This window comes from Anabaena sp. AL93 (genome assembly GCF_001672085.1).
In the GTDB taxonomy this organism is placed as follows: domain Bacteria; phylum Cyanobacteriota; class Cyanobacteriia; order Cyanobacteriales; family Nostocaceae; genus Dolichospermum; species Dolichospermum heterosporum.
In genome coordinates this window covers 1-49,460 of the sequence record NZ_LJOU01000036.1, presented here as the reverse complement: position 1 = coordinate 49,460, position 49,460 = coordinate 1, and the positions used below count along the sequence as shown (strand labels likewise).

Annotated in this window: 43 protein-coding genes and 1 pseudogene; 24 read left to right on the top strand and 20 right to left on the bottom strand. The window is 38.0% G+C overall.

The genetic code is table 11. The features are described 5' to 3' along the window. Positions 1–251: 251 nt before the first annotated feature. The gene (locus AN486_RS11405; protein ID WP_290600711.1) at positions 252–1,562 is read right to left on the bottom strand and encodes a glycosyltransferase; all 1,311 of its coding nucleotides are present in this window, start codon (positions 1,560–1,562) and stop codon (positions 252–254) included. Between the two features lie 292 nt (positions 1,563–1,854). Between AN486_RS11405 and AN486_RS11400 the strand changes: the two genes are divergently transcribed. Together AN486_RS11400 and gyrA are read left to right on the top strand one after the other, a co-directional pair. Beyond that, positions 1,855–2,517 (top strand): glycosyltransferase family A protein, encoded by a 663-nt coding sequence (locus tag AN486_RS11400; RefSeq protein WP_290600710.1) that lies wholly within the window; start codon positions 1,855–1,857, stop codon positions 2,515–2,517. Between the two features lie 493 nt (positions 2,518–3,010). Further along, positions 3,011–5,653, top strand: a complete 2,643-nt coding sequence (gyrA, locus tag AN486_RS11395; RefSeq protein WP_290600708.1) for a DNA topoisomerase (ATP-hydrolyzing) subunit A — start codon at positions 3,011–3,013, stop codon at positions 5,651–5,653. Between the two features lie 242 nt (positions 5,654–5,895). Here gyrA and AN486_RS11390 read toward each other — a convergent pair whose 3' ends face one another. Next, positions 5,896–6,552: a methyltransferase domain-containing protein gene (locus tag AN486_RS11390; protein WP_290600706.1), complete on the bottom strand. Its 657-nt coding sequence runs from the start codon at positions 6,550–6,552 to the stop codon at positions 5,896–5,898. Between the two features lie 70 nt (positions 6,553–6,622). Here AN486_RS11390 and lnt point away from each other — a divergent pair, with 70 nt between their 5' ends. Next, entirely contained in the window at positions 6,623–8,320 is a 1,698-nt protein-coding gene (gene lnt / locus AN486_RS11385; protein WP_290600704.1) for an apolipoprotein N-acyltransferase, read from the top strand. Between the two features lie 707 nt (positions 8,321–9,027). Here the strand turns inward: lnt and AN486_RS11380 are convergent. Beyond that, positions 9,028–10,254 carry a hypothetical protein gene (locus AN486_RS11380; protein ID WP_290600703.1) on the bottom strand — a complete coding sequence of 409 codons (1,227 nt, stop codon included), beginning with the start codon at positions 10,252–10,254 and terminating at the stop codon, positions 9,028–9,030. A gap of 186 nt (positions 10,255–10,440) precedes the next feature. On the opposite strand from AN486_RS11380, the gene AN486_RS11375 reads away from it, so the two are divergent. After that, positions 10,441–11,220: a phosphate ABC transporter ATP-binding protein gene (locus tag AN486_RS11375; RefSeq protein WP_053537734.1), complete on the top strand. Its 780-nt coding sequence runs from the start codon at positions 10,441–10,443 to the stop codon at positions 11,218–11,220. A gap of 77 nt (positions 11,221–11,297) precedes the next feature. Here AN486_RS11375 and AN486_RS11370 read toward each other — a convergent pair whose 3' ends face one another. The 6 genes from AN486_RS11370 to rimM all read right to left on the bottom strand — a co-directional run bounded on the left by AN486_RS11370 (position 11,298) and on the right by rimM (position 17,020). Continuing rightward, on the bottom strand, positions 11,298–11,846 hold the full coding sequence (locus AN486_RS11370; RefSeq protein WP_027403682.1) for an NUDIX hydrolase: 549 nt from the start codon (positions 11,844–11,846) through the stop codon (positions 11,298–11,300). A 98-nt stretch (positions 11,847–11,944) separates the two neighbouring features. Beyond that, positions 11,945–12,433 carry a 2-amino-4-hydroxy-6-hydroxymethyldihydropteridine diphosphokinase gene (folK, locus tag AN486_RS11365; RefSeq protein WP_290600702.1) on the bottom strand — a complete coding sequence of 163 codons (489 nt, stop codon included), beginning with the start codon at positions 12,431–12,433 and terminating at the stop codon, positions 11,945–11,947. Between the two features lie 82 nt (positions 12,434–12,515). Then, positions 12,516–13,403 (bottom strand): Uma2 family endonuclease, encoded by an 888-nt coding sequence (locus tag AN486_RS11360; RefSeq protein ID WP_290600701.1) that lies wholly within the window; start codon positions 13,401–13,403, stop codon positions 12,516–12,518. A gap of 222 nt (positions 13,404–13,625) precedes the next feature. Beyond that, positions 13,626–14,024, bottom strand: coding sequence for a lipopolysaccharide assembly protein LapB (locus AN486_RS11355; RefSeq protein ID WP_190382367.1), 399 nt, complete (start codon positions 14,022–14,024; stop codon positions 13,626–13,628). 19 nt (positions 14,025–14,043) lie between these two features. Next, positions 14,044–15,801, bottom strand: a complete 1,758-nt coding sequence (locus AN486_RS11350) for an Hsp70 family protein (RefSeq protein ID WP_290600700.1) — start codon at positions 15,799–15,801, stop codon at positions 14,044–14,046. 562 nt (positions 15,802–16,363) lie between these two features. Continuing rightward, positions 16,364–17,020: a ribosome maturation factor RimM gene (gene rimM, locus AN486_RS11345; protein WP_168635384.1), complete on the bottom strand. Its 657-nt coding sequence runs from the start codon at positions 17,018–17,020 to the stop codon at positions 16,364–16,366. Positions 17,021–17,489: 469 nt separating this feature from the next. Here rimM and AN486_RS11340 point away from each other — a divergent pair, with 469 nt between their 5' ends. Next, positions 17,490–17,816 carry a hypothetical protein gene (locus AN486_RS11340; RefSeq protein ID WP_205748418.1) on the top strand — a complete coding sequence of 109 codons (327 nt, stop codon included), beginning with the start codon at positions 17,490–17,492 and terminating at the stop codon, positions 17,814–17,816. Between the two features lie 115 nt (positions 17,817–17,931). On the opposite strand, the gene AN486_RS11335 is transcribed toward AN486_RS11340, so the two are convergent. Further along, complete coding sequence (locus AN486_RS11335) at positions 17,932–19,215, bottom strand: valine--pyruvate transaminase (RefSeq protein ID WP_290600712.1); 1,284 nt, start codon at positions 19,213–19,215, stop codon at positions 17,932–17,934. A gap of 305 nt (positions 19,216–19,520) precedes the next feature. Between AN486_RS11335 and AN486_RS11330 the strand changes: the two genes are divergently transcribed. Both AN486_RS11330 and AN486_RS11325 read left to right on the top strand, forming a co-directional pair. Further along, positions 19,521–20,630 carry an S-(hydroxymethyl)glutathione dehydrogenase/class III alcohol dehydrogenase gene (locus AN486_RS11330; RefSeq protein ID WP_290600699.1) on the top strand — a complete coding sequence of 370 codons (1,110 nt, stop codon included), beginning with the start codon at positions 19,521–19,523 and terminating at the stop codon, positions 20,628–20,630. Between the two features lie 80 nt (positions 20,631–20,710). After that, positions 20,711–20,965 (top strand): annotated as a pseudogene (locus AN486_RS11325) (DUF29 domain-containing protein); the annotation flags it as partial. A gap of 433 nt (positions 20,966–21,398) precedes the next feature. Here AN486_RS11325 and hemW read toward each other — a convergent pair. Then, a complete protein-coding gene (gene hemW / locus AN486_RS11320) occupies positions 21,399–22,598 on the bottom strand; it encodes a radical SAM family heme chaperone HemW (RefSeq protein ID WP_290600698.1) in 1,200 nt (399 codons plus the stop codon). Positions 22,599–22,840: 242 nt separating this feature from the next. Here hemW and AN486_RS11315 point away from each other — a divergent pair, with 242 nt between their 5' ends. From AN486_RS11315 to AN486_RS11305, 3 genes are all read left to right on the top strand, one after another. Next, the gene (locus AN486_RS11315; protein ID WP_053537741.1) at positions 22,841–23,917 is read left to right on the top strand and encodes a PIN/TRAM domain-containing protein; all 1,077 of its coding nucleotides are present in this window, start codon (positions 22,841–22,843) and stop codon (positions 23,915–23,917) included. Positions 23,918–24,086: 169 nt separating this feature from the next. After that, the gene (locus AN486_RS11310) at positions 24,087–24,467 is read left to right on the top strand and encodes a DUF433 domain-containing protein (protein ID WP_039201952.1); all 381 of its coding nucleotides are present in this window, start codon (positions 24,087–24,089) and stop codon (positions 24,465–24,467) included. Beyond that, on the top strand, positions 24,464–24,856 hold the full coding sequence (locus AN486_RS11305) for a DUF5615 family PIN-like protein (RefSeq protein WP_039201951.1): 393 nt from the start codon (positions 24,464–24,466) through the stop codon (positions 24,854–24,856). The genes AN486_RS11310 and AN486_RS11305 overlap by 4 nt, the downstream gene beginning before the upstream one ends. Before the next feature lie 61 nt (positions 24,857–24,917). On the opposite strand, the gene AN486_RS11300 is transcribed toward AN486_RS11305, so the two are convergent. Continuing rightward, complete coding sequence (locus tag AN486_RS11300; RefSeq protein WP_039201950.1) at positions 24,918–25,724, bottom strand: D-alanyl-D-alanine carboxypeptidase family protein; 807 nt, start codon at positions 25,722–25,724, stop codon at positions 24,918–24,920. A gap of 83 nt (positions 25,725–25,807) precedes the next feature. On the opposite strand from AN486_RS11300, the gene AN486_RS11295 reads away from it, so the two are divergent. The 4 genes from AN486_RS11295 to AN486_RS11280 all read left to right on the top strand — a co-directional run bounded on the left by AN486_RS11295 (position 25,808) and on the right by AN486_RS11280 (position 32,994). Beyond that, positions 25,808–26,725, top strand: a complete 918-nt coding sequence (locus AN486_RS11295; RefSeq protein WP_053541160.1) for an AEC family transporter — start codon at positions 25,808–25,810, stop codon at positions 26,723–26,725. A gap of 63 nt (positions 26,726–26,788) precedes the next feature. Continuing rightward, on the top strand, positions 26,789–28,459 hold the full coding sequence (locus AN486_RS11290; RefSeq protein WP_290600697.1) for an AIPR family protein: 1,671 nt from the start codon (positions 26,789–26,791) through the stop codon (positions 28,457–28,459). A gap of 174 nt (positions 28,460–28,633) precedes the next feature. Further along, positions 28,634–30,286, top strand: coding sequence for a site-specific DNA-methyltransferase (locus tag AN486_RS11285; protein WP_290600696.1), 1,653 nt, complete (start codon positions 28,634–28,636; stop codon positions 30,284–30,286). Between the two features lie 14 nt (positions 30,287–30,300). Next, positions 30,301–32,994, top strand: a complete 2,694-nt coding sequence (locus tag AN486_RS11280) for a DEAD/DEAH box helicase family protein (RefSeq protein ID WP_168635378.1) — start codon at positions 30,301–30,303, stop codon at positions 32,992–32,994. 23 nt (positions 32,995–33,017) lie between these two features. Here the strand turns inward: AN486_RS11280 and AN486_RS11275 are convergent, their stop codons facing one another. Beyond that, entirely contained in the window at positions 33,018–33,533 is a 516-nt protein-coding gene (locus AN486_RS11275) for a phosphoribosyltransferase (RefSeq protein ID WP_168635377.1), read from the bottom strand. Between the two features lie 71 nt (positions 33,534–33,604). Between AN486_RS11275 and AN486_RS11270 the strand changes: the two genes are divergently transcribed. The 5 genes from AN486_RS11270 to AN486_RS11250 all read left to right on the top strand — a co-directional run bounded on the left by AN486_RS11270 (position 33,605) and on the right by AN486_RS11250 (position 38,716). Next, positions 33,605–35,056 carry an MFS transporter gene (locus AN486_RS11270; RefSeq protein ID WP_168635376.1) on the top strand — a complete coding sequence of 484 codons (1,452 nt, stop codon included), beginning with the start codon at positions 33,605–33,607 and terminating at the stop codon, positions 35,054–35,056. 325 nt (positions 35,057–35,381) lie between these two features. Continuing rightward, positions 35,382–35,825 (top strand): DUF29 domain-containing protein, encoded by a 444-nt coding sequence (locus AN486_RS11265; RefSeq protein WP_096663115.1) that lies wholly within the window; start codon positions 35,382–35,384, stop codon positions 35,823–35,825. A 171-nt stretch (positions 35,826–35,996) separates the two neighbouring features. Beyond that, positions 35,997–37,754 (top strand): arginine--tRNA ligase, encoded by a 1,758-nt coding sequence (gene argS, locus AN486_RS11260; protein WP_290600695.1) that lies wholly within the window; start codon positions 35,997–35,999, stop codon positions 37,752–37,754. A gap of 342 nt (positions 37,755–38,096) precedes the next feature. Then, a complete protein-coding gene (locus tag AN486_RS11255) occupies positions 38,097–38,387 on the top strand; it encodes a nucleotidyltransferase family protein (RefSeq protein WP_290600694.1) in 291 nt (96 codons plus the stop codon). Then, positions 38,384–38,716, top strand: coding sequence for a DUF86 domain-containing protein (locus AN486_RS11250; RefSeq protein ID WP_039204943.1), 333 nt, complete (start codon positions 38,384–38,386; stop codon positions 38,714–38,716). Before AN486_RS11255 ends, AN486_RS11250 begins: the two co-directional genes overlap by 4 nt. Before the next feature lie 59 nt (positions 38,717–38,775). Here the strand turns inward: AN486_RS11250 and AN486_RS11245 are convergent, their stop codons facing one another. The 7 genes from AN486_RS11245 to AN486_RS11215 form a co-directional block, all read right to left on the bottom strand. Beyond that, a complete protein-coding gene (locus AN486_RS11245) occupies positions 38,776–39,012 on the bottom strand; it encodes a type II toxin-antitoxin system HicB family antitoxin (protein WP_290600693.1) in 237 nt (78 codons plus the stop codon). Further along, positions 39,009–39,218 carry a DUF5615 family PIN-like protein gene (locus tag AN486_RS11240; RefSeq protein WP_168635373.1) on the bottom strand — a complete coding sequence of 70 codons (210 nt, stop codon included), beginning with the start codon at positions 39,216–39,218 and terminating at the stop codon, positions 39,009–39,011. The genes AN486_RS11245 and AN486_RS11240 overlap by 4 nt, the downstream gene beginning before the upstream one ends. Then, a complete protein-coding gene (locus AN486_RS11235; RefSeq protein WP_027403705.1) occupies positions 39,215–39,439 on the bottom strand; it encodes a DUF433 domain-containing protein in 225 nt (74 codons plus the stop codon). Before AN486_RS11235 ends, AN486_RS11240 begins: the two co-directional genes overlap by 4 nt. A 32-nt stretch (positions 39,440–39,471) precedes the next feature. After that, positions 39,472–39,663, bottom strand: coding sequence for a hypothetical protein (locus AN486_RS11230; protein ID WP_027403704.1), 192 nt, complete (start codon positions 39,661–39,663; stop codon positions 39,472–39,474). A 290-nt stretch (positions 39,664–39,953) separates the two neighbouring features. After that, positions 39,954–40,145, bottom strand: a complete 192-nt coding sequence (locus AN486_RS11225; RefSeq protein WP_242032229.1) for a hypothetical protein — start codon at positions 40,143–40,145, stop codon at positions 39,954–39,956. A gap of 208 nt (positions 40,146–40,353) precedes the next feature. Continuing rightward, positions 40,354–40,932 carry a hypothetical protein gene (locus tag AN486_RS11220; protein ID WP_152608985.1) on the bottom strand — a complete coding sequence of 193 codons (579 nt, stop codon included), beginning with the start codon at positions 40,930–40,932 and terminating at the stop codon, positions 40,354–40,356. 125 nt (positions 40,933–41,057) lie between these two features. After that, the gene (locus AN486_RS11215) at positions 41,058–41,939 is read right to left on the bottom strand and encodes a 4-hydroxybenzoate solanesyltransferase (protein WP_039204947.1); all 882 of its coding nucleotides are present in this window, start codon (positions 41,937–41,939) and stop codon (positions 41,058–41,060) included. 84 nt (positions 41,940–42,023) lie between these two features. Between AN486_RS11215 and AN486_RS11210 the strand changes: the two genes are divergently transcribed. The 5 genes from AN486_RS11210 (at position 42,024) to AN486_RS11190 (ending at position 49,438) form a co-directional block, all read left to right on the top strand. Further along, positions 42,024–43,658 (top strand): Ppx/GppA phosphatase family protein, encoded by a 1,635-nt coding sequence (locus AN486_RS11210; RefSeq protein ID WP_290600690.1) that lies wholly within the window; start codon positions 42,024–42,026, stop codon positions 43,656–43,658. 336 nt (positions 43,659–43,994) lie between these two features. Further along, positions 43,995–44,216 carry an antitoxin family protein gene (locus AN486_RS11205; RefSeq protein WP_039204950.1) on the top strand — a complete coding sequence of 74 codons (222 nt, stop codon included), beginning with the start codon at positions 43,995–43,997 and terminating at the stop codon, positions 44,214–44,216. 3 nt (positions 44,217–44,219) lie between these two features. Continuing rightward, entirely contained in the window at positions 44,220–44,615 is a 396-nt protein-coding gene (locus AN486_RS11200) for a PIN domain-containing protein (RefSeq protein ID WP_081424112.1), read from the top strand. Positions 44,616–44,948: 333 nt separating this feature from the next. Then, positions 44,949–48,047, top strand: a complete 3,099-nt coding sequence (locus AN486_RS11195; RefSeq protein WP_290600687.1) for a plasmid replication protein, CyRepA1 family — start codon at positions 44,949–44,951, stop codon at positions 48,045–48,047. Between the two features lie 80 nt (positions 48,048–48,127). After that, positions 48,128–49,438, top strand: coding sequence for a tetratricopeptide repeat protein (locus AN486_RS11190; protein WP_290600685.1), 1,311 nt, complete (start codon positions 48,128–48,130; stop codon positions 49,436–49,438). Positions 49,439–49,460 lie beyond the last annotated feature (22 nt).

The window sequence follows — 49,460 nt, the reverse complement described above, 5'->3', positions numbered from 1 at the left end:
GTTGGGGAGGTAGAGGAGGTAGGGGAGGTAGAGGAGGTAGGGGCGCAGGGCCTGCGCCCTTTCTCAGCAAGTCAGAAGGAAGAATTAGAGTGACGCAAGAATAATATTAAATCTGGGCGTTGCTGATTAAGGGTATGAATTTTAGTCTCACGCAAAGGCGCAAAGACGCAAAGGTAAGAGTTTCAAAGATTCAATTTGGGAATTTCATACCTCGATTCAGCAACGCCAAATCTGAAAATTTTTGGGTTTTTCTAGGATTTTATGAAGTAATTTATGCCTTCTACCGACATTGTTTCGATAATATCAGCCGCTTTTTTTAAACCACCGCTGTTTTTTAAAGTATGTGATATCCGATTCGTGGCTTCTTGATAAGTAGAATCAGCAAGTAAACTATTAATTTTTCTCGTTACTTCATTACTATCAAATTTTTGTTTGTTTAACCTTAAAGCAACTCCAATATCTACAAGACGAGCCGCATTATAATGTTGATCTCCAAAAAAAGGTAGAGCTAATATTGGTTTAGAAAAATACAAAGATTCGTTAATACTATTCATACCACAATGACTCACAAAAAGTACAACGTTGGCATGGGAAAGAACTGCTTGTTGAGGAACAAAATTTTCGATACGAAAAGAATCTGGCAAATTAGAAATATGATGATGTTGGTTTGCTGGTAATGACCATAAAACTTTTAATTTAGTATTTTTCAACCCCGTTAATAAGGCTTGAAACTGCCATTTTTCAATATTTACAAGCGTACCAAAAGCAACATATATAATGCCATTTGTTCCTTGTTTATCGTCTAACCATTGACTTAAAGAAGAACTAAGAGATGGAGGTGTTTTCGGAAAAATTGGCCCTACCATTTGTACCCAAGAAGGTAATTCTCTAGAAATTTCAATGCCAAAAGATGTCCCGACTATGATTAAATTTTTATCGTAAAGATTATTTAACTTTTTATTATTAGTATAACTTTGGCGCACTTGATTCTGTTTATTGGTATTAATTATAACATCAGGTAGGGATAAAATTGGACTGAGAAAATTAAGACAGCGTTCCCATAAGTTCATGTTCATAGAATAAGATGTCCCAAACTGTGGATCTTTGCTACTTTTTTTGACAAAATTGCCTAAAAATCTAGTTTGAATAACATAAGGTATATTCATTTGTTGGGCTAAATCCATTGCTGGAATCACAGCCCGATCAATAATTAATAGATCAGGATGATATTTTTCAAAAATAGGAATTAAACTTTTATACATGGGAAAATATAACTTGATAAAGTGTTGCCACATCATATTTTCACCACGTAAATTGTTTTTCTCTTGAGAAACATTTCCCCAGAAATTTTCTGGTTGATTATCATTGTTATTTTCTGTTTCAGTTAGCCTGATTTCCCAAGGAATAAATTCAGCACCAGTTGTAGCTATCCAGTTCTTGGCAACTTCAGAAATAACAAATTTAACTGGATATCCTCGTTCAACTAGTTCTTGGGCGATCGCTATCATTTGATTGGTGTGTCCCCTTAATGGTAGGGAAACAAACATGATATTTTTTTTCATTGTTTTTAACTAATACACTTCAGTAAGTTGGCGTTAAAAATTGTCGTTATGGTAAGGGAACAGGGAACAGATAAGAACCTAAAGTTTCAGAATTTAAAGCTAAGTTAAAAAGGGATGTTTTGAAAAGATGCGTAGCACGAAGTATACAGCATCCTTGCTTACATCTCACTATCAGTAAGGGTGGGTTTATCCTGACTCCTGCTGTAAATCTTGAAGGTTAAAAATAGGCGAACCAAGCGTTATAATATGCGAGTTATACCTAATTTCAGGGAACTTTTGTTCAACTTCAAAAATGTCTAGTATAAATTTTGACCCTAAGCCTACAATCTCGATTATTCTATCTACTTACAATCGAGCAGAATACTTAAATGATTGCATAAACAGTGTACTTCAACAAACTTTTCAGGATTTTGAATTAATTGTAGTTGATGATGGTAGCCAAGATCATACTTTTGAAATTGTCAATGATTACTTACGAAAATTTAATCATATCCGTTATCTTAAACATCAGAATCGGAAATTAGCTTATGCCAGAAATGCGGGTATTCAAGCATCTTTTGGCGACTATATCACATTTCTTGACAGTGACGATACCTATAAACCCAATCATCTACAGTCACGGTGGGAATTTATGCAAGCTAATCCAGAGATTGATTTGATTGTAGGTGGATTTGAAATTGCAGAAGAATTTTTTGTTGCTGATTATTTCCAACCTGATCAGGTAATTAGCATTAGAGAGTGTATTGCGGGGGGAACATTTTTTGGAGAAAGACGCATATTTTTTGAATTAAAGGGATTTAATAATATTGCTTACGGAGAGGACGTTGATTTATGGGAGCGGGCTGAAAAAACTTTCAAGACTCAGAAAATTAAAGAGCCAGAAACCTATGTTTATACTAGAGCAGAAGATAGTATCACCAAAGTTTTTCTAGATGAAATTTCCTCTGCCAATTAACATATCTACTATCTGAATTTTGAAGTGAGATTGACAAGCCAATGGCAGGATTTACCAATGATTGCAGTTAGAGGTTTAAGTTGATTTTTTCGGCGTTGCTGATTAAGGGTATGAATTTTAGTCTCACGCAAAGGCGCAAAGACGCACTGAGGTTTGAGTTTTAAAGGTTCAATTTGGGAATTTCATACCTCAATTTAGCAACGCCATTTTTTCAATTGCATCTATAAAATATTTTAGATATTTCTATTTTAAAGAAAGTTATTTTTAGATGCAATTAATTAATCAGATTTGTAAATTGTCGTCAATTATCTAGTCTGTTTATGTAAGTTGTAAATTGACTATTTTTGGAGATTGGATAGTATTTGTGTGAATTGTGGGAGAATATGTTAGAATTATAGCAAAATATGACAACTATTCAAAGTTAATTTGACATAATTTTGTCTTTTGTCAAGTTGAAGCCTAAAATCTACATTTTTTTGGAGTTTTCGAGTTTATGACAACCTCACAGGAGAGGATTATCCCGACGGATTTGCGAGGTGAAATGTCGCGGTCTTATCTAGAATACGCCATGAGCGTCATTGTAGGTCGGGCGCTGCCAGATGCTAGGGATGGACTCAAACCTGTGCATCGTCGCATCCTCTATGCCATGCACGAACTGGGTTTACTACATGATCGCCCCTTCAGGAAATGCGCCCGTGTGGTCGGGGAAGTGCTGGGTAAATATCACCCTCACGGTGACACGGCAGTGTATGATGCCCTGGTGCGGATGGCGCAGGATTTTTCCATGCGATCGCCTCTCATCAGTGGACATGGTAACTTTGGTTCAGTGGACAATGATCCGCCGGCAGCAATGCGGTACACAGAATGTCGTCTGCACGCCTTAACCAGTGTTGCCCTCCTCCAAGATATTGAAGCCGAAACCGTAGACTTTGCCGATAACTTCGATGGTTCTCAACAAGAACCCACAGTTTTACCCTCCCGCATTCCCCAACTGCTGTTAAATGGTTCTTCGGGAATTGCTGTGGGAATGGCGACAAATATTCCCCCACATAACTTGGGAGAATTGATTGATGGATTAGTAGCCCTAATTCACAATCCCGAAATCACTGATATGCAGCTAATGCAGTATATTCACGGTCCCGACTTCCCGACCGGGGCGCAGATTTTGGGGGTGAGTGGCATTAAAGAAGCTTACACCACTGGACGCGGTTCAATTACCATGCGGGGTGTGGCTAATATTGAAACCCTTACCCAACGCAACCGTCCAGAACGGGAAGCAATCATCATTACCGAATTGCCTTACCAAACCAATAAAGCGGCATTAATCGAAAAAATTGCCGAATTGGTGAATGATAAACGCATTGATGGTATTTCCGATATCCGGGACGAGAGCGATCGCGACGGCATGAGAATTGTCATAGAATTAAAACGTGATGCCTATCCCCGCGTCGTTTTAAACAATCTTTATAAACAAACCCCTTTACAGTCTAACTTTGGGGCAAATATGTTGGCACTAGTCAAGAGTGAACCCCAAACCCTGAACCTCAAACGTTTCCTCAGCGTCTTCCTAGATTTCCGCATTCTCTCCATTGAACGCCGGACTCGCTATGAACTAAGGAAGGCACAGGAACGAGATCACCTATTGCAAGGTTTATTAATTGCCCTGTCACGATTAGATGCAATTATTGTTTTAATTCGTCATGCACCGGACGCACCCACAGCCAAAGGGGAATTAATCACCACTTACGGACTGTCGGAAGTGCAAGCAGACGCAATTTTGCAAATGCAACTCCGCCGATTAACAGCCTTAGAAGCTGATAAAATTCGCCTCGAACACGACGATTTACAAGTTAAAATTAGGGATTTAGAGGATATTTTAGCCAGACGGGAACGGGTGCTAGAAATCATTGAAACGGAAATCAGTCAAATTAAAACTAGCTTTGCCACACCCCGGAGGACAGTAATTACTCATGGGGAAGGAGATATAGATGATATTGACTTAATTGCTAATGAAAAAGCAATTATTCTTGTCACCGAACAAGGTTACATCAAACGGATGCCCGTTAACACCTTTGAATCTCAAAGCCGTGCCACCAGAGGCAAAGCCGGTGCGAAAGTCAAAGATGATGATACCATCGAGCATTTCCTCACCTGCTGCGACCATGATAGTATTTTATTCTTTAGCGATCGCGGAGTCGTCTACTGCCTGAGAGCATATCAAATTCCCGTGAGTTCGCGCACCAGTCGCGGCACACCCATTGTGCAAATGTTGCCCATTCCCAAAGAAGAAAAAATTACCTCCATTGTCCCCGTAGACGAATTTAGCAGCGAAGAATATCTCGTCATGCTCACCAAAGGCGGTAACATCAAAAAAACCGTCCTAGAAGCATTTAGCCATATTCGCGCCAACGGATTAATTGCCATATCCTTAGAAGAAGGCGACCAACTGCGCTGGGTCAGAAGAGCCAGAGTAGAAGACAGCATAATTATCGGCTCACGTCAAGGTATGGCCATTCACTTCCGCTGCACCCATGATCAACTGCGTCCCCTGGGGAGAGCCACTCGTGGTGTAAAATCCATGAAACTCAAAAACAAAGACGAACTCATCGGCATGGATATCCTGCCAGCAGCTATTCTCGACACCTTGGACACAGGTACAGAAGCAGAAATCGAAGAAACTGTAGAAATCGAAAATAGCGAAGAAACCGCAGAAATTGTAGAAACCGCAGAAATTGCCGAAATCGAAAATAGCGAAGAAATCGTAGAAGTCACCAACACCAACAGTATTGGACCCTGGGTATTAGTCATTACCATGGGCGGTTATGGTAAGCGCGTTCCTGTTTCCCAATTCCGACTGCAAAACCGTGCTGGACAAGGTTTAATGGCTACCAAATTCAAAAACCGCAAAACCAAAGACAAACTCGCCACCTTAAGAATTGTTAACAGCGACGACGAAATCATGATGGCCACCAATCGTGGTATTATTATTCGTCAAGCCGTCAATGCCATTTCTATTCAATCAAGATCAGCTACTGGAGTTAAAGTGCAGCGTCTAGACGAAGATGATGCCATTACTGGAGTTGCAATTGTTCCCCCCGACACAGGAGATACAGGAGAACTAGAAGAAGCAGAATAGACAATTAACAATTAACAAGATCCCCGACTTCTCTAAGAAGTCGGGGATCTGAATCTTTATAGTATAGCCCGGATTTCTCACCAAAATCCTCAAACCCTTATAAAATCTGGATTATGGGTTTTCACACTGCATCAAAAACAACCTCGTGAAAAATGACCGAAACCGTTGCTCTATAAGGATTATATAGATTGCGATTGCATTGTTTGTGAGAAATGCGGGATAGCTCTTAAATTTGTGAATTATTAATCGTTTGGTTTCATACATTCAATGGCAACAGCATCAATAAACCTACTTTGATCTTCCACATCAGCAAATACAGGATCTCTTGAATCATTAAAATCAGCCTTACGAATTTGTATAAAGCCAGCTTTTGATAATTCATGTTTTAGAGATTTGTAGTCCCACATCCAAAGATGATTGCTATTTGCCAAGAATGATCTGATTAACCCTTGATACCCTTTTGGTCTGCTCTCAACTCCCAATATGGTAGACCTCAAAAAATCTATTGATGCCGTTTCACTTTCAGAGAAAAGATAATTTTTTGCTGCTATTTCCAGATCAGGTACAATACATCTAAATACTCCAGAAGGTTTGAGAATTTTAATTGTATTTTCAAGAGCGATCACAAAATCTTCTAAAGACAAGTGTTCTAGTACATGACTTGCATAAACCCCTGAGCAAGAGTTTGGTTCTATTGGCAATCCCTTAACTATATCTCCGTATCGAATATTTTCGGGAAATCTTGAGCGAACAATTTTACCTTCTATACTTTTAGTACCTGCGTAAAATCTACCTAATACAGGTAATCTCTCAAGCCAAAGATTTGGAGAAGCATCAAAGTTAATCCAAGAATCTGGCGAGGAAAGACCGCATCCATACTGAACATAGTTACTCTTCATACTGATATAATTGTAAATTTTACACAAAAGCTTAAAAAACGACTTTGTTTAATTTATCATTTTTTTGAAGATGCTGAAACTGAGACAGAAAAAGACTACTATACTTGGAATTTTTTATGTTTTATCCTTCACCAGTGGCATACTCATGGGAGTAACCGTAGCCCCTATTGGTGCATGGTTTCTAGCCTGGATTGCCCTTGTTCCCTTGTGGTTATTAGTTATTAAATATACATCTAAAACAGATCCCCCTGCCCCCCGCCCCAGGTTCCTGAGCGAAGTCGAAGGGCTGCCCCTTGCCCTGCTTTGGGGTATCGGTTATCACGGAGTCGCCTTGTCATGGATTACAGGGATTCATCCTATGGATTGGTTAGGTGTCCCTTGGTTGCCAAGTTTAACTATTACCCTCCTTTGTTGGGCATTTATTAGCCTGTGGGGAGGAATATTAGTTACTGTTTGGGCGGCTTTAATGGTGCGTCTAGATAGGGGAAATCCTTGGTTGCGTGTTCTATTTGGTACAGCCTTATGGTGTGGGTTAGAAAGTCTCTGGAGCGCTAGTCCTCTGTGGTGGAGTTCTTTGGCTTACACTCAATCACCGCAAAATCTGGTAATTCTCCATTTAGGACAGCTTTCTGGACCAAATACTATAACAGCGGTAATTGTGGCGTTTAATGGGTTAATTGCGGAATATCTCACGCAAAGGCGCAAAGGCGCAAAGGAAGAGGGGAGTTTAGGGAAAGGTTTTGTTAATGGTTATTTAATTTTGGCTGTTTCCTTATTAATTATTTCTCATTTTATCGGCTTTATTCTCTACACTGCACCCCTAAATCTAACCTCAAGTACGGCTTTAAAAATTGGTGTTATTCAAGGTAATATTCCTAATAAAATTAAGGTTCTTCCTCAAGGTTTACGTCGGGCGATTACTGGTTATACTGAAGGATATTTAAATTTAACTAATCAAGGTGTGCAAGCTGTTCTTACCCCGGAGGCTTCTATACCTATTTTTTCTCGTGATTTACCTCAAACTCCTTTGTTAGCTGCTATTCGAGAAAAGGGTGTAATAGCTTGGATAGGTGCATTTGGTGAAAGAGGAAATAGTTATACAAATAGTTTATTTACAGTTCTTGGTAATGGGGAAGTTACCAGCCGTTATGATAAATCTAAACTTGTACCATTAGGAGAATATATTCCTTTTGAAAATATTTTAGGTGGACTGATTCAACGGTTATCACCTCTAGAAGCACATCAAGTTGCGGGTAAAGCCCAGCAAATTTTTGATACTCCTTTTGGTAAGGTAATTGTTGGTATTTGTTACGAATCTGCTTTTGCGGAAAATTTTCGTTATCAAGCTTCTATGGGTGGGAAATTTATTCTCAGTTCGTCGAATGATGCCCATTATACGGCAGCAATGGCAGATCAACATCATGCCCAGGATATCATGCGGGCAATTGAAACTGATAGATGGGCGGTGAGGGCAACAAATACAGGCTATTCGGCATTTATTAATCCCCATGGGCAAACTCTCTGGAAATCGGCTTATAATACCTATCAAACCCACGCAGAAACTATTTATCCCCGTCAAACTCAGACTTTATATGTGCGTTGGGGTGATTGGTTAACTCCTTTATTGTTGGTTCTGAGTGCTTTGAGTCGGATATTCCAAAGCCTTGTACTTTTTTGTGATAAAAATCCGCGAAACCCTTATTACAGCAAATTGTCATCAAACCCGGAACAAGAACCCCGCCCCCAACCCCCTCCCCGCAAGCGATGAGGGGGCTAAGATGTACCTCATAAGATTGGAAATCGCTGTAATAAGGGACTTCCAAGAAATAAATTATCCTGATTAACGAACCACGGAGGCGCAGAGGACACAGAGGAATAAGGGTTTGAGGGATTTTTGCGTTAGGTGGTTTATCGGTTGTCAAGAGATTGCTTCCTTTCACTCGCAATGACAACTCATGCAGCACAGGTTTATTAGAGACTTCCAATCAAAAAAATATCCCAAAATTTCTTGTGGTGCGGGCATACTATGGCTAACGCCACGCTACGCTATCGACAAGCTCAGTACAAGTCTTACCCGCTAATCATCAAGGACGGGCAAGGATGCCCATCCCACAAAATTGGATCATTTTTTTTGTGGAGTTCTCTAAATGGTTTAGCTTTACTCAGCCTGCCCTATTTATGAGAAAATCCTAGACAAAACAATCTGAGTTATGTCCGCAATTTCCCAGATTTACCACCTCTTCAAGCAACGGGAGACATTCACCTGTAGCAATCATCATCAATAAATCCCCTTTTTCTCAGACATAAATATAGAAATTATGTCCTAACTTTTAGATCAAACCACTTGATTTTCTGAAATTAATTCGTAAAAATACAAATAAGTCTAACATCTTGTAGGCTCTCTTGGTGACAACTTAACCTTATCCAATATCTAGAGTCCGCTTGCGCGGACTTTTTTATTTATCTGGATATTTTTTACATTTTTATCTCAGTTTTTAACTTTTCAATTTGTTGATTAAAGTATGATTCTTGATGTTTAAGTTGTTGTGCTATTGCTAATCCCTTCTGAAATGCTGTTAATGCTTGGTTATATTCTCGCCGTTCTATATATAAGTTGCCAATTTGGTCATAGGCTGACATTAAACCATAAAAATTGTGAGCTAATGTTTGTGTTTCCAAAAGAATTGCGCCAGTTTGCAAGGCTGCATCTACTTGTTTTTGTGACCGATAAAAAGCAACTAATTTCTCTAGTGCTTCTCCAGCCCTAGCGTATTGCTCTAATTGCCATGCTGTAGTATAAGCTGCTTGATAATTATCGAAAGCCTGTTGTTTTAATGTGGGATTTTTTTGGGCTAGATATTCATAATTTGCTGCTATGGCTAATTTTAAAGCGGGAATTTCACCGAGATTTTGATCACGAGTATAAAGAAGGACTAATTTATTTAATATATCTATTGCTGATTGGGGTTGTTTTCCTCGCCCATAGATATAAGCTAATTGTTGTAAATATCCCAATTCATTAGTTTTATCACCCTGATTAACTGCCAAATTTAATAGTTTTTGGTAAGTATTGGCAGCTTGGTTATAATCAAACCAACTTAAATATAATTCTCCAATATTCTTTAAAGTCTCTATTTCTCCCACTGAATCTTTTTGTTGTTTAACTAAGATTAAAACCTGTTCATAAGCCAATATTCCCAATTTAGGAAGACGGATTTTTTGATAAGCTTTACCCAGGAGTTGCCATAATTGTAAATCCGCGCTTTTTTGTTGTCCTATCTCCTTTTGAATTACTTGTAATCGCTGACTAATATATCGCACCTCGTCCCGTTCATTTTGATTCCAGGCGATTTCTCCCACCCCTGATAACGCTTCTATCTCAGCCAATGTACCTAAATAACGTCTTAATCGTAGTTCACGATTCCAAACCTCAAAGGCTTTCTTTCTGTCTCCTCCTTGTAGTGTCACCTGTGCCTCTTGATTTAACCCATCTAAATCTGTCCTTAATTTTTGCAATTCTGTTAATGTTAATTGGCGTTTATCTGGTAAATTTGGTAACAGTGGATCAGGTAAAATCATTTCTAGGGGATTGGGAGGAAACTTATCCATATTTTCAACTTTTTTTTCCTGGGCAAGGGTGCTAAAAATACACAAATGCCACACAATAATAGTGGTAATGATGAAAATAAAACGCTGTAGCATGGTGAGTTTACCTTTATTACACTAATTAAACGCAGCATTGCAGGTTATGAGATGACTTAATTTAGGTTATAAGCAAATATCAAGCTTTTCAAGTATTCTGATTTACTAACTTTTTATTTATTTCTTCTTCTTCTTCCTGTTATTCAGCCTTATTCCTCCTGACTACTGACTCCTTTCTTAATTAATATGAGTAAAATAATTCCGGCAATTAGTGTGAAAAACTTTAGTTTTTACTACAGCAAGCAAAAAATCCTGGAAAGTCTGTCAATGGATATTCCCCAAAATAAAATTATTGCTATTATGGGACCTAGTGGCTGTGGGAAATCTACTTTTTTAAAGTCTCTCAACCGCATGAGCGATTTGGAGGGAGAAGTCCACACAGAAGGGAAAGTAGAGTTTTTTGGGCAAAATATTTATGAGAGACGGATTAATCTCAATCGTCTCCGTCGTCAAATTAGTACAATTTATTCCAAACCTAATCTTTTTCCCATGAGTATCTATGATAACGTTGCTTACGGGATTAAATTAGTTGGTTGGCGACCAAAACCAGAATTAGATGAAGTTGTGGAGTTAGCTCTTAAATCTGCGGATATTTGGGAAGAGGTCAAAAACAAGCTCTATAAGCCGGCTTTAGAACTATCTTGTGGTCAACAACAACGACTGTGTATTGCCCGCGCTTTGGCTGTAAAACCCCAAGTTATTCTCATGGATGAGCTTTGCAGTGGACTTGATCCCATCACTACCACAAAAATTGAAGAACTCATTGAGTGTTTGCGTTCTGAATTGACAATTATCTTTATCTCTCAAAACATCCAACAAGTCTCTCGTCTGGCTGATTTCACGGCTTTATTTCAATACAATCAGAATCATGTGGGACGATTAAGAGAGTTTGCATCAACAAAAAAAGTCTTAGCTCAAGCTACAGATTATCGTACCCGCGATTATGCGACCAGTTATTCCCGGTAACTATACCAGGAGTCAGGAAGAAGAAAATTATTTACCAATTACCAATTCCCTGTTCCCTGTTCCCCGTTCCCTGTTCCCTATTTTAAAAATGAACGCAGCAGGAAAAAACTAGCAATGGATTTAGCATCTACAGGTTCTCCTACCAAAATGGCTTTTTCCAATTCTTCAGGAGTTAGTAATACTGTCTCAATATCTTCGTCTTCGTCTTGTGCTGGTGGTGTTTCTAGCTTTTCTAAATCTCTGGCAATAAAAGCATAGATAATTTCATCAGAATAGCCAGGAGCAAGGAAAAATTCTCCTAATTTATCCCACTGACGAGCATGATAGCCAGTTTCTTCTGCAATTTCCCGTTTGACTGTTTCTAAAGGATCTTCATTGGGTTCTACAGTTCCCGCCGGAAATTCCAATAATCTTCCCTGCACTGCAAACCGATATTGACGCACAAGTACCAGTTTACCGTCTGCGGTTATGGGTATAACCAGAGCGCCACCGGGATGACGAATACATTCCCATTCCCCTTCGGCTTTGTTGGGTAAACGCAAGCGGTTAACTTCAAAGTTAAACTTGCGTCCTTTATAAAACAAGCGTTGCTTGAGCAACTGTGGTAATTCTCTACCTAATGGCATAGTAAATTCTACCGTCTGTGAATACAGAGAACTTATACGGGGGTTTTCTGTTGTTATCAGTTCTTTTTGGGTTATAAAAATGGTAATTTTTTTACCCACTACAATAAATGTACATCATTTGTGTTGATCTCTAGTAGTAAATCTTGAATTACTCGTTGAGATATAGGGTCTATCCAATCTGGAGCAATTTCTGCCAGAGGGACTAAAACAAAGGCTCGTTCAGCCATGCGAGGATGGGGAATTTGTAGATTTGGTTGCTGTAAAATTAAGTCATCATATAATAATAAGTCTAAATCTAAGGTACGTGGACCCCAGTGTTCCTGACGCACACGCCCAAACTTTTGTTCAATGGTGAGTAATTGTGCTAATAAGGCTTGTGGTGAAATCTGCACTGATAATATCGCGCAACCATTTAAGTAGTCTGGTTGAGTTGGTCCTATGGCTTTGGTACGATACCAATGAGATTGGGCCTGTATGGTTATGCCTGATGTTTGGGCTAAGGTTTCTAAAGCTCCTGTGAAAATGGCTAGGGAGTTGCCTATGTTACTACCAAGGGCGATCGCCGTTCTAGCCGCAGTTTGTACCATTCTTTAAGACTCCTACACACCTGGGTTTTTTGAATGTGGGATGTGATGTCCACAATAAGTGCAGAAATCACACACCTACAGTTCAAATATCATCAGGATTGATACCTAATGATCTTAAGTAAGTTGCTAATTTCTCCTTTTGTTGTCGTTCTTGTTCAGCCATTTCCTCTGCTTGTTGTTGGGCTAAAGTTGCTTGTTGGGCAATTTCCTCTGCTTGTTGTTGGGCTAAAGTTGCTTGTTGTCTTGCGTCTTCTGCTTGTAAACGAGCTTGTCTTTCAACAATAGCCCTTTCATCACCAGTTAATAGCAAATTTCCCACATCATCCCACCAACGAACCCACGGTAAACCATCATTTTCTATTAAACCTAATTCCACACCCATAGGATAAATTGGAAAATGATTACGCTCGTTTGGTTGCATCTTTTCATAACGCCCATCAACTAAGCGATAAACTTCCAGTAATGCTTTTCTCGCTTCAAAAATTGCATAAAAAGGAATATGAATTGCTTGTTCATAAACCCAGAATTTACCAGCTTTTTCTGTTTCACTCGGAGGAGTTGCGTCTCTTTCTTCTGAACCATTTCCCGAAACAAACTCAATGGCAATTAATGGTGCGACAAACTCTTTCCATAATACATAGGAACGACGATATTCTCCATTGAGAAATGGTGGTACATTAGGCACATAAAACCAATCAGGAGCTTCTGCACCTTTTTCAGGTGGTTCAGTTAAACGCCAATAAATACCGCTATCTTGACCAATACAGTAGTTTCCATCTGGATGTAGTTTCTGTAATACTGGCTCAATGGAACTGGTTAAGACTATACTTTGTGGATGCTCCTGGAAATTTTTCACGAAAGTTCCGTCTGAATCTGGTAGTTGCGTATGATCTGGTAATGTGAATTTATTGGTGTGAATGTCTTGACTTGGGGGAGTAGTGGGATTAATCACTGCTTGAGTGGTTTCCATAGTAACTCCAGGATGTAAGTAGGTTGGCGTTAAAAATTGTCGTTATGGCAAGAGGCAATAGACACTCATGCAAGAGTGAAGAAGTTTTGAGCGATTTTACCTTTCTTCACATACCCTTAATTTTTTCTGTTGACCTAATCATATTGGTTTAATTTTAACAGTAGACACTAAAAAGTTGAAGTGTTTGAATCAGATAATTAAATTTAGCTTGATCATAGACAATCACAAGGGATTCCTAGGTCGCGCTTCGCTATCGCATTTTTTTGGGTCAAATTTGAGTGCTTGTTGCCAAGATGCGATCGCTTCTCTCCATTCTCCCTGCAATGCCGATAATTTCCCCGCTAAGGCATGAAAGTCTGCATGACTATAATACAAAGCTAAAGCTTGATTGTTGTGCATTGCTGCTTCTGGATAACGCTTTTTTGAAAACAGATCCAGGGCTTGTCTGTGATACCAGATAGCTTGGTCATGGAGAGTAATCAAGTCGGATAAATCGGCTTTACAGCGTCTACAAGATGGAGAGTGGGGAGGTAAGGAAGATGTCTGGCTGTCAGTTTCTCCCCCTTGCGTCCCTACTGCCCTTGTCGGACGATAAATTGCTCCACAAACAGGACATTTCATAATTACTACTCTCTATTTCCTATTCATCATTCGTACTAGCGTAGTACAGAAAATCTGAGAGTTCTTCTTGTAACTGGGATAATTCTGCACTCTTGTTAGCACTGGCATTTTCAATCTGGGCTAATAAGTCTTGTAATTCCTCTGCTTGTTCAGAATCTAGTGTGGGCAGTGTTTGTTGAGCGCGGTCTAAAAGTGTTGCTAATTCTGGAGCTATTTCTACTACTGAGATTGTCTCTTCTGTGGAGATTTCGATAGTTTCATCAACTTCAAACAAGGCATCTAAATCTGCCCTTGCTTGCTTCAATTCATGGCTAGAAAGCTTCTCAATCCCTGCATTATTGACTACTAGCGTTCCCTGTTGCCCTTTGCCTTTTTCAGTAGTAGTGACAGTGAGAATACCATTCACGTCAAAGTCAAAGTGAACCTCAACTTGAATACCCCCTGCTGGTTTGGGTGGTAAGTTCTCGACTCTAAAATCACCTAAAGGCACATTTTCTTCAGCGATCGTATTTTCTCCCTGAAAAACTTCAATTTCTACGGCTTCTTGTTCATCAGACACGGTGTAATAAACCTGAGAGCGAGAAACGGGAACAACGCTGTTACGGGGAATAATCACACTGAAGAAACCGGGCATAATCCCCATTGGTGTAGACACCGCCGCAGCAATACCCAAGGAATGGGGAATTACATCTACAAGAATGGCATCTACAGATTCACCTACCAACACCCCAGCTTGTAAGGCTGCTCCCAAGGCCACACAAAGGTCGGGTTGAATACCATCACTGGGATTCTGTCCCAGATGTTCTGAAATCATTTGTTGGGCTAGGGGAATGCGTGTCGAACCACCAACTAAGATAATTCGGTCAATATCACCGGGTAATAGGTCTGCATCGGTGAGAGCGCGATCAATAGCCTCTAAGGTTTCTGTTAATAGGGGGCGAATCAACTTTTCCAAATCTGCTCGCGCTACTTCTGTTTCTAGATGGAGTGCAGTCTTGCCCTTACTACCTAAAAAGGCTTCTCGAACTGTGGCGAAAGCATGGGAACTCAAATCAATTTTTAACTGCTCGGCTGCTCGTAAAAGACGCGCTTGGGTGACAGCATCATCTGGAACATCCACACCATGCTGTTTACGAAATAGATCCACTAGATAGAGTTGCAACAGCCTGTCGAAATCGTCCCCACCCAAGCGATTGTTACCATGAGTTGCTAATACTTCTGTGACTTCGCCTGTAATTTCCACTACCGACACATCAAAAGTACCACCTCCCAAGTCATAAACCAAAACCCGTTCTGTCTCTTCGGAACGCAAATCATAAGCTAAAGCGGCTGCTGTTGGTTCGTTGATAATTTGCAGTACCTCGAAACCAGCAATCTCTCCAGCGGTTTTGGTTGCTTGGCGTTGAGCATCCGTAAAGTAAGCGGGAACTGTAATTACTGCTTGGGTAATTGTTTCTCCTAAAGCATTTTCAGCCCGTTGTTTGAGGGCGCGGAGAATAATAGCGGAAACTTCATGAGGTAAGTATTCTTTATCTCCTAAAGTGGTTTTGTGGTCAGTTCCCATCCACCGTTTAATTGACTTCACGGTGCGTTCGGGAGCCGCAGCATATTGACGCAGTGCTTCTCGTCCCACTAGCACTTTACCCGTATCGCTAAATCCTACACAGGAAGGTAAAATCAGATCGCCATCTTCCCCTGGCAATACCCGCACCTGTCCGTTTTCGACAATTGCTACTTCGGAATTTGTTGTTCCTAAATCAATACCGACTGCTTTCATAGTTCTAAATTTAGAAGTTTTTGCCTCTGGTGCGATGCCTACGGCGAGCGAAGCTATTGCACAAGCTCACACCGTAGTAATTACAAAATATCGTATTTTGGCAGCATGACAGCTTCACCATTAGAGATAAGATTACAAGATATTGACCAAATAATTCATAAAATAAGGGAACAGGGAACAGGGAGCAAATAAGAAACTTTAGTTCTGAGTTTAAAGCTCAGTCAAAAAAAGGATGTTTTTTTCGTGCTACGCATCTCAAAAAACAGTGTCATTATTTCAATCTCATGTTTTTAAACATGAGTTTTTCCTGCGATGCACTGAGCTTGTCGAAGTGTTCCCTGTTGCCCGTTCCCTGTTCCCTCTGAAAATTCTTGTCTGTCAGGGCAATGCGTCGGGTTGCGCTGTCGCTTAACCCGACCTACAAAAAATGGACAAGGTATTGATTTTGAGACACCATTAGCCAAAACCTGGCATTTTTTTGTGGTAAAAATCCGCGAAACCCTTTGTTAATAGATGGTTTTAGGTTTATATGGCTAACGCCACGCTACGCTATCAGCAAGCCCTAATTATTAACTGACAATAAACCGGGGGGAGGAGTAATTTCAACTCGACGGGTTGCTAGATCAACAATAGGGACAATTGCCATCACAAAAGGAATTAAAACTGTTTTTTGTTCTTTATCAGTTTTAAATTCTTCATGGTTAGTGACAAAATCAGGATCAAATTTAACTTCTAATAAATCATGACCTGAAGGTAAGATGTCCACCACCGTTCCTACAAATTCCCCAGAGGATTGCATAAAGACTTGCAACCCTAGCAAATCTAACACATGAAATTCACCTTCTGCCAATTCCGGGCGATCGCTCACAGGCACGAAAAACCGACAATCACGCATATTTTCAGCTTGATGGCGATCGCTCACTCCCTTTAATTTAATCACATAAAGATTCTTATTCTCAATATATCGCCCATTTAATAACTCCACAGTTTCAAGTTCCGTTTCCCCAGGACGTAACAACCAGCGTTTTCCCGGTTCTTCAAAGCGTTCAGGAAAATCCGTATTAGGATAAACCCGCAACTCCCCAGTTAAACCTTGAGGTGAGACAATTTTGCCAATTTCCAACCAATCATCAAGATTGGGGACTGGAGAGTTTTTAACTTTTCCCCCTACTCCCGGTTCTTTGCTCCCCTGCTTCTTTTTCGCGTCTTCGTGGTTCATTAATTAGTTAATTGCTCACTTTGTCTCCATTTTACCACTTCACGTTTGTAGATTAGGTTAAATAAGCTGTTACGCAGCTAAATTTAATATTTTGCAGCCTAGAGTCCTTGTAGTAAGGCTTTTAGGCAAAAAAAGCAAATGCGTAACAGCTTAACACTAATTTTTTAAGTAGGTGAACACAATAAAACCAATCTGTGTAAAGAAAAGTAAAATCGCCCAAACCCTCTTCACTCTTGCATGAGTGCTTCTTGCCTCTTGCCTTGCGATAACAACAATTTTTAATGCTAACCTACTTAGTTCTCTGTTCCCTCTCTCAATGAGTGAATTTAATTTTGTTTAGACTATTTGTAATATAAAATACAGGGACTGCGTAAAAAAATCTTAATTGTTAAATTATTTGAAAATTCGACGTAATATCACTGACAATATAATAGTATGCGAACTGAAAATTTATGATCATCCAAAAAAAATGAAACTTTTCACTTCTGCCAAACGCGTGTTTTTACATTCAATCGTGTTATTATTCGCGTTCTGTAGTTTGCTGTTAAACGTGCCTACCGCTCTTGCTGCTTCAGTATATACCGCTCCTGTACTATATGCTGCTGCAACTGCGCCAGCCCCCACTCAAACCGTTGCAGACATTGACGAACTAATTGCATATTATAGAGACCAAAAAAACGGTATTTCTCAAAACACCGAACTATCAATAGAGCAAAAAAAAGAACAGTTGAAAAACATTAATTCCGAAATTAATGCTCTGATTCAAGATAAGAAAGCTTTACTAGCTAAACAGTAATAATACAACATACCCCCGCTATGTCAATCTAACGACTATAGCGGGGGTATGTTGTATTTTAACAATATTGTTGAAGATAATCAACATTTTTTGCGTTTTCGTGGTTCATTATCTCTTACACACTCACAGCCGCAACTTGATAAACCCGTTCAGCAACTTCCGCTAAACGCTGCATACCGATAGTAATTTCCTCATCACTACCAGTTAAACTGATTCGCAGACATTGGTGTTTGTGTTCCCAGTCCTCCTTTAAACCAGGGAAGAAACTACTACCAGGAACAACAATCACACCCACTTTCTTTAATTCCTGGTAAAATTCCCAATCAGTCATGGGTAAATCCTGCAACCACAACCAGCCAAAAATCGCCCCTTCACCACGATGTAAGAACCAGGGTATATTCTTAGGCATTGCTGCTTCTAGGGTACTTTCTAAGACATCAAACTTTTGCTGATAGAAAGGACGAATCACATTTTCCGCGATATTTGCTAATGTACCTGATTCTATCGCTCTTGCTGCGATCGCTTGACCATATCGAGAAGAATGAATTCCCACATTAGTTTGGAAACATTCCAAAACTTGAATTAGGTTTTCATCTCCAATGGCTACCCCAATCCGTTCTCCAGGCAAACCTGCTTTTGATAAACTCATACAGTGGAGAATATTTTCCCCAAATACCGGAGTCATTTCTGTAAAATTCAAAGCTGGGAAAGGAGGTGCATAAGCCGAGTCTATTAACACAGGTACATGATGCGGTGCTGCTAAATCCGTGATTTTATTCACTTCATCATTAGTTAAAACATTACCTGTTGGATTACAGGGACGGGAAAAGATCACACAACCAGTATTCTCTGTAATCGAGAGTTGGTTAAAATCAGGGCGATATTTAAATCTGTGTGCGGCTGCATCAATATCTAGAGTAGGCTTATAAGCAACCAAAGCCTCTGGAAATAAACAAACACCACCGTAACCAGTATAATCTGGACTTAAGGGCAGGACAATTTCCTTCAAACCGCCATTTTCAGTATAGCCACCAAAAGCGTTAGCGGCATAAAAATAGATAGTTTGACTACCCGCAGTGATTAAAATATTCCGCTCAGTTAAACTTAACCCATAACGCTGGTTAAAGTCCTTGACAATCGCCTCAATTAATGGTGAATAACCTTGACTTGAACCATAACGACAAACAACTTCACCATATTCAGAACTAGCTAATAAATCTGCCGTACAATCCCGCCATAACTGTTCTACCTCTGGTAAAATCAACGGATTGCCAGCACTCAAATTATATAATTCCTGTCCCTTACTAGCTCTGAGGGTTTCGTTAATATCTTTCATAATCGCTCTTACGCCAGTTAAGTTGGACATTTGAGCGCCAATTTTCGTAAGGGCAGGTTTTATCATGTTTGTTACAGACTGAATTAATCGCAAAAGTGGATAAATTAAAAGGTAGTTGCAGCTAAGACAAAATTTATTATAGTTGCCAAAACAGCCACTGCCTTTAACTAATTTAAACCAGTGAATGCGATTTTAACAAAATCTGGTAGTTAATAAAGCCCCACTTGTGAAAGTGGGGGGTTTCTCATGTAATAGGTACTAATGTACTATACAGAGAATAATTTGACAAGTAATTAAAAATTCTCCTCTGTAGCGACTCTGCGCCTCTGCGTGAGATAAAATTACGTAAATTCCCAAAGGAGAACCAAATGGAAGTCAAAGCAGCAGTAGCTTACACCCCAGGTAAACCCCTGACAATTGAAACCGTGCAATTAGCGCCACCACAAGCAGGGGAAGTATTAATTGAGATTAAAGCCAGTGGGGTTTGTCATACTGATGCTTTTACCCTTTCCGGTGATGATCCTGAAGGCTTATTTCCGGCAATTTTAGGACATGAAGGCGCTGGTATAGTTGTCGAAGTGGGCGCTGATGTCAAAAGTCTTAAACCTGGAGATCATGTAATTCCTTTATACACGCCCGAATGTCGGCAATGTGATTATTGCTTAAGCTTCAAAACCAATCTCTGTCAAGCAATTCGCGGCACACAAGGACAGGGTTTAATGCCTGATGGTACTAGCCGTTTTAGTATTGGTGGCGACAGGATTCACCATTATATGGGTACATCCACCTTCGCTAATTATACGGTATTGCCAGAAATCGCCGTTGCCAAAATTCGGGAAGATGCCCCTTTCGATAAAGTTTGTTATATCGGTTGTGGTGTGACAACAGGAATTGGTGCAGTTATATATACAGCTAAAGTAGAACCAGGCGCAAACGTGGTAGTTTTCGGTTTGGGTGGAATTGGTTTAAATGTGATCCAAGGAGCGCGAATGGTGGGCGCAAATAAGATTATTGGTGTGGATATTAATCCCAAAAAACGCGAACTAGCTGAAAAATTTGGGATGACACATTTTGTCAATCCTCAAGAAGTTGCAGGTGATTTAGTTCCTTATTTAGTAGATTTAACAAAAGGTGGTGCTGATTATTCCTTTGAATGTATTGGTAACGTTAATACCATGCGTCAAGCATTAGAATGTTGTCATAAAGGTTGGGGTGTGAGTGTGATTATTGGTGTGGCTGGTGCGGGTAAAGAAATCAGCACTCGTCCCTTTCAATTAGTAACTGGAAGAGTTTGGAAAGGTTCGGCTTTTGGTGGTGCAAGAGGGCGGACAGATGTACCGAAAATAGTAGATTGGTATATGGATGGAAAGATTAATATTGATGATTTAATTACTCATGTGATGCCGATTGAAAGGATTAATGATGCTTTTGATTTGATGCATAGGGGGGAATCTATTCGGAGTGTGGTGACTTTTTAGGTTTTATGGCTCACGCAAAGGCGCAAAGGCGCAAAGGAAGAAAGAAGTTATAATTAATCCAAGGTTACTAGGTTTTAATTATGCAGACACAAAAGGCGAAAGAATCCGCTGTAAACCTGAATGATCATCTTTATGAAACTGATTTTTACGCCTGGACTCAACAACAGGCTAATTTATTACTTTATCAGCAATGGCATCAAGTTGATTTAGATAATTTAATTGACGAAGTTGAATCTTTGGGGAGAAAGGAACGCCAAGAATTGAGAAATCGTCTGAGTGTTTTAATTGGACATTTACTCAAGTGGGAATATCAATCATTAAAACGGAGTCGAGCGTTGCTGAATAAAGTATGAAATTGGAAAATTTAACCTTTGCAACCTTAATTCTTTGCGCCTTTGCGCCTTTGCGTGAGACATATTCATAAGAATACTCGGTAAGTGGGAAACTCACTGGCTTTAGCCCTGAGAGGGAAACGACACGAGCGGTTTTAACCGCTGTGGATATTAAAATTGAAACCAGATTTTTGATTGGAATCTGGAAACCAACTCCCATTTCTGGGGTAATGTTAGCCTCGACCTGTTATAAGAGCTTGTTAGGCTTGCAACACTGTTCCAGTGACCTTAGAACTGTTTAATCACAAGCGACAGAGCAGGGAACTGGCTACGCATTCGGTGGGTGTCGTGACTCAAATAACGGCTACCCTTAGACTAAGCTTAGGGTGGTCTGGTCAGTACGGCTTGCTTGATTACTCTTGCAAGCCCAGTCCCTTTAGGGCTGGGTTACTGACTCTCCCAACTTTTCAAACAACTTCGCTAACATCACATTAGAAAATATAAAACCATCGGGATCGCTAAAACGCAACCTATCCCCAACAATCTTCACCCAACCCTGAGCAAAGTATGGTTGTAAACAGCTTTGAATTCTCTCAACTTGATGGTTGCCAAAGTTTGTTGCTAAGGAATTTAAACTGATTCCTTCGGCTAACCGTAACCCTAACATGAGAGTTTCTAACAAAACATCTGCCTTTGGTGTGACTTCACAATCAATCACAGCACCGTTTTTTAACCATTGGTAATATTCCTGGGTTTTGCGGGGACGGGTGAAGCGTTTACCATAAATATAGCTGGCTGCACCCATACCAAAGCCATAATAGGGGCGATTTTGCCAATAAACTCGATTATGCTGGCATTGATGTCCTGGTTGGGCATAATTGGAAATTTCGTAATGTTCGTACCCGGCATCAGTTAAGGTTTTTTGCCCCAATTGATACATTTTGACTGTGGTTTCATCTGTGGGTAAGGGATGATCTCCCGGTTTGTAATAACGATTGAAGGCTGTTCCTGGTTCAATGGTCAGGTCATAGATGGAAATGTGAGTTGGTGTGGCTGCTACTGCTTGGGTTAGGGAATTTTGCCATTGTTCTAAAGATTGATGCGGTAAGCCAGAAATCAAGTCTAAGCTAAATTCGGGAATCTCGACCTTGTGAATTAACTCTATAGCTGTAAATATATCTACAAGGGAATGCGATCGCCCAGCAGTTTTTAACAATTCTTCTTGGAAAGCTTGGACACCCAAACTAACACGATTTACTCCTAAACTGCGATAACCAGCGATATGTGCGAAATCAAACGTCCCTGGGTCAATTTCCATGGAGATCTCTACCTTAGAGGCAATGCCAAATCGCTGTTCTAAGGTTGTCAATATAGATTGCAACTGTGCTGTAGATAATAACGAAGGAGTACCACCACCAAAAAAAATTGTTTCTAAAGGTTGACCATAAATTGGCGCAATTCTGATTTCCTGACATAAAACTTCAACATATTCGGCAATTGTCCCAGAATTTTCACCCCGTGAGCGATCGCCCACTACAAATACCGGAAAATCGCAATAAAAACATCGTCGCCGACAAAAGGGAATATGTACATAAGCAGAACTGGGAATCCCCCAACCAACGTCTTTTTGAATCATTCTGATCAATAGTGAAGTTAATTTGATTTGACTGTTAAAAATAATGAAAATGAGGAGTTGGTTTACAACTTTTTATCCTTTTTCCCTAAAAATAAAAATAATATGCGATAAAAACCCTTTAGTTATAATGTTGGCATATTCTGTCTGCCTAAACAGCTAAGATCATTCCATCACTAAAAAGGACTCAAACAAGCATACTTTACTCTATCGAATAAATATCGTTGTAGGAACACAACACAACCATGCTGGATGTCATTATTATTCTCTCATTTATCTTGGCAGCGGCGGGGATAGGTTATTTCAGCACCGACCTACTCCCACCAGGTACTCTCACTGGAGTTACCAATTTAGATGCCTTACGCTTAATTCTAGCCGTCTTTGCTGCCATTATTGGTGGTGCAGTCGGGGTGAGTTTCCAGACTACATACCGCCGTCTAGAGTCACAAGTCCGGGAAATGCCCCTAGAAGTCATCTTAACCCGTGCTATTGGCTTAGTAATTGGGCTACTACTTGCCAATCTGATGTTAGCCCCGCTATTTTTATTACCCATTCCCACAGATTTTGGTTTTATTAAACCTCTTGTCGCCGTTGTTGGTAGTATTATCCTCTCTGTTACAGGGATGAATTTGGCAGATACTCACGGACGAGGTTTGTTAAGATTAATTAACCCCAGTACTGTCGAAAGCATGGTTGTGGAAGGAACTCTCAAACCTGCCAACACCAAAGTTTTAGATACTAGCTGTATTATAGACGGACGGATTGAAACATTACTAGAAACGGGATTTCTAGAAGGGTTAATTCTTGTCCCCCAATTTGTTTTACAAGAATTACAACAAGTAGCTGATGCTAGTAAAGACCAAAAACGGGTGAGAGGAAGAAGAGGACTAGAAATTCTTAACCGCATTCGAGAAACTTACCCAGAACGGATTTTAATTAACCCTGTAGACTATGAAGACACTTCTACTGTTGATGCTAAATTAGTCCGTTTTGCTCAAGAAATCAATGGCACATTACTTACCAATGATTACAATTTATCTAAAGTCGCCAGTGTACAAAAAGTCCCAGTTTTGAATGTTCACGATTTAGTAAATGCCGTCCGTCCGACCTATTTACCGGGTGATAATCTTGATTTGAAAATTCTCAAAGAAGGAAAAGAACCAACTCAAGGAATTGGCTATTTAGATGATGGCACAATGGTAGTAGTTGAAGAAGGTAGAGGTTATGTCGGTGGTGAATTGCGAGTAGTAGTTACCAGTGCTTTACAAACTTCTGCTGGAAGGATGATTTTTGCCAAACCCCAAGCTTCCGCATTAGCCTAAGGAATATGGCACGGAAAATTAGAGTTAAATTATGTAAATCGGTGTGGGAAAACTGCACCGATTTTGTTGATTAAGCTGAATGCTTGTATTTGGCTGATCAATCTCAAACAGGGTATTGTTATCTAATTAATATTAGAATACGAATAGTAGTTGGTAAATAAATTTAGATATGAAGACCATCTTATCAAGTGAAAAAGCATTTATTATTCGGACTGAGCGAGGACTCACAATTGCGGGAACGCGCATCACCCTTTATGATGTAATAGATTTGATCAAGGCTCAGTATCCTCCGAAGTTAATTCGAGATAAATTCAATCTCACAGATGAACAAATTAGTGCAGCTTTATCTTACATTGACACAAATCATACTCAGGTAGAAGCTGAATATCAAGAAGTTCTACAAACTAGAGAAGAAATTTATCAATACTGGGAAGAACGTAACCGCGAACACTTTGCAAAAATGGCAGCAAAACCACAAAAGCCCGAAAAACAGGCTCTTTGGGCGAAACTTGAGGAGCAGAAAGCCCAACGTACCTCAATAAAGCCATGATATTTTTAGTGGATTACAATCTTGATGGATACGCTGTAGTTTTGCTGGGAATCTTGGCGAAAAACGGTTGGCTTGAGTTACTATCTATTCGTTTTGTCACATTTCGAGAAGCGGATTTATCAATGGATAGTAATGACCGCGCAGTTTGGTGTTATGCTCAAGCAAATCAAATGATGATCCTCACCGCTAATCGGAATATGAAAGGTGAGGATTCATTAGAACAAGTAATGCGTGAAGAAAATACACCAACTTCATTTCCTGTGATTACAATTGGGAATCTTGATCGCATTGACGAATATGATTATCGAGAACAATGTGTTGATCGTATAGTTGAGATTATCATAGATATTGATAATTATTTGGGAGTAGGTCGGCTTTTCATTCCATAAACATCATAAAACAGTCTCATTATTGCTTCAGTGTCAGATATCGGATATTCTCTGACTATCATTATGGTGTTTTTACAGGTTTGATATTTTTGGCTTTATAAAATGTTTCTAAACTATCAGTATCACCGACAAAACGCCAATGCCAAGGTTCATAACTCACGCCTTGAAGATTATTTTTAGGAAAGGAAATTTCAAAACTAAACTTAGCCGCATTGGCTTGTAACCACTGATAAGCTTTGGTATTATCAAAGTTGGCTTGGAGATTAGTTGCTGGGACTGTGCGATCGCCAACATCTACCGCATAACCTGTATGATGTTCACTATGATTTGGTGGTGCGCTGAGGGCAGCCCTTTCCGCCGGAGTTTGATTACGCTGTGCGCTTACACCAAAAAATAACTGCTTTTGCTCCTGTACAGACCGAAACCCAGAAATTGGTACTAAAATTACACCTGCACTTCTCGCCGCTTGTACCATTGCTTGAAATTGAACAGCGGCAGTTTTTCGCATTCTGATTCTGCCGTCACTCGTAATTGGTGCTAATTCTGATGCTGGTGCTTCTGAGTATGGAAAATGTCCCAATACTGTATCATTATCATTATTGCTAACTGGGGTATTGGTAGCTACAGGTGTAGAACTAATTGGTGTAGCTACAGAATTAGCAGTTGGCTTAGGTGCCGTCAACGAGAACAAAAAACCACTGGTGATAGCCAGTAGCAAAAATCCTGTTAATCCACCTATAATTAAAATCACAGGTTGGACTTTGATCTTACTTCCTGCATCATCTGTATCACGTAAAGCCACTGGTATATCATCACCAGAGAGAGGGTAGGAATTGTGCGGTTTTTTAGGAAACCCAGCTTTATTCAAGTTTTTGCTCCTGTTTGTGTTTAATAGTTAGTTAGAGAAGAAATGAGTTTTTTTAATTCTTAATTTTGAATTATGGTGTAATTTTGATAAATCTTTTAGAACTATATATCAAGTTAGTGGGATTAATCCTAGTGGGATTTATACTGGGACGTAAATTACCTAACAATACTTCTACTTACGTAGGTCAGTTTCTCTATTGGGTGGGAGTACCTATCAGTATTATTGGTTTTTTAATACAAACAGATTTATCAGGACAGATTTGGATTGCACCGATAATAGCTCACTTGGCAATCTTTTTGGGGGCATTGTTAGCTTGGTTAAGAATCAAAGCCCAAGCCTATTTTACTCATTCAGTTCCCCCCACTACAACTCAAGGTAGTTTGATTCTAGCAGCAATGGTAGGTAATACAGGTTATCTGGGTTTTCCCATTACTTTAGCAATGGTAGGTAAAGAATATTTTGCCTGGGCTTTATTTTACGATATGTTGGGTTCGCTGTTTGGAGCTTATGGTTTAGGTGTGTTTCTTGCTGCTAAGTTTGGTAATAATATCCAAAATCAGATGCAAATAGCGAAGGTAATTTTGATTAATCCGGCTTTATGGAGTTTTGGATTTGGCTTATTATTGCATCAAGTTACCCTTCCCTCCCCAGTGGTATTTTGTTTGGAGAAATTGGCTTGGGGTGCAGTTGCCTTATCTTTGATGTTAATTGGTATGAGACTTTCCCAACTAAAATCTTGGCGGAAATTACCAGAAGCAGGGAGTAGTGTCTTCATTAAAATGCTGTTAGTGCCGATGATTTTCGGCAGTATGCTGTCGCTGTTTGGGGTGACAGGTAATGCAGCACAGGTGATAGTTTTGCAAATGGGTATGCCTCCAGCTTTGGCTACATTGGTAATAGCAGAAACCTTTGATTTGGATAGAGATTTGGCTGTTACTGCGTTAGCTGTAGGGATGATAGTTTTGTTGTTTACTCTTCCTGTTTGGTTATGGTTGTTTTGAAAATAAGTATCTTACCTGTACCCAACTCTGGGATGATGTATTAAAAACAATTCTAATCGCTCAATGCCTAAGCCGAATACCACAGCCCAAAAGACTCAAATCATTGAAATTTTGACACGGGATTATTTTCCGATGATCCCTCAACTTCAGATAAATTACAAACCAGAACAACATTATAAAAATCGTTTAAGTCGTTCTTTGGCTGCATTTGCCATTACTAATCTTGCTGATCTTACTCCCCCTCAAGCTGCTCATTCGATTATCAATGGAGGAGATGATAATGGTATTGACGCAATTTATTTTGATCGGGTTAATAATCGGCTTTGGTTAGTACAGGCTAAAGCGGGAAATGCGCCCGACATGGGTGATAATAAAAAATTTTGTGATGGAATTAGGGATCTTGTCCATAAACGGTTTCAAAAATTTAATTATAGTTTTTCCCGGTTGCAGCAAGATATTGAAGATGCTTTAGACAAAAATGGCGTAATTATAGTTGGCTGTAATATATATTTAGAAAGCAGCTTGGGTTCTCATGTAGTTAATGATCTGAATCAATTAAAAAATGAACTAAATAAGTTTGATTCGCGTTTTCAATGGCAAGATTTAAATATTAAAAATATTCATGGATGGTTGACAGCGAAACAAGAAAATGCACCTATTGAGGTTAAATTAACCTTAGAAAAATGGCATTGTTTAGAACAGCCCAGAAAAGCTTTTTATGGATTAGTGAATGCTGCTGAACTAGCTAATTTATATAACCAGCATAATAAATTATTATTTGAGAATAATATCCGTTATTATCTGGGTACAGAAGATGTTAACTTAGCAATTGCTGAAACTGTAGAAGAACAACCATCAGAACTTTTTTATCTCAATAATGGATTAACCATTACTTGTGCAAAGGTTAGTTTACCATCTGGACACAATCAGGACTCAACTCAATTTACTTTAGAGGGGTTTTCGATAGTCAATGGAGCGCAAACAGTGGGATCTATTGCATCTGTATTTAATGCTAATGGTTCTATTTCTACCAATGCAAAATTATTAGTTACCATCATTGAATTAGGGACACAATCAGATACTATAGGTATAGAAATTACCAAAGCGAGGAATACACAAAATACAGTCCGTGATATTTATTTTGCAGCTTTAGATCCTAATCAAGAAAGGTTGCGGCAAGAATGTATGGTATCAAATATTGTCTATCAATATCGTCCATCAGCAGATAATCAGGGTGCTATCACCATTGAACAAGCTGCAATAGCCCTGGCTTGTTTTAGCAGTAATCCTGAAATAATTGTGGCCGCAAAGAAAGATATTAGTCAGCTTTATAAACGTTATTATCCAACACTTTTTAGTAATGAGCTTTCAGGAATTACACTTTGTCGCTATGTGCGTATATTTGAATATATTGATCAGATTTTTGAAGATTCTCGAAAAGCAGAAACAGAAACTCGGCGTAAAAATTTCTATCAACATGGTAGATTGTTTATATTAGATATTTTATCAAGACGCTATAAGTCTCTAATCAATAAGCCAGAAGTTAATTTATCTCAAGATGACTTGACTGAGTTTTCCAGAATTGGTATAGAATTTGCTGAATTAATTTATACTCTCTCTGAATCTCAGTTTGCTAGTGATGAAAAAGGCTATCTTGCTATTTTTAGAAGTTTAACTGATGTTAAAAGTTTAACGAGTGTCGTAATGCAAGAATTGGCTAACAGGGCTGCTTAGAAGATGTTGGGAAATTAGTAGATATGAAAAACCTAACCCCCCTACCCCCCTTCCCTGGTAGGGAAGGGGGATTACAAAAAATCTTGAGTATTCATTTTTATTCTTTTTCCCTCTCCTTGTAGGAGAGGGTTAGGGAGAGGTTATTTAATATTTGAGATAAAATCAGAACTAATTATGAGTAAAAAGCAGAGACTTGAACTTACATGGATTGGTAAAGAAATTCGCCCCAAATTAGAACCGCGAATTTTATTAGAAGATCCTGAAAAATCTTATCATGCTGCCCATCGAGTCAGTGAAAATGATATTTTTGATAATCGCTTAATTTTTGGTGATAACTTATTAGCTCTCAAGGCTTTAGAACAGGAATTTACAGGAAAATTTAAATGTATTTTTATTGATCCTCCCTATAATACAGGTTCAGCTTTTCAACATTATGATGATGGTTTAGAGCATTCTATATGGCTTGGCTTAATGAGAGATAGTCTAGAAATTTTGCGTAATTTATTATCTAGAGATGGTTCTATTTGGATTACAATTGATGATAATGAAGCACATTATTTAAAAGTAATGTGTGATGAAATTTTTGGACGTGCAAATTTTGTTGCTAATGTAATCTGGCAAAAGAAGTTCTCTCCACAAAATGATGCTAAATGGTTGAGCGATATGCACGACCATATACTAGTTTTTGCTAAGGATAAGTCAGTGTGGCGACCTAATCTATTAAAATCTGAAAATGTTGGGCGAAAGCGATCAAATCTTGATAATGATTCTCGCGGAGATTGGATATCAGTTGACTACACTTGTAATAAAAATAGATTTGAGCGTCCCAATCTTTACTATCCAATAACGAATCCTAATACTGGTGAAGAGATTTATCCAAAAGAGACTGCTGTATGGCGTTATAACAAAGAAAGACATCAAGATAATGAACAGCAAGGATTAGTTTACTGGGGTAAAAGTGGTCAAAACAAAGTTCCGAGATTTAAGAATTTTGTTGCTGTAGATCGAGAAGGTCAAGTACCATCTACTATTTGGTTACATCAAGATGTTGGCAATACTCAAGAGGCTAGAAAAGAGTCAAATATTTTCAACTCAGATGATCCTTTTGCTACACCCAAGCCTGAGCGTCTATTAGCGCGAATTATTCAAATAACAACAGATCCATCAGATATTGTTCTCGACTCCTTCGCAGGTTCAGGAACAACAGGCGCAGTTGCACACAAAATGGGAAGACGCTGGATAATGATAGAACTGGGGGAACATTGTCATACCCATATTATTCCCCGACTTAAAAAAGTAATTGATGGTGAAGATAAAGGAGGTATTACCCAAACTGTTAACTGGAAAGGTGGCGGCGGATTTCGTTATTATCGTCTTGCACCATCACTGTTAGAAAAAGACAAATGGGGTAACTGGATTATTAATAAAGAATATAACCCCGCCATGTTAGCCGAAGCACTCTGCAAAATAGAAGGCTTTACATACTCACCATCAGATACATTTTATTGGCAACATGGTTATTCTACAGAACGAGATTTTATTTATGTCACTACCCAAAATCTCAGTCATGAACAATTATCTCAACTTGCTGATGAAGTAGGACAAGAACGCACATTATTAGTTTTATGTAGTGCTTTTCGTAGCAAAGTTGATATATTCCCAAATCTGACAATTAAAAAAATTCCTCAACAAATACTTTCACGCTGTGAATGGGGACACGACGATTACAGTTTAAAAACCGAAAATCTGCCTAAAACACCTCCAAAAATTGAACAACCATCACCACAAAAACCACAACAACAGCATATACAACAATCACTATTTTAAATAGATAACATACAATGAATAACATCGTTAATAACATTACTAATCGTCTCAGTCTGCGCCCTCCGCAAAGACAATCATTAGAAATTTTAGATCGGGTTTGTGATATTTTGCCTATCAATGGACAATCAGATATAGAAACAAGTTTAGCGAAAATTAATCAACAATTCCCCAAGGTTACAGATTTTGAAAGGGAATTTCCATCACTATGTTTTGCACTAGCTACAGGTGTTGGTAAAACTCGATTAATGGGGGCTTTTATTAGTTATTTACATCTAGCTTATGACATCAAAAATTTCTTTGTTTTAGCACCTAATTTAACAATTTATAATAAATTAATTACAGATTTTACACCTAATAATCCCAAATATGTATTTACAGGTATTTCTGAATTTGCAATCAATTCACCAATTATTATCACAGGTGAAAACTATGAAACCAATGCGAGAACAATTTTAGATCCACAAATTACCTGCAAAATCAATATTTTTAATATTTCAAAAATTAATTCTGAAGTACGCGGTGGCAAAACCCCTAAAATCAAACGACTATCTGAATATATTGGTGAAAGTTATTTTGATTATCTATCTCAATTAAAAGACTTAGTAATTTTAATGGATGAATCGCACCGATATCGAGCTTCAGCAGGTCAGCGAGTAATTAACCAATTAAAACCATTAATGGGTTTAGAACTCACAGCGACACCTTCTATAGAAACCAGTAAAAAACCAGTATATTTTAAAAATGTTATTTATGAATATTCTTTAGGAACAGCCATTAAAAATGGTTTTGTTAAAGATCCTGCTGTTGTTACTCGTAAAGATTTTAATCCTGCTAGTTTATCACCAGCAGCAATTGAACAAATCAAATTAGAAGATGGAATTTATCTGCACGAAAATATTAAAGCTGAATTAAAAATTTATGCTCTCCAAACAGGAAAGCCAATTGTTAAGCCATTTATGCTGGTTATTGCCCGTGACACTACCCATGCTACACAACTTTTAGAAATGATTAAATCTGATGAATTTGCAGCAGGGTTTTACAAAGATAAAGTCATTCAAGTTGATTCTAGTAAAACAGGCACTCAAGAAGATGAAATGGTAGAAAGATTGCTAAAAGTAGAACATCCAGATGAACCAACAGAAATAGTTATTCATGTGAATATGTTAAAAGAAGGTTGGGATGTTACTAACCTTTATACAATTGTACCATTAAGAGCGGCAAATTCGGAGATTTTGATTAAACAATCAATTGGTAGGGGATTACGTTTACCTTATGGAAAGCGTACAGGTGTCACCATTGTAGATCGTTTAAATATTGTTGCCCATGACAAATTTCAAGAAATTGTGGAAGAAGCAAAACGCCCAGAATCAGAAATTAGATTACAACAAATTATTCTCACACCTGAAGAGTTAGAACAAAAAACTAAAACAGTAGTTTCACAGTCAAAACTAGATAAATATTTAGGAATCACGACTGAAGAAACTATCAACTTGCTCGAAACAGAGATCGAAAATCTTCAACCATTTATAGTTGAATCACCAATAGAAGCGAAAATAACATTTCTTACTCGTCAAGAAATTCAAAAATTAGAAAATCAGCCGGAAAAAGTACCAACTGCATCTTATCTTTCAACACCAAAAGTTCAAGCAATAGTGCGGGAAGCTGTAGCTAGAGAATATCAGCCAGAACAACTGGAAATTGAAGGGGTAACTACACCACCAAATATTGCAGATATTGTGGCTAAAACCACTGATTTAGTTATTCAACGAACCATTGATATTCCCAAAATTATTTTTGTTCCTCAAGGGGAAGTAAAATCAGGTTTTAGGTCTTTTGCTTTAGATATGACAGGTTTGAATTATCGTGTTCCATCCAAAAAAGAATTATATATCCAATCTTTAGCAACGGATGATTCTACATCTTTAGAAATCAAAACAGACAATTCTGAAGAATTTCAGTTAGAAAACTATATTGTCAAAAATTTAGTCAATTTTGATGATATTTGTTATGATGAAAATGCTGATTTACTTTATGATTTAGCAAGTCAGGTTATTAGTCATTTTCTCACTTACTTATCAGAAGAAGAGACACAGAAAGTTTTATCTGATAACCAAATCGAAATTGCTAACTTTGTCCATAACCAGATGATAAAACATTTCTGGGAAGATGATAAGGTTGAGTACAAATACGAAATTAGCAAAGGTTTTACATCCTTAAAAGAGAGTGCATATACCACAAATACGAAGCATTACTTAGATTATAGAACCTCGCCTCCAGATAAAAGCAATATGTCCAAATATCTGTTTACAGGGTTTTCTAAATGCCTCTATACAGAACAAAAATTTGAATCAGAAGCAGAAAGAGTATTATCTATAATTTTGGAACGAGATGCAATAAAATGGTTTAAACCAGCAAGAGGACAATTTCAGATTTATTACAAATGGGATGGAAATTATTTAGAATATCAACCCGATTTTGTAGCAGAAACAGCAGAAATTATCTATATGCTTGAACCCAAAAATCGAGATGAAATAGATAGTCCTCAAGTGGTTGCTAAGAAGGATGTAGCCGTTAAATGGTGTCAAAATGCTTCTAATTATATGCTACAACACAATGGAAAGCCTTGGGTTTATGTGTTGATACCCCATGATGCGATCGCCCAAAATATGACACTCAAAGGATTAGGCGATCGCTTCAAGAAAAAGTGATAGGTAAGAGGTGACAATAATTATCATTGTTGACTCTTATTCTGTGCCAGTTCAGAAGGACTAATAGATTCGTAATGTTCAAAAGGTTGATGAATCCAAGGATTATCAGCCAGATAATCAACGTGGTAGTCAGGAACAACAACTGAACAAGCTTTATACCAAATTACAGCAGTGCGAATTTCTTGAATGGGAAAATCATGATGTTTCTGTAGCCAGGGAACTGTTTGTTGAATAGTGATACCAGAGTCTACTAAATCATCTACTAGCAAAATCCGTGAACCTAAATTTTCACTAGTCATGGTTAATTGACGAGAAATAATTAAATTACTTCTTTTATATGTCCCCGCGCCATTATAAGATGAGGTAGATAAAATTGCTAATGGTTGATTGTATATGCGGGAGAGAATATCTCCTACTCGCAGTCCCCCTCTGGCTAAACAGACGATTTGGTTAAATTCCCAACCTGATTGATAAATCTTTACAGCCAGTTGTTCAATTTTGTGGTGATAATCTGACCAAGAAATGTAAAGGTCTGACATAAGACTAAAATAAGTGTGTTAATAATTGTTAATTATCTGTTGTCAATTGTCAATTCATAAGGGTGTAATTTATGGTTAAAGATAATTCTGATAATAACGATTTTCACAAATCTCTGTCCAGTGAAAAATTAGATTTTAAAACTAAATTAGCTTATGGTGCAGGAGATTTGGGTCCTGCGATTACTGCAAATATTGCTGTATTTTACATGATGGTTTTCTTTACCAATGTGGCAGGAATTCCGGCAGGTTTGGCAGGTAGTATTTTGATGATTGGCAAAATTTGGGATGGTATCAATGATCCTATGGTGGGAATGCTGACTGATAAAACCCAATCCCGCCGCTGGGGTCGTCGTTTACCTTGGCTTTTATATGGGGCAATTCCTTTTGGTTTTTTCTTTTTCTTGCAGTGGATTGTTCCTCAATTTACTGCCGATAAAAGTGTTAATATGTGGTGTTTGTTTTGGTATTATGTAGTTATTGGGATTGTCTCTCAGGCATTTTTTACTGTTGTGAATTTGCCCTATACAGCCATGACTCCTGAATTAACTCAGGATTACGACGAACGGACTAGTTTGAATAGTTTTCGGTTTACGTTTTCCATTGGTGGCAGTATTTTATCGTTGATTTTATCAAAAATTATTTTCTCACAAATTAGCGATCGCCAACAACAGTATCTAATTTTAGCGGCTGTGTGTACCGTGATTTCGGTTTTATCCTTGTATTGGTGCGTTTATGGGGTGCGCGATCGCATTTTGGCTTTTGAAGCAAAACGGATTTCTTTGCCACAGGAAGCCGAAATTCCCTTTTTTGAACAGCTAAAAATTGTCTTTAGTAATAAACCTTTTCTGTTTGTTATTGCTATTTATCTTTTTTCTTGGTTAGGTGTGCAAATCACAGCCAGCATTATTCCTTATTTTGTCGTTAACTGCATGAAACTGAAAGAGGGAGATGTTCCCACAGTCATGATTGCAGTTCAGGGAACGGCTTTGTTTATGTTATTTATTTGGAGTTATTTAAGTAAAAAGATTGGCAAAAAACTGGTTTATTTTCTAGGTATGAGTTCCTGGATTATTGCCGCTGCTGGATTATTTTTCTTACAGCCTGAACAAATTGGTTTAATGTATGTTATGGCTGTAATGGCAGGTGTGGGAGTTTCCACAGCTTATCTAATTCCTTGGTCTATGATACCTGATGTAATTGAATTAGATGAATTGCAAACTGGACAACGACGGGAAGGTATTTTCTATGGTTTCATGGTTTTATTACAAAAATTTGGTTTAGCTTTTGGGCTATTTTTAGTCGGTAATACTTTACAAGCCTATGGTTTTAAAGAAGCTGTTTCTGGACAAAGTTCTTTACCTATACAACCTGAATCCGCACTTTTAGCGATTCGGATTGCTGTTGGACCAATACCAACTGTTTGTTTAATTGCCGGGTTGGTTTTAGTCTATTTCTATCCCATTACCCGCGAAATGCACGCAGAAATCATGCTAAAACTGCAAGCACAACGAGAGAGAATATAAAGATTTAAAAGTTCTATACCAGCGGGTAAACAATAGTGAACAGAGTAGAAAATTTTTTGGTGGGCAACACCCACCTTACATAATATTGCAAAAATCAAATATTATTTCCATCTAAATTATCTCTTCGATGTTATAATTAATTTTAAGTTAAGTAGGTGAACACAATAAAACCAAACTGTGTAAAGAAACGTAAAATCGCCCAAACCCTCTTCACTCTTGCCTATTGCCTATTGCCTTTTGCCTTGCCATAACGACAATTTTCAACGCCAACCTACTTAGATGATCAATAAGTAAATCTCTCCAAACAAATACTAGAGAAAAAACCATGACATCATCTCTTTATGAAACAGATCACAACCAATGGACACAAGATACTATCCAATACATCCAAAACCGTAATTTTGACAGCATAGATTGGGATAGCTTAATCGAAGAACTAGAAATTATGGGAAAAAACGACAAACGCGCCATAATTAGTCTGTTGACCCGTGTTCTAGAACATCTCCTAAAATTGTCTTACTGGGAATCTGAAAAAACAAGATCCGGTAATCACTGGGCTGCGGAAATTGTCAACTTTCGCGCCCAAATTCAAGGGCGTTTGGAAGATAGTCCTAGCCTTTATTCTCAATTACAAACGTTCTACGAAAAAGCTCATCCCGTCGCTATCAAGTCCGTTTCTAAGTTATGTCCACTTCCCCCAGATGCTCACATTAGCCTCTTGCAAGCCCTAGATGACAACTGGTTTCCGAATGACATCTCAAATGATTAAGTAGGTGGGCGTTAAAAATTGTCGTTATGGCAAGGCAAGAGGCACTCATGCAAGAGGCAAGAGTGAAGAGGGTTTGGGCGATTTTACTTTTCTTTACACAGATTGGTTTTATTGTGTTCACCTACTTAAATATCACAGTATTCAACAGCAGAGACAGATACAATTTACATAATGAATGCTACACAAGAACAACTAAAACTCAAATTAACACAGGCTTTAGTGGCTGCTTTTGGCACAGATTATACCAATACAGATCCAATTTTAGTGGCTGCAAGTAATCCTAAATTTGGTGATTATCAAGCTAATGTGGCTTTATCTTTAAGTAAAAAGTTAGGAAAGCAACCCCGAATTATCGCTGGGGAAATTGTCAGTAAACTAGATGTATCTGATATTTGTGAACCTCCAGAAATCGCAGGTCCTGGTTTTATTAATCTTAAATTACAAACATCTTATCTAGAAGCGCAACTCAACGCGACTCAGGTAGATGCTAGATTGGGAATCCCCACAGCGACAAATCCCCAAAAGCAAATTGTTGATTTTTCCAGTCCGAATATTGCGAAGGAAATGCACGTCGGACATTTACGTTCTACCATTATTGGTGATTCTATTGCCCGGATTTTAGAATTTTGTGGTCATGATGTTTTGCGGTTAAATCATGTTGGTGATTGGGGTACGCAATTTGGGATGTTAATTACTTATTTGCGGGAAGTTTATCCAGACGCACTCACCACTGCAAATGCTTTAGATATTGGAGATTTAGTTAATTTTTACCGCAAAGCCAAACAGCGATTTGATGAAGATCCGATTTTTCAAGAAACTTCCCGTCAAGAAGTTGTGAGATTACAAGCGGGTGCAGAAGATACACTTCATGCGTGGAAATTGTTATGTGAACAATCTCGACAAGAATTTCAAATCATCTATGATTTACTGAATATCAAATTAATAGAAAGAGGTGAATCTTTTTATAATCCTTTATTACCAAAAGTTGTTAAAGATTTAGCAGCAACAGGATTATTAGAATCAAGTCAAGGGGCAAAATGTGTTTTCTTGGATGGTTTTACAAATAGGGAAGGTGGTCCTTTACCCTTAATTATCCAAAAAACTGATGGTGGTTATAACTACGCAACCACAGATTTAGCAGCTTTAGGTTATCGGATTCAAGAAGATAAAGCCAAGCGAATTGTTTATGTGACAGACGAAGGACAATCTAACCACTTTGCCCAATTTTTCCAAGTCGCAAGAAAGGCAAATTGGATTCCTGATGATGTGGAATTAGTTCATGTTCCTTTTGGTTTAGTATTAGGTGAAGATGGGAAAAAATTTAAAACTCGTTCTGGGGATACTGTGCGCTTACGAGATTTATTAGATGAAGCTATTAACCGCGCCCGTGCAGACATAGAAAAGAGATTACAAGAAGATGGACGCACAGAAACAGAAGAGTTTATGCAAAATGTCGCTGAAGTAGTGGGGATTAGTGCGGTTAAATATGCTGATTTAAGCCAAAATCGCACCAGTAGTTATGTCTTTAGTTATGACAAAATGTTATCTCTCAAAGGCAATACAGCCCCTTATCTTCTCTATGCTTATGTGAGAATTCAAGGTATTAGTCGTCAAGGGAATATTGATTTTACCAACTTGGGAATAAATCGCCAAATCTTGCTAAGAGAAGATGCAGAATTAACTTTAGCTAAACATCTGCTGCAACTTGATGAGGTAATTAAGGAAGTAGAACAAGATTTATTACCAAATCGTTTGTGTGATTATTTGTATCAACTCAGCGATAAGTTTAACAAGTTCTATGAAAATTGTCCTGTTCTCAAATCTGAAGAACCTGCTAGAACTTCGCGGTTAATGTTATGTGATTTAACTGCAAAAACTCTCAAGTTGGGATTATCTTTGTTAGGAATTAAGGTTTTAGAAAGGATGTAGATATAGCGGTTATTGGTTGGGTGAAATACAAGAACCCCACCCCCAACCCCCTCCAATATCAAAAGTTTATCCTTTTCTTCCCCCCGCTGCGGGGGGAATGAGGGGGGTGCGAGGAGGGGGCTTATGATTCAAGTGCATACTGCTATAAAAGCTATAAAAGAATTCAGAAGTAGGGGTTTAGCTTTTGCTTTACCCTGACATAATATCAAACATATTCAGTATTTTTTTGATAATATTCCGGTATTATTCTCATTTATCAATGGCTGAATTTTCTCTTTATATTGACAACTCCTGATGTAATCTAATAGAATAGAGAGGGTTAAGGTTTATCAAAAATAAATTATGGGAATTGGAGAATTATTACTACCATTTCGAGAAGAAATATTAAAGATTGCCACTAAATATGGTGCTGATAATTTGCGGGTTTTTGGTTCTGTTGCTAGAGGTGAAGCAACACCAGATAGTGATATAGATTTTTTAGTAGAATTAAAACCACAAAGTAGTTTATTTGATTATATTGGTTTAATGCAAGATTTAGCAGCATTGCTAGGACGAAAAGTGGATATTGCTGAACCTGATAATTTACATGAATTAATTAGAGATAAAGTATTAAGTGAATCTGTGCCATTATGAAAGATGAGCGTTTATATTTGAGTAATATTCAAGAATGTATTGAACGAATAGAAGAATATACAAAAGGTGGTAAAGAGGAATTTATGCAAACCAAAATGATTCAAGATGCTGTAATTCGCAATTTTGAAATCATTGGGGAAGCAACAAAAAGATTATCACCTGAGTTGAGAAGTAAATATTCTGATGTTCCTTGGCAGCAAATGGCAGGTTTACGAGATGTTTTAATTCATGATTATTTAAAGGTAAATCTTAATTTAGTTTGGCAAATTATTGAACAGAATTTATCTGATTTAAAAAGACAAGTTACAGCGATTATGGAAAATTTATAACAGATGGTAAGGGTTTAGTAATGATAAACCCTGCTAATATATTTTAATGTTATTGAATATTAAGCCACATTCATTAATTGTTCCAAAGATTTAACTACAGGTAAAGGTTTACCATCTTCTTGATATTCGGCAATTAGCATTTCTATCATTTCTATAACTTCTTGAGCATTTTTAACAGCTTCCTCATAAGTATCACCATGAGTATGATATTTTTGAGTAGGAAATTCTGGTAAATGAACTGAATAACATTTATCTTCACTACTCCATTGAATAATAATTGTGTAATGTAAATTCATTCTTCTGACTCCTCTTCTTGAATTGATTTTAATTCACTATCTTTTGTCATAATTATCACATTAGCTATTTTGGCAGCTTCAAAAATATCAATATCTTTAGCATCACGTAAACCAATTTCTTTTAATGAAAATGCTTCGATAGCAAAAGTATTTGTGATCCAATCTGCTAATGTTGGAGGTAACTGTGCATCAATCCAAATTTTCATGCTGTTAATCTAACAAAATCAGTACGTCTTGCAGCGAATATTAAACAAGCCTGAATATCTTCTAGTTCTAAATCAGGAAAGTCTTCTAAAATTTCATTTACACTGACATTTTCTGCTAACATTTCTAAAATGTCGCTAACTCTAATTCTCATTCCCCGAATGCAAGGACGACCTCCACATTGACCAGGTATTTGTGTGATTCGAGTTAATAGTTCATTCATTGATTTAATTAAAGGTGATAATAAACGATATTTTAGCATAATTCCTGACGCAAACCCAGATAATGACGGTAATCATTTGCCCATTCTATAAATAGGGTATCATCTGATAATATCCCTAGTTTGCGTGCGAATAGGGAAGAACTACAACCAGTGATAATAATCGGAGAAGCGGGAAATAAGAGAACAAAGAATAATAATAAATGGGATAATTTGTGTAATTTCATAGATGATACTCCTGTTATTTGATAATTTGGTAATTGGTTAATTTTTGGTTTGTTTCATAAACCGTCTGGGAATAAATTCCCAGTCTAATAGCCCAAGTCCGTTAAAAGGGGCTAAAAAATTCGGCGTTGCTGAATTGAGGTATGAAATTCCCAAATTGAACCTTTAAAACTCAAACCTCAGTGCGTCTTTGCGCCTTTGCGTGAGACTAGAATTCATACCCTTAATCAGCAACGCCAAAAATTCTTCCATTCAGTCGGTTTCAACCGACTTTAGCTTTCAGACAGGGAATTTATTCCCTGGCTTTAAATACCTTGAAAATATCAACAGTACAAGTTAAATTACTACCGTTTTTGACCGCACAAGAAGAATTTTGAAATGCTTTGGAAGCGTCACCGTTACCATTTAACACCGCAGTAAAAGCTTTTAATTCTACATCAGGATCATTTTCAGCTTCAGAATAACCCCAAGTTAAATCTTTCAAAGTTCCATCATCATAAGCAGTTTGTAATTTTGGTATTACTTTCTGACATCTTCGTTGAGGAGGGAAATCTAAAGGCTACATAAAACAAGATCCCCGACTTCTTAAAGAAGTCGGGGATTTGAATTTTGCAATGTATCCCTACGGGACTCTACGCTAACACAAATCAAATATAAATTCTATTTTTCAGTGCTTAAATTTCCTCATGCTTTTACCATTTTTCCGCCCAGTAGATAATTTCTGAAGATGCAATATCAATTGCGACTCCATGACTATTACCATGATTCCATTTTGTACCGGGTTGGCTTTTATCTTCAGCTTTTAATACCAATATTTCATAACTGCTAGGAAAAGTTTCTGTTTCTGAATCGCTAGTATAAAAGAATGTTGTCGGTACGCCGTTGGGTTGGTTACTATGATTATTTGTATTCCCACCCTGGTATTGATGCTGAGAGATTTTTTTGTATTGTTTCAGCAGGTTTTTGATTTTTGTTTGTGGTTCTTTGAGACGAATTTGTAAAGAACTACTTTCGGGTGTAATTCCGGGAGAATAAGCCATTTGTAAAACTTGAGCATCACTAGGAATTTGTCCAGGAAAATGTTGAATTTGTTGAAGATCAGCCCATTTGTGATGACGAATTTCTTGATATTGTGATGTATCAGTAATTGGCTGTAGTTGTTTGGTTTTACTAGTAGCTTTATTAATCAGGAAACCCCCAATAACTAGACCAAAACTACCCAGGGACAGTAGAATTATTGTAGCGAGTTTAACTAAAATAGATTGATTCATTTGGTTGGGTTGCATCTAGCTGGTAGATTACTATCCCAACCTTTAAAACAGTAGTCCTGATAGTTTTAATCTAGCCTGAGTTAGATTGACAGGAAAATTTTGATTTGGTTAAATTGATGACAAATTTAAAAAGAACCAATGATCATTCCTGCCAAAATTAAAAAACCAATCCAGACGTTTTGACGAAACATTTCCCCATAGGCAGGGTGAGGTATTTTTGGCTGTTGTAAGCGCATAATTTGCCAAATCCAACCGATGGTGGCGAAGATTAAACTGATCCAAAATGCTGTCTTTAAGTGAACTAATACACCTACTCCAGCTAGGAGAATAACTGTCCCCATGAGGAAAATAGCGATCGCTGTAGGGGCATATTTACCAAAGAATATAGCACTAGAATTAATACCTATACGTTTATCGTCTATGCGATCGCTCATCGCATAGATTGTATCAAATCCTAATGTCCATAGTACCGTTGCCCCCCAAAGTAACCACGTCGGTGCTGTAATATTGGCTGTAACTGCACTCCAACTAATTAAAACCGCAAAACCCCAAGCTATGGAAAGCACCAATTGAGGAACAGGAAATACCCGCTTTGCACCAGGATAAAGGACGATAACCGGAACGGCGGCCACAGACAACCAGAAGCTTAATGGATTAAGATAGAAGGCGATAACTGCGGCACAGGCGAGGGAGACTATCCCCACCACAATCCCAATTTTAACGGAAAGGGCGCGAGATGCCAGGGGGCGATCGCGTGTTCTCTCAACTTGGGGATCAATATCTCTGTCCCATAAATCATTAACCACACAACCAGCCGCACTGGTCGCCATACTACCGCAAATAATTACTCCTACTAGGGGGATAGGCGGTTTACCGCCAGCGGCTAAGAATACAGCCCACAATGCGGGTATCATCAGAATTAACCTACCTTCCGGTTTATTCCACCTTAACAGCCGGATAATTACAAGCCATAATGGTTCTTGGTTGGTTTTTGGTGTCTCCAACATATTTGGTCATTTAACATATCTTTACATTTATAGAATATCCTTATTTGCTATTTCTCCTCCAGTCCCTATTCGCAAGCACAAAAAATGGTAAATTCCGTCTCGGCTAATTGGGAGAACACACCCAGTCAATCAGTTCCAGAAAATCAGATGATTGCAGCCATTGATATTGGTACAAATTCTTTGCACATGGTGGTGGTAAAAATTGAAGCAACTTTACCATCTTTTACCATTATTGCCAGAGAAAAGGAAACGGTGAGATTAGGCGATCGCAATTTAATTACTGGCGACTTAAAACCAGAAGTTATGAGTAAAGCGATCGCCTGTTTAGGCAGATTCAAAACCCTTGCTGAAAGCTTAGGAACAAGTAGCATTGTAGCTGTAGCGACAAGTGCAGTCCGTGAATCTCCCAATGGTAAAGAATTTCTTCATCAAATCGAAATAGAAGTTGGCTTAATTGTTGACTTGATTTCTGGACCTGAAGAAGCCCGTCGCATCTACTTAGGTGTCTTGTCGGGGATGGAATTTAACAACAAACCCCACATCATCATTGACATTGGTGGTGGTTCAACAGAATTAATTTTAGGAGACAGCGAAGAACCCCGTAGTCTCACCAGTACCAAAATCGGTGCAGTCCGCCTCACCGGAGAATTAGTCAACTCAGATCCCATCACCGAAACCGAATTTCAATACCTCCAGGCTTACGCTAGAGGAATGCTAGAACGTTCTGTAGAAGAAGTCCAAAGAAAACTCAAAATTGGCGATTCTCCCCAGTTAATCGGCACATCTGGGACAATAGAAACCATTGCCACCATCCATGCACGGGAAAAATTAGGTCTTATTCCCACCACCCTCAACGGCTATCAATTCAGTCTCCAAGACTTGCGAACCTGGGTAAATCGCCTCCGCAAAATGACCAATGTAGAACGGGCGGCGATCGCCGGAATGCCAGAAAAGAGGCCAGAAGTGATACTTTCAGGAGCAGTAATTTTACAGGAAGCAATGACCTTATTAGGAGTCGAATCCTTAACAGTCTGTGAACGTTCTCTTCGAGAAGGCGTAATTGTAGACTGGATGCTGACTCATGGCTTCATTGACAACAGACTACGGTTTCAAAGTTCCATTCGAGAACGCAGTGTATTAAAAACTGCCAAAAAATACCAAACTAACTTAGAACATAGCGCTCGCGTTACCGCTTTTGCGTTAGATATATTTGACCAAACCAAAGGACAACTACATTATTGGAATGCAGATCAACGCCAATTACTATGGGCTGCTGCCATTTTACACAATTGTGGCCACTATGTCGGTCATTCATCACACCACAAACATTCATACTACTTAATTAGAAATAGTGAATTACTCGGTTATAACGAAACCGAAATCGAACTCATCGCCAATATAGCCCGTTATCACCGCAAATCTCCACCCAAGAAAAAGCACGACAGCTATCGAAATCTACTGCACAAAGAACATCGGACAATGGTTAATCAACTCAGCGCCATCTTAAGATTAGCTGTGGCATTAGACAGAAGACAAATAGGAGCTATTGCTGATGTTAAATGTGACTATATTCCCAACTTCAAAGAATTTAAGATGTCCATATTTCCATCTACCATTGATGATGAATGTGCCTTAGAAATGTGGAGTTTAGATTACAAAAAAGGAGTTTTTGAAGAAGAATTTGGTTTAAGATTCGTAGCAACATTAATTAATAGATAAAGTTGCTACAAGTAGGTTAGCATTGAAAATTGTCGTTATGGGAAGGTAAGAGGCAATACTTCGACTTCGCTCAGTAACCAGATGCAAGAGTGAAGAAGCTTTGGGCGATTTTACTTTTCTTTACACACTTTGGTTTTATTGTGTTCACCTACTTAGCCGTATGCACTCTTTGTGAGATACATAAATCGCAAAACCTGTAGGTTTCCCCGCCCTTAATTATATTGCATCAAGCGCGATAACCGCTATATTACCGTAGGGATGCTTCCGTTGCCAAATGCGGAAAATCCCTCCGAGATGATGCTATAATTTAAGTAATCAAATTCCAGGATAAATTCTATGCCAGTAGAAGCTATTTATGAACAAGGAACATTGAGGTTATCAGAACCAATAACACTACCAGAAGGAAGTAAAGTACAAGTAATTATTATTCCTCTAGAATCTTATTCTCAACATAAAAACCCCTTAGAAATTTTACAAGAGATTGCTGAACTGCCTTTAGAAGGAAAAACAGATACTTTCTCAGGTTTAGATCATGATCAAGTTTTATATTCCAAATAGTTTATGATTTTTGTTGATACGGGTGCTTGGTTTGCTAGTATTGTTCCTGCTGATTCCGAGCATCAAAATGCTATTTTATGGTTAACTAATAACAAAGAAACTTTATTAACGACTGACTACGTAATTGATGAAACATTGACTTTATTAAGAGCAAGAGGAGAAACAAAACGATCTATTATTTTAGGTGAAGCTTTCTTTTCAGGTAAATTAGCAACCATCTATTATTTAACAGAGGAAGATATCCATTTAACTTGGCAACTATTTCGTGATTATTCTGATAAAGAATGGAGTTTTACGGATTCTAGTAGTAAAGTTGTCATGGAAAAGCTGGGAATTATGAAAGCATTTGCGTTTGATTACCATTTTCGTCAGTTTGGTTCGGTTCAAGTTGTTCCATAATCTACATAAAAATTTAAGTATTGTAAAGTGGGTAATGCCCACCTTAAGAGGGCTTTAATAGACTTTAAAGAAAATGACTCATAGATAGGTTAATTATGAACTAGCCTCACAGCTAATACCTATAACCAAAAATTATATATGTATAAATATCACAATACAAATTTATTATATTTACGGTTGCACAGCCCTAACCACACATTGATATATTCACAGAAGTATTTATCAAAACAAAGTAAAAAAGATAACACTTAAAAACAGAAATTTCTTTTATAAAAAATCAGCCGAGGCGTGCTAAAGTTTTGATCTTGTTATCTTCCTTAGCTGCTTCAGCTTATGTATCTGCCTTCTTTACATCCACAACACCTTGAAGAATTAGTCAAGAACAGTGGTATAAACTTAGACTTAATTCTTTTAAACTTTAAATCGCTTCAGGGCATCAGTGCTTATGAATATTTGCTAATTTCTGACCAACTCCCTCGCACCAATACAGGGATGATTAGAAATGCTTGGTTGCAGCGTTATCATCATGTTACCGCAGGTGGTTGGTGGTGTTCGGGACTAGACCCCCTCAACAATTGGCACAATATGGAATGGGGATGTTTTAAGCCCAACCAACCGCGACAAAATCAAAAAGGTAAATCCATCAAATATGAACATCCTCCCAGCACACCCACACGCATATTTTGTTTACGCATACCCTTACAAATTTGGCAAGAAGTTGGACAACGTTACAACTTAAGTTTACCGGAAAATATCACCATTAATCATGATGGTGAAGCCGAAGGTTTTTGGTCATGGGTAATTAAAAATAAAATAGCTATTGTTATTTGTGAAGGTGTGAAAAAAGCCGCAGCCCTTTTAAGTCAGGGATATGTTGCGATTGCGATTCCCGGCATTAATAGCGGTTATCGGGTCATTAAAGATGAATTTGGCAAAGTTACCCGTCGGCAATTAATCCCTGATTTAGCCGCATTTACAAATACAAAACGCGATTTTTATATTTGTTTTGATTTTGAAACTCAAGCCAAAAAAATTGCCGCTGTAAATAATGCTATTTCCCAACTCGGTTATTTATTTCAACAACAAAACTGCCCTGTTAAAGTTGTCGAACTTCCGGGAAAAGAAAAAGGAGTTGATGAATTTATCATTGCTAAAGGTGCAACAGCCTTTGATAAAACTTATCGTCAAAGTGTAGATTTAGATATTTATATTGCCCAAACCAAACCCCATACAGAGTTAACAATTCCGGCAGCACTGACTATTAACCGTCCTTATTTGGGAAACATTACCTTTCCTACCTCTGGTTTAGTGGGAGTTAAATCAGCAAAAGGTACAGGTAAAACCACAGCCCTAGAAAGCATTGTTCAACAAGCAAAAAACCATAATCAACCAGTTTTATTAATTACCCATAGAATCATCTTAGGACGGTTTTTATGTGATAAAATCGGCATTAAATGGGGTTTTGAACATCAAGAATGGAGTATAGAAGCTGATGAAGTACCTGTTACTTATCCTTTAGCAACTACCCCATCTTTAGGATTATGTGTAGATTCAATTTGGAAATTAAAACCCGAAGATTGGCGCGGTGCAATATTAATTTTAGATGAAGTTGAACAATCTTTATGGCATTTACTCAATAGCAATACCTGTAAACAAAAACGAGTTAAAATTCTCCGCATTTTTCAACAACTAATTTCTACAATTCTCACAACTGGAGGATTAATCATTGTCCAAGATGCCGATTTATCAGATGTATCTTTAGAATATTTACAGACTTTATCAGGAATTAAATTAACCCCTTGGGTAGTTGTCAATGAATGGAAACCAGCAAAAGGTTGGGATACAACTTTTTATGATTCACCCAATCCTACACCCCTAATTCATCAACTGGAATTAGACCTAATTGCTGGACGAAGATGCTATGTAACTACCGATAGTCGTTCTGGACGTTACAGTTGTGAAACCATTGAACGTTATTTAAGGGAACGGTTACAAAAACTCAGAAGAGAATTTCCTGAAACCCTGGTAGTTAGCAGTCATACTACTAATACACCTGGTCATGCAGCCGTTGATTTGATAGCAGCAATAAATCAAAAAATTACTGATTATGATACTGTTTTCGTTACCCCTAGTTTGGGAACAGGAATTAGTATTGATGTCCAACATTTTGACCGAGTTTATGGTATTTTTCAAGGAGTAATTCCTGACTCAGAAGCCCGTCAAGCTTTAGCAAGAGTTAGAGATAATGTTCCCCGTGTGATTTGGTGTGCTAAACGCGGTATTGGCTTAATTGGTAGTGGTAGTACAAATTATCGGTTACTATCTCATTGGTATCAAGAAAATCAAAAAGAAAATTTGGCTTTATTAAGTCCTTTACACAAAATAGATGTAGATTTACCTTTAGTTTATGATCCCATTCATTTACGCACTTGGGCAAAATTATCTGCCAGGGTAAATGCCTCTATTCGTCTTTATCGGCAATCTATGCAAGATGGATTGATAGCTGATGGTCATTATATCCAAATGCGAAGTAATGAAGTACAAAACAACATTCTCCGTGATTTACGTTTAGCCTTTTTTGCCACTGAACCTAGTGATTTAGAAAATCGTAAACGGTTAATTGTCGAAATTGTGAAAGTGCAAAAAGATTGGGCGCAAAGTCGGCAAAAAGCTAAGGAAATTAAACGCAAAATCAAAGACATTAAGCAACAGAACCAATTAGCAGCAGCAAATTCTGTAGCTACAGCTAAGGATATTGACTATGTAGAATATGAACATCTATTAACTAAACATTCTCTCAGTAATTCAGAACGTCATCAAGTTAGTAAATATATTCTCAGGCAAAGGTATGGAATTGTCGTTACTCCTCAACTGAAATTACAAGACGAAAAAGGATATTATGGACAATTGTTAATTCATTATTATTTAACTCATGAAAGTGAATATTTTCATGTTAAAGATCAACAAGAATGGAGTCAGCAGTTATTGTGGGGTGAAGGTAAAGTTTTTCTGCCAGATTTAAGAACTTATACGCTCAAAGTGGAAGCTATGCGGGCTTTGGGAATAATGCAATTTTTGGAAATAGAAAGGGTATTTACTGAAAATGATGCTGACTTAATTTGGTTGAAAAATGTGGCCATACAAAGTAGTAGACATATTAAACGCGCTTTAGGAATTGATTTAGTTAGAGGTAAGGAATCTGTTGCGGGAATTAAGTTATTAAACAGACTTTTAAGTTTGTTGGGTTTGAAGTTGCAACAAGTCAATGATGGTTATAAAATTGATTTAGAAACTCTCAATGATGGTAGAAATAAAATATTTGCAGTTTGGCAACATCGTGATGATTTGATGTTAACTTCTTTACATAATATGGAACGAGAAATGGTGGATTTATCTAGGAAGTCTCAGTATGAAACTGTGTTGATAAGTTGACCAAAAAAACAGATCCCCGACTTCTCAAAGAAGTCGGGGATCTGTGGTAGAATCTAGTTTGTGCGCCTACAAGTGACAAAATGAATAAGAATATCAATTTTGATGTTGTTAATGCTTTGCACCAACAGGGTTTAGATCATTATCATGATGGTAATTATCAACAAGCGATCGCTAATTTTGATACAGTTTTGGAATTATACCCTGATTTTTCGATAGCTTATATTAATCGAGGTAATATTTTTCATATTTTAGGGAATTATGAAAAAGCTATTGCTGATTATAATCAATGTATAAAAATAAATCCTAATTTTGCGGAAGCCTATCATAATCTTGGTAATAGCTATTATGCTTTGCAAGAATATGAAAATGCGCTTTCTAATTATAATTTTTCTCTAGAAATTAATCCTAAATTTGGTGCAGCTTACTACAATCGCGGTTTAGTTTATGCTCGTATTCAAGAATATCACCAAGCGATCGCTAACTTTAATCAAGCATTAAAAATAGTTCCTGATGATATTCAAGCATACTATGAACGAGGTTTAGTCTATAGCAACTTGGGAGATTATGAAAGTGCTATTCAAGATTATAACCAAGCATTACAAATTAATCCCACATTAGCTTTAGTATATGGTTTTCGAGCTAATGCACATCATCAATTAGGAAATTATGAAAATGCAGTTAAAGATTATAACCAAGCATTACAAATCAATCCCCATTTAGCTACAGCGTATTATGGACGGGGAATGGTACGAGAGGCTATGCAAGACTTTGTTAATGCAGTTACAGATTATACTCAAGCTATAAAAGTGTCTCCAGAATTTGCCCCGGCTTATTGTAAGCGAGGTGATGCTCATAAGTTGTTAGGTAATATACAAATGGCTATTCAAGACTATAATCAAGCCTTACTAATAGATACAGATTTTTTAGCTGCTTATTATCATCGAGGTAATAGTCGTTATGCAGTTAAGGATTTTGCTGGTGCAGTTAGTGATTTCACAGAGGCTTTACGCTTAAATTCCCAGTCTGCTGTATTTTATAGCGATCGCGCTAATGCTCGTTATGCCCTGAAAGAATATCAAAAAGCCATATCAGATTATACTCAAGCCATCAGCATTAACCCCAGTTTAGCCGAAGATTGGTTTAATCGAGGTCGGAGTCGCTTTCTGGTTGGAGAATTAAATAGCGCATTAGCAGATTTAAACCAAGCGATACAATTACAGCCCCGTTATCCTTTAGCTTATTTAGTCAGAGCAGATATCCATAAACATTTGGGTAATCAATTAGATGCGATCGCTGATTTTCGTAAATCTGCTGATCTCTATTCTCAGTCAGGAAATACGCGGTATTATCAGGAGATTACCAATCTGATTTCCAGAATGTCTCAGTCTTGAATAGGGGGTAGGGGGGTAGGGG

Excerpts from the sequence above, each read along its gene's own strand:
- AN486_RS11405 (WP_290600711.1), bottom strand. The coding sequence starts at position 1,562 with ATGAAAAAAAATATCATGTTTGTTTCCCTACCATTAAGGGGACACACC.
- AN486_RS11400 (WP_290600710.1), top strand. The coding sequence starts at position 1,855 with ATGTCTAGTATAAATTTTGACCCTAAGCCTACAATCTCGATTATTCTA.
- gyrA (WP_290600708.1), top strand. The coding sequence starts at position 3,011 with ATGACAACCTCACAGGAGAGGATTATCCCGACGGATTTGCGAGGTGAA.
- AN486_RS11390 (WP_290600706.1), bottom strand. The coding sequence starts at position 6,552 with ATGAAGAGTAACTATGTTCAGTATGGATGCGGTCTTTCCTCGCCAGAT.
- lnt (WP_290600704.1), top strand. The coding sequence starts at position 6,623 with ATGCTGAAACTGAGACAGAAAAAGACTACTATACTTGGAATTTTTTAT.
- AN486_RS11380 (WP_290600703.1), bottom strand. The coding sequence starts at position 10,254 with ATGCTACAGCGTTTTATTTTCATCATTACCACTATTATTGTGTGGCAT.
- AN486_RS11375 (WP_053537734.1), top strand. The coding sequence starts at position 10,441 with ATGAGTAAAATAATTCCGGCAATTAGTGTGAAAAACTTTAGTTTTTAC.
- AN486_RS11370 (WP_027403682.1), bottom strand. The coding sequence starts at position 11,846 with ATGCCATTAGGTAGAGAATTACCACAGTTGCTCAAGCAACGCTTGTTT.
- folK (WP_290600702.1), bottom strand. The coding sequence starts at position 12,433 with ATGGTACAAACTGCGGCTAGAACGGCGATCGCCCTTGGTAGTAACATA.
- AN486_RS11360 (WP_290600701.1), bottom strand. The coding sequence starts at position 13,403 with ATGGAAACCACTCAAGCAGTGATTAATCCCACTACTCCCCCAAGTCAA.
- AN486_RS11355 (WP_190382367.1), bottom strand. The coding sequence starts at position 14,024 with ATGAAATGTCCTGTTTGTGGAGCAATTTATCGTCCGACAAGGGCAGTA.
- AN486_RS11350 (WP_290600700.1), bottom strand. The coding sequence starts at position 15,801 with ATGAAAGCAGTCGGTATTGATTTAGGAACAACAAATTCCGAAGTAGCA.
- rimM (WP_168635384.1), bottom strand. The coding sequence starts at position 17,020 with ATGAACCACGAAGACGCGAAAAAGAAGCAGGGGAGCAAAGAACCGGGA.
- AN486_RS11340 (WP_205748418.1), top strand. The coding sequence starts at position 17,490 with ATGAAACTTTTCACTTCTGCCAAACGCGTGTTTTTACATTCAATCGTG.
- AN486_RS11330 (WP_290600699.1), top strand. The coding sequence starts at position 19,521 with ATGGAAGTCAAAGCAGCAGTAGCTTACACCCCAGGTAAACCCCTGACA.
- hemW (WP_290600698.1), bottom strand. The coding sequence starts at position 22,598 with ATGATTCAAAAAGACGTTGGTTGGGGGATTCCCAGTTCTGCTTATGTA.
- AN486_RS11315 (WP_053537741.1), top strand. The coding sequence starts at position 22,841 with ATGCTGGATGTCATTATTATTCTCTCATTTATCTTGGCAGCGGCGGGG.
- AN486_RS11310 (WP_039201952.1), top strand. The coding sequence starts at position 24,087 with ATGAAGACCATCTTATCAAGTGAAAAAGCATTTATTATTCGGACTGAG.
- AN486_RS11305 (WP_039201951.1), top strand. The coding sequence starts at position 24,464 with ATGATATTTTTAGTGGATTACAATCTTGATGGATACGCTGTAGTTTTG.
- AN486_RS11290 (WP_290600697.1), top strand. The coding sequence starts at position 26,789 with ATGCCTAAGCCGAATACCACAGCCCAAAAGACTCAAATCATTGAAATT.
- AN486_RS11285 (WP_290600696.1), top strand. The coding sequence starts at position 28,634 with ATGAGTAAAAAGCAGAGACTTGAACTTACATGGATTGGTAAAGAAATT.
- AN486_RS11280 (WP_168635378.1), top strand. The coding sequence starts at position 30,301 with ATGAATAACATCGTTAATAACATTACTAATCGTCTCAGTCTGCGCCCT.
- AN486_RS11275 (WP_168635377.1), bottom strand. The coding sequence starts at position 33,533 with ATGTCAGACCTTTACATTTCTTGGTCAGATTATCACCACAAAATTGAA.
- AN486_RS11270 (WP_168635376.1), top strand. The coding sequence starts at position 33,605 with ATGGTTAAAGATAATTCTGATAATAACGATTTTCACAAATCTCTGTCC.
- AN486_RS11265 (WP_096663115.1), top strand. The coding sequence starts at position 35,382 with ATGACATCATCTCTTTATGAAACAGATCACAACCAATGGACACAAGAT.
- argS (WP_290600695.1), top strand. The coding sequence starts at position 35,997 with ATGAATGCTACACAAGAACAACTAAAACTCAAATTAACACAGGCTTTA.
- AN486_RS11255 (WP_290600694.1), top strand. The coding sequence starts at position 38,097 with ATGGGAATTGGAGAATTATTACTACCATTTCGAGAAGAAATATTAAAG.
- AN486_RS11250 (WP_039204943.1), top strand. The coding sequence starts at position 38,384 with ATGAAAGATGAGCGTTTATATTTGAGTAATATTCAAGAATGTATTGAA.
- AN486_RS11245 (WP_290600693.1), bottom strand. The coding sequence starts at position 39,012 with ATGAATTTACATTACACAATTATTATTCAATGGAGTAGTGAAGATAAA.
- AN486_RS11240 (WP_168635373.1), bottom strand. The coding sequence starts at position 39,218 with ATGAAAATTTGGATTGATGCACAGTTACCTCCAACATTAGCAGATTGG.
- AN486_RS11235 (WP_027403705.1), bottom strand. The coding sequence starts at position 39,439 with ATGAATGAACTATTAACTCGAATCACACAAATACCTGGTCAATGTGGA.
- AN486_RS11230 (WP_027403704.1), bottom strand. The coding sequence starts at position 39,663 with ATGAAATTACACAAATTATCCCATTTATTATTATTCTTTGTTCTCTTA.
- AN486_RS11220 (WP_152608985.1), bottom strand. The coding sequence starts at position 40,932 with ATGAATCAATCTATTTTAGTTAAACTCGCTACAATAATTCTACTGTCC.
- AN486_RS11215 (WP_039204947.1), bottom strand. The coding sequence starts at position 41,939 with ATGTTGGAGACACCAAAAACCAACCAAGAACCATTATGGCTTGTAATT.
- AN486_RS11210 (WP_290600690.1), top strand. The coding sequence starts at position 42,024 with ATGGTAAATTCCGTCTCGGCTAATTGGGAGAACACACCCAGTCAATCA.
- AN486_RS11205 (WP_039204950.1), top strand. The coding sequence starts at position 43,995 with ATGCCAGTAGAAGCTATTTATGAACAAGGAACATTGAGGTTATCAGAA.
- AN486_RS11200 (WP_081424112.1), top strand. The coding sequence starts at position 44,220 with ATGATTTTTGTTGATACGGGTGCTTGGTTTGCTAGTATTGTTCCTGCT.
- AN486_RS11195 (WP_290600687.1), top strand. The coding sequence starts at position 44,949 with ATGTATCTGCCTTCTTTACATCCACAACACCTTGAAGAATTAGTCAAG.
- AN486_RS11190 (WP_290600685.1), top strand. The coding sequence starts at position 48,128 with ATGAATAAGAATATCAATTTTGATGTTGTTAATGCTTTGCACCAACAG.